Below are 55,965 nucleotides of genomic sequence, written 5' to 3'. Positions count from 1 at the left end.
CAGCGGTCGCGCACTGAGTTCTCGCGGCGATGGCGACGGATCTCCCCTCCCACCCGTCGCCATCGCCGCACCTTACTGGACGCATCGCCCTGCGTTGCGTCCGACCGGTTGGGGAACCGGGGCACCACTCGTCTTCGATTTCCGGAGATCGCCGCAACGTTGTACCAGGGGAAACACAGGAGAGGTCCATGAACCGCTGCTCCCTCCCACGTCATCCGTTCCCGTCGCACTCCATCGCGACGGGCGCGGCTGTGGTTCATGCATCGCTCCACACCGATCACGTGCGCGTAGCCAGGGGGTTGCGCGCGCCGGTGACCTGAAACCGCCGGCCGGCTCCGGTCGGCCGGTTCCATCCACCATCGGGGTATGCGCATGAAACTGATCACCGCCATCATCCGGCCGTTCAAGCTCGACGAGGTCCGAGAGTCCTTGTCGCAAGCGGGCGTGTCCGGCATCACCGTGACCGAAGTCAAAGGCTTCGGCCGGCAGAAGGGCCACACCGAGCTGTATCGCGGCGCCGAGTACGTCGTCGATTTCCTGCCCAAGATCAAGATCGAAACCGTCGTCACCGACGAGCGACTGGAGGCCGTCATCGAGGCCATCCAGCAGGCCGCCGGCACCGGCAAGATCGGCGACGGCAAGATCTTCGTCACCACCATCGACCAGGTCATCCGCATCCGCACCGGCGAAGTCGGCGCGGACGCGCTCTAACACTCGGAGCCCCACATGAAGACTCGACTGTTGTCCGGGTGGAAGACCCGTGCACACGTACTCTGCCTGGCCGCGCTGTGCGGCCTGATGACGATGGGCGTGGCGGCGAGCGCCGTTGCGCAGGACCCCGCGCCACCCGCGGCTGAAGCGACCGCCGACGCCGCGCCCGTGGTCGAAACGGTGACCGAAACCGTCACCGAGACGGTGACCGAAGCGCCCGCGCCCGAGGCGGCGCCGGCTGAAGAGGCCGCCGCCGAACCGGTGGTGGACAAGGGCGACGTGGCGTGGATGCTGACGTCCACGCTGCTGGTGTTGTTGATGGTGGTGCCGGGCCTGGCGCTGTTCTACGGCGGCATGGTGCGGTCGAAGAACGTGCTGTCGGTGCTGGTCCAGGTGATCACCGTGTTCTCGCTGCTGGTGGTGCTGTGGATCGTCTATGGCTACAGCTTGGCGTTCTCGGGCGAAGGCGCGTGGCTCGGCAACCTGGACAAGCTGTTCCTGAAGGGCGTCACCGTCGACACGCTGGCGGCCACGTTCACCGATGGCGTCAGCCTGCCGGAATACGTGTTCGTCGCGTTCCAGTCGACGTTCGCCGGCATCACCGGCGCGCTGATCGTCGGTGCGTTCGCCGAGCGCATGAAGTTCGCCGCGGTGATCCTGTTCTCGGTGATCTGGTTCACCTTCGGCTACCTGCCGATCGCGCACATCGTGTGGGCCGCCGGTGGTTACCTGTTCGAGCTGGGTGCGCTGGATTTCGCCGGTGGCACCGTGGTGCACATCAACGCGGGCGTGGCCGGCCTGGTCGGCGCGTACTTCGTCGGCAAGCGCCTGGGCTACGGCCAGACCGCGCTGAAGCCGCACAACGTGACCCTGACCTACGTGGGTGCCTCGCTGCTGTGGGTGGGCTGGTTCGGCTTCAACGCCGGCTCCAACCTGGAAGCCAACGCGGGCGCCGCACTGGCCTTCATCAACACGCTGGTCGCCACCGCCGCCGCGGTCATCGCCTGGGCGCTGACCGAGAAGATCTTCAAGGGCAAGTCGTCCGCGCTGGGCGTGGCCTCGGGTGCGGTGGCCGGCCTGGTCGGCATCACCCCGGCCGCCGGCCTGGTGGGTCCGTTCGGTGCGGTGGCCATCGGCTTCATCGCCGGCGTGGTCTGCGTGTGGGGCGTCACCGGCCTGAAGCGCCTGCTGAAGGTCGACGACACCGCCGACGTGTTCGGCGTGCACGCGGTCGGCGGCATCGTCGGCGCGATCCTGACCGGCGTGTTCCATGCGCCGTCGCTGGGTGGCACCGGTGGCGAAGAATTCGACATGGTGGCGCAGGTCATCAAGCAGGCCACGGGCGTGGGCCTGACCATCGTCTGGATCGGCGTGGTGTCGGTGGTCGGCTTCCTGATCGCCAAGGTCGTGTTCGGCCTGCGCGTGACCGAAGACGCCGAGCGCGAGGGCCTGGACATCGCCTCGCACGGTGAATCGGCCTACGAGGCCTGATGGCTTGCCGGGAACGCCTTTGCACTAAACTGGTGCAATGTCGTTCCCGGCCCCGTCCCCCATGCAATTCGAGCCCACCACCGACGCGCTGAGCACGCCGGTGGCCTGGGCGGACGCGGGCGGTCTGATCCGTGGCGTCAACCCGGCCTTCGCCCGTTGGCTGGGCGTCAGTACCCGCCGCCTGATCGGGCAACCGCTGGCGGCCCTGGAGATCGAAGGCGACGCCATGGCGCGGTTCCTGGACAACACCGACCGCGACGTCCTGCGGCTGCACCGCATGGCGCTGGGCATACCCGGCGAGTCGCCGTGCTTCGCCGAGGGCTGGCTGTCGCGGCTGGAGGGTGGCGGCTGGTTGCTGGAAGCGCACCCGGTCGACGAATTTCCCGCGCTGGACCCCACCCACGTGCTGCCCAATGCCTTGAGCGCGGCGCTGAAGGGACTGGCGCATGAGCTGCGCAATCCGCTGGCGGGCCTGAAGGGCGCCGCCCAGCTGCTGGCCCGTCGGGCCGCGCACCGCAACGACAACGACGACGAGCGCGAACTGATCGAACTGATCGAGTCCGAGATCAACCGCCTCAACACCCTGCTCGAACAACTGCTGTCGCCCTCGCCGCAGCGGCCGCACGCGGCGCTGAACATCCACACCGTGCTGGAACGCGTGCTGCGCCTGGCCGAAAACGAGGGCGGCTGGTCGGTGCGCCTGCAGCGCGACTACGACCCCAGCCTGCCGGAACTGTCCGGCGACGCCGACCGCCTGACCCAGGCGGTCTGGAACCTGGTCCGCAACGCCCTGCAGGCGGGTGCGGCCAACATCATCCTGCGCACCCGGGTCGAACACGGGTCGCGCATCCACGACCACCTGCACGCGATGGCGCTGCGGGTGGAGATCGTCGACGACGGCCGCGGCGTGCCCGAAGCGCTCGCCGAGCACCTGTTCCTGCCGCTGGTCAGCGGCCGCGCCGAAGGCAGCGGCCTGGGCCTGGCGCTGTCGCAGCAGGTGGCGCGCGAACACCGGGGGTCGCTGACCTACCGCTCGCGTCCCGGCCACACGGTCTTCACCCTCCTGCTGCCGCAATCGCCGCACGACACCGACGAGGAACGTCATGTCCATTGACCGCCTGGCGGCCACCGCCGCCGACGCACGCCGCATCTGGGTGGTCGATGACGACCGCTCGGTGCGCTTCGTGCTGGCCACCGCCCTGCGTGACGCCGGCTATGCGGTGGACGGCTTCGACAGCGCCGCCGCCGCCCTCAGCGCGCTGGGCGCCCGCGGCGCGCCCGACCTGCTGTTCACCGATGTACGCATGCCCGGCGACGACGGCCTGGTGCTACTGGACCGGCTGAAGGCCACGCATCCGCAATTGCCGGTCATCGTGATGTCGGCCTACACCGATGTCGCCAGCACGGCCGGCGCCTTCCGCGGCGGCGCGCACGAATTCCTGTCCAAGCCGTTCGACCTGGACGACGCGGTGGCCCTGGCCGCGCGCACCTTGCCCGATGCGGAAGAAGCCGCGGACGCGGTGCCGGAGGGCGAGGCGGCCACGCCCACGCCGCAACTGATCGGCGACACGCCCGCGATGCGCGCGCTGTTCCGTGCGATCGGCCGGCTGGCGCAGGCGCCGCTGTCGGTGCTGATCACCGGCGAAACCGGCACCGGCAAGGAGCTGGTGGCGCACGCGCTGCACCACGAGTCGCCGCGCTCGCGCAAACCGTTCGTGGCGTTGAACACGGCGGCCATCCCGTCGGAACTGCTGGAGAGCGAGCTGTTCGGCCACGAGGCGGGCGCGTTCACCGGCGCGCAGAAACGCCACATCGGCCGCTTCGAGCAGGCCGATGGCGGCACGCTGTTTCTTGATGAGATCGGCGACATGCCGTTGCCGCTGCAGACGCGCCTGCTGCGCGTGCTGGCCGAAGGCGAATTCTTCCGCGTCGGCGGGCGCGAGCTGATCCGCGTGGACGTGCGCGTGATCGCCGCCACCCACCAGGACCTCGATGGCCTGGTCGCCGAAGGCCGCTTCCGCGCCGACCTGCTGCACCGGTTGAACGTGGTGCGCCTGCAGCTGCCGCCGCTGCGCGAACGCCGCGCCGACGTGCCGCAGCTGGCCGAGAACTTCCTCGCCATGGCCACGCGCAAGCTGGACATCGCGCCCAAGCGTTTCAGCAACCCGGCGCTGGACCTGCTGCAGGCCCACGACTGGCCCGGCAACGTGCGCGAGCTGGAAAACGTCTGCTGGCGGCTGGCCGCGCTGGCGCCGGCCGACGTCATCAACACCACCGACCTGCAGGGTGCGCTGTCGCATGCGCCCATCGCCGGCGGACGCGGCGAATGGGACCACGCGCTGGGCGAATGGGCCCGCCGGCGCTTGCTGGAAGGCGCCGAGTCCCTGCATGCCGAAGCGCGCGAGCGGCTCGACCGCACCCTGCTGGAAGTCGCGCTGGAACTGACCCACGGCCGCCGCGCCGAAGCCGCGGCGAAGCTGGGCGTGGGCCGCAACACGGTGACGCGCAAGCTGGGGCCGGGCCGCAAGCGCGGATGAGCAGGCGCCGCGACTTTCATTGAACATGAAGGTAGCGCTGGTTACGGTATCGGGCCACGACCTGCACCCGGAGCTTCCCATGCGCATTGCCCTGCTGGCCGCCGCGACCGTCACCACCCTGGCCCTCACTGCCTGCGGCACCACGTCCTCGCCCTCCTCGTCGCCGACGTCCGCCACGCCGGTCGTGCCGACCACCAGCACCGCCAAGCAGGCGGTCGCCGTGCTGGCGTCGGCCTCGGGCAGTCTGGTCAGCGGCAGCGTCACCCTCACGCCGATGGGCAAGGGGCTGCACCTGACCGGTGAAGTCGGTGGCCTGCCCGCCAACGGCACGCACGCCTTCCACATTCACGAAAAGGGCGACTGCAGCGCCGCCGACGCCAGCAGCGCCGGGCCGCACTTCAACCCGTTCAATGCCGCCCATGGCAAGGCCGGCAGCGGCGCGCACCATGCCGGCGACATGAACAACCTCACCGCCAACGCCGACGGCGTGGCCAAGGTCGATGCGCATATCGAAGGGGTCACCCTGGGCGGCGCCGCGGTCAACGATGTCGCCGGCCGCGCCCTGATCGTGCACGCCGCCCCGGACGACTACGCCAGCCAGCCGGCCGGCAACGCCGGCGCCCGCGTGGCCTGCGGGATCATCAAGGTCACCCAGTAACCCCCAGCGCGTAGCGTGCGCCGCGCGCACGACTGCACGATGCCTGGTTCCTCGTGGTCGTGCGCATGGCGCACGCTACGACTGCAGGGTTTCCCGTGCGTCGGTCTTGCCGGGGCAATGCGCGAAGGTCACCGGGATGCCGTGCGCTTCCAGCACGGCCGCGATCTGCTGCTGGCGGGCCTGGAAGTGCTGGTAGGCGCGTTCCAGGCGTTCGTCGGTGGCTTCATGCGGCGCATAGCGCGCGCGCCATGCCAGCGGCTCGAACAGCGCGATGTGCACTTCGCCGTTTGCATAGCGCAGCAAGGGCTCCGGCGGCGCGTCCAGCCACTGCTCTTCGGTCGGCGCCATCAAGGCGGCTTCGATCACCGGCCACAGTGCGCCCAGGCCGCCGTGCTCGTACTGCATGGCGGTCATCGCCGCCAGATCGTGCAGGGTCATGTAGCGCGCGTGCTCGATCTGCGCACCGAAGGCGGTCTGCGCGAGCAGCGCGGTGTCGGCCTGGGCCATGCCGGTTTCCAGCAGCACGCTTTCCAGCCGTTCGCCCACGGCATCGACCGTAGGGTCATCGCCGCTTAGCAGGAAGGGCACCACGCGCAGCAGGCCGCCGCGCAGGCCGTCGTCGGCCTGCAGCGGCATCGGGATGTCACCGGTTTCATCGGCCCCGAAGGCGATCAGGCGTGCGCCCTCGCCGCGGCCCGGTGCGCGCTGGTGCAGTTCGCGCAGGCGCTGGTGCAGCGACCAGCCGGGTCGCAGCGCCTCGGCCGGGTCGAAGTGCGCCGCCGCCAGGACGAGATCCAGGTCACGGACCTGCGGGGCGTGCGCGGCGAGGTCGCGACCCAGCTTCTCCGCCAGTTCACTGGCCTCGGCGGCCGCCAGCGCCGCGCGCCGCGGCGGATGGCCGGCGGCGAGCTCCAGGGCGATCACGCCCATGACGACGGGGCCGGTTGGGGATCGAGTCATGTCAGCGGTTGGAGGCGGTGGAGGGGCGCATTACACTCCCCCATTATGCCTGCCGTACGCAGGCGCATCTTCACCCACCCATCATCGCCATCCGCACCGAGGTCCCCATGCCCGCTCCCCGTCCCGTCGCCATCCTCGGCGGCGTCCGCATTCCGTTCTGTCGCCAGAACACGGCCTACGCGGATGTGGGGAACCTGGGCATGTCGGTGCGCACGCTGGGTGCGCTGGTCGAGCGCTTCGGCCTGCACGGCCAGCAGCTGGGCGAAGTGGCGATGGGCGCGGTGATCAAGCATTCGTCGGACTGGAACCTGGGCCGCGAAGCCGCATTGTCGTCCGGCCTGTCGCCGCTCACGCCGGGCATCACCCTGCAGCGCGCCTGCGGCACCAGCCTCGACACCATCATCCACATCGGCAACAAGATCGCGCTGGGCCAGATCGAGTCCGGTATCGGCGGCGGTTCCGACACCACCTCCGAAGTGCCGATCGTCTACGGCAAGAAGCTGCGCGCACGCCTGCTGGCCGCCAACCGCGCCAAGACTACGCAGGACAAGATCAAGGCGCTGGTCAGCGGCTTCAAGCTCGGCGAGCTCAAGCCCGAGTTCCCCGGCGTCGCCGAGCCGCGCACCGGCAAGAGCATGGGCGAGCACTGCGAGGACATGGCGAAGGAGTGGAGCATCTCGCGCGACTCGCAGGACGAGCTTGCCGTCGCCTCGCACAAGAAGCTGGCCGCAGCGTACGAGCGTGGCTTCTTCGACGACCTGATCGCCCCGTTCCGCGGGCTGGAGCGCGACAACATCCTGCGCCCGGACACCTCGCTGGAAAAGCTGGCCACGCTGAAGCCGGCTTTCGACAAGACCTCGGGCCGCGGCACGCTGACCGCCGCCAACTCCACGCCGCTGACCGATGGCGCGGCTGCCGTGCTGCTGGCCAGCGACGAGTGGGCGAAGGCGCACGGCCATGAGCCGTTGGCGTACCTGAAGGATGCGCAGGTGTCCGCCGTCGATTTCGTCCATGGCGAAGGCCTGCTGATGGCGCCGACCGTCGCCGTGCCCGAAATGCTCAAGCGCCACGGACTGACGCTGCAGGATTTCGACATCTACGAAATCCACGAAGCCTTCGCCGCACAGGTGCTCTGCACGCTGCGCGCGTGGGAGAGCGAGGACTACTGCCGTAATCGCCTGGGCCTGGACGCGCCGCTCGGCAGGATCGATCCCGCCAAGATGAACCCCAACGGCTCCTCGCTGGCGACCGGCCATCCCTTCGCCGCCACCGGCGCGCGCATCGTCGCCACCGTGGCCAAGGAACTGCAGCAGCGCGGCGGCGGCCGCGCGCTGGTGTCCATCTGCACCGCCGGCGGCATGGGCGTGGTGGCGATTATCGAGCGGTAACCAGCGTGCCCACGTATCGGTTCACGTCAAGCTTGTTTGATGCAGAGCCCGGTGAAGACGAGGAGGTCAATCCTCGTATGTACGGTCGGCAGCTTGCCGCTTGGCTCAAAGTCCAGCTGGATCAGCGCGGTCAGCCAATAGATTGTGTCGTCGCCGAGGACTGGGGTCGTTGTCTCATGGTGGACGGGCCCGAGCCATTTTCCTTATGGGTCGGCTGCGGTAGTTCGGTGGACTACGACACCGCGAAAGAGGGCGACCCACCGCCGCCTAAAGAAAGCATCGTCTGGCATTGCTTCGCGCAAGCCGAACTTACTTTGTGGCAGCGATACGTAAAGCGATTGGATCCGACCTCTGCGTTGGAAAAGCTAGATGGCGACCTCAGGGAAATACTTTTCAGGGAGCCAGCAATCCAGATCATCGAAGTCACAGATCGTGTTGTCTGACGATGGATTCAAGCCGAACGCGACTCGCGTGTCGGATTGATTCGTGGCGTAAGCTGCGTCGGTGCCCACAGCGACCTATCTGTGCATAGAGTGTCGGCTCAGCGAGTGTGGTTCTTCAGAGGCTTCTGCACCTGCGCACTCCCCACCCCATGCCGGTGGCCTTCGCTCACCGCCGTCACCGTGCCGTCCGCATTGAACACCAGCGCGTTCGCCGCGCCGATTTCCTCTGCCAGCGCTGACCAGCGCTGCCCGCGCTCCATCAACGCCTTCGCCTGCCCGCTGTCCGCATAGCCTGGCTCGATGTCCGTCGTGGCGCCGTTGCGCTGCGACAGGCGCGGGGCGTCGATGGCCTGGTCCATCGGCATGCCGAGGTCCACGTAGTTGACGATGGTCTGCAGCACCGTGGTGATGATGGTCGATCCGCCGGGACTGCCGATCGAGAACGCCGGCCTGCCGTCCTTCAGTGCGATGGTTGGCGTCATGCTGCTGCGCGGGCGCTTGCCGGCTTCGGGGATGTTCGGGTGAGGCGGGATGAAATCGAAGTCGGTCAGTTCGTTGTTCAGCAGGAACCCGTAGCCCGGCACCACCATGCCGCTGCCGCCCCAGTCCTCGATGGTGAAGGTGTAGGCGACGACGGTGCCGTCCTTGTCCGCGACGGTGAGGTGCGTGGTGTGCGCGCTTTCCGGCTGCAGCGTGCGCGGTGCCGGACGCAGTGGAGGGCTGGGGTCGCGCTGGAACGGGTAGGGATCGCCGGCCGCGACAGCGCCCGGCGCGGCGCGCTGCGGATCGATCAATCCACGGCGCCGTGCCGCGTAGTCCTTGCTGAGCAGGCCGGCGACGGGCGCGTCGACATATTCGGGATCGGCCAGGTAGGCATCGCGGTCGGCGAAGGCGAGGCGGCTGGCTTCCAGGTACAGGTGCTCGACCTCCGCGCGGGACATCGAGGCGAGGTCGTAGCCCTCCAGCATGTTCAGTGCCTCGAACACGGTCACGCCGCCGCTGCTCGGCAACGGCATGCCGTACAGGTCGTAACCGCGATAGGTCGAATGCACCGGCAGGCGCATACGCGCTTCGTAATTTGCCAGGTCGGCCAGTGTCATGCGGCTGCCGCGCACCGACACGCCGGGGGCGGTCGGCGGCCGGTTGACCGTATCGACAATCGCGCGCGCCATCGGTCCGGCATAGAACGCATCCACGCCGCCATCGGCCAGCGCGCGATAACTGCGGGCCAGGTCGGGGTTGCGCAGCGTGGTGCCGGTTGGAATCGCCTTGCCGTTGCGCAGGTATAGCGCGCCGGTGGCGGGGAAGCGGTTGAACTTGCGTTCGTTGCGCGCGACCAGCTGCGAGAAGTTGGCGTCCACAACGAAGCCCTCTTCGGCCACCGCAATGGCAGGTGCCAGCACCTGCTCGAACGACATCGTGCCGTAGCGCTGCAGCGCTTCATGCCAGCCGCGCACGGTGCCGGGCACGCCGACAGATAGTCCACTGGCGACGGCGGTGTCGAAATCCATCGCCTTGCCGTCCTCGACGAACAACGTCGGCGGCGTGGCAGCCGGCGCGGTCTCGCGGTGATCGAGGGTGATGACGCGTTTGTCCTTCGCCAGGTACACCACCATGAAGCCGCCGCCGCCGATGCCGCAGCTGAAAGGGTCGGTGACGCCGAGCGTGGCGGCCGCCGCAACGGCGGCATCAACGGCATTGCCGCCCTGGTCCAGGATCGCGATCGCCGACTGCGTGGCCTGTTCGCTGATCGTCGCGGCGGCGCCTCCAGTGCCCCGGGCGACCGGCGTCTTCGCCTGCGCGATCGGCGCGAGCAGGAGGAAGACCAGCAGCGAAACGCGAAGGATCCGGTTCATTCGGGGTCACCGCGTGGCAGTCCTGCGGATTGTCACACGTGTGCGGGCAGCCGATGACGGTCTGTCGGACGGTCCCCGGTCATGGAATGATGCCGGCCAACCCCGGAGGACGGTGCCGCGCGTTGGATGTCGGACCGGCCGCCCGGCCGTCATCATCCCGCCCGGAGTTTCCATGCGCATCAACAGGACGTATCGCGTCGCTTCATCGTTGGCCCTGCTGTTCCTGATCGCGTCCTGCAGCAAGCGGGAGATGTCCTCGCACGAGGCGGAGGTCGCCGCCGCGGCTGCGCCCGCGATGGGTGAAGCCGCCGATGCGGCGGCGGCAGCCGCACCCGCGGAGCGTCAGGAGGCCTCTGCGCTGCAGGCCCCCGGCGTCACCGCCGCGCAGCTGGCATCCGACGTGGTGGTGCAGACCGACCCGCAGCGCCGCTTCATCCGCACCGCGCAGGCGGACTTCCAGGTCAAGGACGTGTACCGCACGGCGCTGGCGATCGAGGACGAGGTCGCGAAGCAGGGCGGCTTCGTCGTCGACAACGACATCCAGTCGCAGGTGCAGCGCGTGCAGAGCCGGCCGCTCGGTAACGGCAAGCGGCTGGAGTTGGCCGAATACCGTCTGCAGGGCGCACTGACCGTGCGCGTGCCGAGCGAGCGCACGCAGGTGTTCCTGCGGGCGATCGCGTCGCAGATGGAGTTCCTGGATCGTCGCCACTTCACCGCGCGCGACGCGCAGTTCGACCTGCTGCGCCAGCAGCTTGCGCGGCAGCGCGCGCAGGACGAACAGCAGGAGCTCGGTGATGCCGTGCAGGGCGGCGGCAAGCTGGGCGACAAGGCCGATGCCATCCACGCGCGCGGTGAGGCGCGGACGAGCCGCGACGAAGCCGTGATCGCGCAGAAGGAATTCGAGGACCGCGTGGCGTACAGCACCATCACGCTGTCGCTGAGCCAGGACGTGCAGGTGCGCCGCAGCGAGCGCGTCGATGTGGACGCGGTGTTCCGCGACAACGGGCCGGGCTTCTTCCGCCAGTTGGGCGATGCGCTGGCGGTCGGCTGGCGCGGTGGCCAGCAGGCGGTGGTGGCGCTCGCCGCGCTGTGGCCGCTGTGGCTGGTCGTGCTGGCGATGGTGATCGGCTGGCGGCGCTGGCGCAGGAAGCCGGCCGCGGGCTGAGCTCAGTCCCGCAGGCGCGGCAATCCGTGCGCGTCGCGCTCCTCGACGACGGCGGCGTCATGGATTTCCTGCCGCATGTCGCGCGCCGGCAATTTCACCGGCGTTTCGCCGCGCGCGGCCTTCACTGCGTTGGCGTGGCATTGCTGCGCCGAAGCGGTGTCGCCGGCTTCGTTGAAGCCGGTCGCCAGTTCCTCCCACGCCTCCGTACCCGCGCCCTGGGCGATGGCGCGATGCAGGAACTCCTGCGCCGCCGTCCACTGGCCCTGCTGGCGCGCGAGGCGTCCCAGCGTCGCCAGCAAGGCCGGGCTGGCCGGATGGGCGTGCAGCCAGTGCTGGGCGCTGGCGCGGCGCGAATCCAGCTTGCCCACCGGCAGCCGCCCGTACAGCGCCACCAGGCTCTCGTCCCAGCGCGATTCCAGCGCCTGCTCGATGCTGCGCGTCGCCGCGTCTTCCCAGCGCAGCGCGGCGGCGCGTTCGGCATAGGCCGCCACCACCGATGGCTGCAGGCGCAGCGGTTTGGTCAGGACTTCCCAGCGTTCGGCCAGCACGTTGGGATCGGTGGCCTCGCGCAACGACTGCGTTGCCAGCCGGATCTCCAGCGCCTCGAACGCGGCGGGCGCCAGGGCCTGCTGCTGCTTCAGCGCACCCAGCAGGCCGTAGGCCTCGCCTGCGCGTGCGCTGCCGGCGAGGGCGTCGGCGCGCAGCGCCAGGCCGCGCGGCGGCAGCGGCTGCACCTCGGCCGCATCCAGCACGGCCAGCGCCTCCTGCGGGTGGCCGGCGTCGAGTGCGATCTGCGCCGCGGTGATCGCATGCGCCTGGGCGGAGCGCTCGCGCAGGGAGAGCAGATGGCGCTGCACCGCCGCGTCGTCGTCGCGCGCCTGCGCGGCGCGTACGGCGGCGACCCGCGCGATGGTGCCGACTTCGGTGTCTTCCGAGGCGCGCTCCAGCAGTTTCTCGGCCTTCTGCCAGTGCCCGGCGTGCAGCGCATCCAGACCGTCGATGAGCCTCGCCCGCGCCTGCTTCTGGCGATGGCGACTCCATGCGCGGAACGGCAGGCTGAGCAGGCGCCAGGCGACCCAGAGCACCGCCACGACCAGCAACAGCGAGAGCAGGGCGCGCGGCACGTTGGTGTGCAGGTCGTAACCGGCGAACCGGATGAACACTTCGCCCAGATCGCGCGGGGTGGTGGCCATCCACTGCGATGCCAGCACACCGGCGAGCAACAGCAACAACAGCACCACGACAGTACGGAATGGCTTCATGGCGCGACCTCCGGCGTCTCCGAGGATGGCGTCGGCGCCTGCAGTCGCAGGCCTGCGCTGCGCAGCATGCGCAGCTGTTGCAGCGTGCTGCCCAGTTCCGTGGGACGCGCCGGTGCCGACATCGTCTGCAATGTGCGCACCTGCGCGTGAACCTGCCGTCGTTCGGGTGAATCCGGCCACAACCGCGGCAACCAGCCGTCGATGCGCGCCAGCGCGGCGCGCCAGGCCGCCTCGTCGCGGCGCTCCAGCGCGGCGCGCGCCAGGCTGATCTCGATCTGCAGCGCCGCGTCGGCCGTGGTGCGTTCGTCCGGCGCCACCAGGGTGGTGTCGCGCGTGGGGCGGACATCGACCAGCGGCGCCAGCCAGCGTTGCCAGGTCGGGCGTGGCGACGCACCGGCAGGCTCGCCCGGGTCGCGCGGCAGGCCAGGCAGTGCGGCGACGATGGCCTCCAGGCGCTTCGATGCCTCGGCCTGCGGACCGGCACCGAGGGCATCCAGCGCGGTGCGTTCCTGCGCCAGCGCCTGTTTCAGGTTGAGCAGGCGATGGTCGTCGATGCCGTCGAGCGCGCCGGCCGCCAAGGCGTACGCGCGGCGCGCGCCGGCGAGGTCGTGGGCGATGTCCAGCCGCTGCGCGGCCTGCGAGAGCAGCAGTTCCACTTCGTCCAGACGCAGCGCCTGCGCGCCATGCCGGGTGGGGTCGGTGAGCTTGGCGACGCTCTCTTCCAGCAGGGCGCCGCGCTGGCCGAGGCCGAGCACTTCGTCGCGCAGCACGCGGTTGGTGGCGGCGGCATCGAGCAGCCGTTGCGCCTGCGCGCGCTGGTCTCGGCGCAAGCCGTCGGTGCGGGACTCCAGCGCTTCCAGGCGCAGCTCGGTCGCCGACTGCTCCGTCTGCGCGTGCGCGCTGCGTGCCTGCCACCACGCCCAGCCACGCCAGGCGCCGATGCCGACGACGATCACCGCCAGCGCGACGACCGCGAGTCGTGCTCGATGGCCGGGGCGGGGCGAAGCAGAGGGCTGGTCGTTCACAGGCTTCCTTGGCTGCAGGCAAAACGTGATGGGCGCCGCAGATGCTACCGGATGCCAGCGGGTCCGATCGTGCACGCCGCCTTCATCAGTTGCGCGGGGCGCGGGCCGTCGGCGAGGACGACACGCGCAAAGCCGGCCTCTTCCGCCGTCCGCGCCAGGCGTTCGCTGGCGGCCACCACAGGCATCGTCCTGAATCGTCCGGCCAGCGACGACGGCAGCTGCGCCAGTACCTCCTGCAAGGCGCCGCCACTGCTGAGCAGCAGGCAGGCTGGTGCCTGCAGCGAGGCCAATGCCTCGAGGGCGCGCGCGGGCAAGGGAAGGGATTGGCGCCGGTACACCTCGGCGCGGTGCACGGTCGCGCCGCGGGCTTCCAGCGTGGGTACCAGCAGATTGCGTCCGTCCGGTGCGGTGATGAAGCCGAGTCGCCTGCCGCGCAGGTCGGCCAGGCCCGGCAGGGCCAGCAGCCCCTCGCTGTCCATGCGGGCGGGGAACTCGACCCGGTCCACGCCGGCACGCCGCAACGCCGCCGCCGTGCCGCTGCCGACCGCCAGCCAGCGCTGTCCCGCGCGCGCCGCCAGCGGCTGCAGCGCCCGCGCCGCGGCGACCGCGGCCGGACTGGTGATGACGACGATGGCGCAGTCCAGTGCGGCACGCAGGGCGGCGCGCGTGGCATCGTCGTCGCAGTGGCGGATGCGCCATGGCGAGAGCGCCAGCAGGCCCGCACCGTGTCGCCGCGCGGCACGCCTCAACGCATCGTGGCCGCCCTGGGGCCGCAGCGAGATGACGTACCATGCCGGCGGCGTTGGATGTCCCATGCGCGGATTATGAGTGATGCGTCCCGAAGAAGCCCTGCAGGAACTGCGTGAGTACTGTCGCGGCATGCCGCCCGTGGCGGCGATGGGCGTGGAGGTCGATGGCTTCCACGACGAGGCCCTGCGGCTGACCGCGCCGCTGTCGGCCAACGTCAACGACAAGGGCAACGCGTTCGGCGGCAGCCTGACCTCGCTGATGACCGTGGCCGGCTGGGGCCTGGTGACGCTGAAGCTGCGGCTCGCCGGGCTGAAGGCGGAGGTGTATGTGGCCGACAGCCAGATCCGCTATCTCGCCCCGCTTTATGGCGACCTGGTGGCCGATGCGTCCTTCGCCGATGGCCAGTCGCCGGAGACCTTCGTCGACACGCTGGTGCAGCGAGGCCGCGCGCGCATCCAGGTGGAGGCCTGCGTCCGGCTGCCTGAAGGCGGCGTGGCGACCACGCTGAGCGGGCGCTTCGTCGCCATCGCGAAGCGGTAGCATGTGGCCATGACGAAGGGGACGGGCATGCATCGGATCGGGAAGTGGCTGCTGGCGATGGGTCTGTTGTCGGTGCTGGTACCGGCGGCTGCGCAGAGCCGGCTGCAGCGCACCAAGCTGCAGCCGATGCAGGACGCGTACGCGGCAGCGATCCGCTGGGGCGATTTCGAGACCGCCTGGCAGCTGGTCGATCCCGCCTACCAGGCCAAGCATCCGATGACCGAGCTGGAGTTCGAGCGCTACCAGCAGGTGCAGATTTCCGGCTACCGCGACCTCACGACCAGTGGTGGCCCGGACGGCACGGTCGAGCGTGCCGTCGAGCTGCGTGTCATCAACAAGCACACCATGGCCGAGCGCACGATGCGCTACCGCGAGCGCTGGCGCTGGGACCCGGAAGCCAAGCGCTGGTGGCTGGTCGTGGGCCTGCCGGACCTGTGGAACGGCGAGTAGCCGTCCGGCGCCCCGGCGGCGTCCTGTGCGACAATCGCGGCCCGCTCGAAGATCGCCCACCCTGTGAATTTCGAAGAAGTCCTGGCCTTCGCCACCCGTTCTCCCTACAACCAGATCCTGTCGCTCGGCCTGGTGGCCCTGACGGTCGGCATCGTCTACACCGAAGTCGCGCGCCTGTTCCGCGGTTACAAGGTGCTGCGCCCGGCCGAGCTGACCCATCTGGTCAACAGCGAAAACGCCCTGGTCATCGACCTGTCGGCGAGCAACGATTTCGAGAAGGGCCACATCGCCGGCAGCCGCAACGTGCTGCCCAGCAGCTTCGACCCTGACAGCAAGCTGCTGGCCGGGGCCAAGTCCCAGCCGGTGGTGCTGGTCTGCCGCAACGGCCAGGCGTCCGGCGCCGCCGCCAAGCGGCTGAAGAAGGCCGGCTTCGAGAAGGTCTATGCGCTGGAGGGCGGCATCCCCGCCTGGCAGCAGGCCGACCTGCCGCTGATCAAGGGCCGCTGAGCCCCCGGGTGGCCGCGGCCCCGCCCTTGAACCGGGCCCCGCGTGTCGCCATGACATACTTTCCATTCACCGCCGCAATCCAGATTCCGGAGTCAAAGAAATGTCCGACGAGACCACCAACGGCGCGGTTGCGCCTGCCGCCGAAGCCGCTGGCCCCGCTTTCACTGTCGAGAAGATCTACGTCAAGGACGTTTCCTTCGAAGCCCCGGGCGCGCCGGCCGTGTTCGCCGAGAACGTGCAGCCGGAACTGCAGCTCAACCTCAACCAGCGCGTGCAGCGCCTGGGCGAGAACGCCTTCGAAGTGGTGCTGGGCGTGACCCTGACCTGCAAGGCCGGCGACAAGACCGCCTACGTGGCGGAAGTGCAGCAGGCCGGCATCTTCGGCCTGATCGGGCTGGAAGCGCAGGCCGTGGACGTGCTGCTCGGCACGCAGTGCCCGAACATCCTGTTCCCGTACGTGCGCCAGCTGGTCAGCGACCTGGTGCAGGCCGGCGGCTTCCCGCCGTTCTTCCTGCAGCCGATCAACTTCGAGGCGCTGTACGCCGAATCGCTGCGCCAGCGCGCCGCGCAGGGTGGCGACGCCGCCCTCGCCAACTCGGAACCGGTCGGCAACGCCTGATCGCCGGTGCACGGTCCCGTCAGGGCGGCGCTGCCGCACACAGGGGTGACGGATGTCTGAAGACCTGAAATCCGCCGACGTGCTGAAGATCGCGGTGCTGGGCGCCGGATCCTGGGGTACCGCCCTGGCCGCGCTGATGGCGCGGCACGGGCACCAGGTGACGTTGTGGGGTCGCGATCCGGTGGTCGCGGCCGCCATCGACGGCCAGCACGAGAACACCCGCTACCTGCCCGGCATCGCCTTGCCGGACACGCTGCGCGCCACCACCGACCTGGCGGCGGCGCTTGCCGATGCCGACCAGGTGCTGGTGGTCGTGCCGTCGCACGCCTTCACCGAAACCCTCCGCACGCTGGCGCCGCTGCGCCCGGCCAACGCGGGCGTGGCCTGGGCGACCAAGGGCTTCGAAACCGGCTCGGGTCGTTTCCTGCACGAGGTCGCCGAAGAAGTCCTCGGTCCCGACGTGCCGGTCGCGGTCGTCACCGGGCCGTCGTTCGCCAAGGAAGTCGCGCTGGGCCTGCCCACCGCCGTCACCGTGCACGGCGCCGATCCGGTGTTCGCGCAGGCGGTGGCCGACGTGATGCATGGCCCGGCCTTCCGCGCCTACACCGGCGACGACATGGTCGGTGCCGAGCTCGGTGGCGCGATGAAGAACGTGCTCGCCGTGGCCACCGGCGTATCCGACGGCATGCAGCTGGGCCTCAACGCCCGCGCCGGCCTGATCACGCGCGGACTCAACGAGATGCTGCGCCTGTCCGCCGCCATCGGCGCCAAGCCGGAAACCCTGATGGGCCTGGCCGGCCTGGGCGACCTGGTGCTGACCTGCACCGGCGACCTGTCGCGCAACCGCCGCCTGGGCCTGGCGCTCGGCCGCGGGCAGTCGCTGCAGGACGCGGTGCGCGAAATCGGCCAGGTGGTCGAATCGGTGCAGACGGCCGACGAGGTCATGCGCCAGGCCGAGCGCCATGGCATCGACCTGCCGATCTCCAGCGCGGTGCGTGCGGTCCTGCACGGCGACCTGACCCCGCGCGATGGCCTGCAGCATCTGCTGTCGCGCGAACAGAAGCCGGAGTATCCGGAAACGCTGTTCAAGTAGGACGATCCGCTTGGCGTCACGACAAAGCCCGGCCTTGCGCCGGGCTTTTTCTTTGCGGCGCCCTTGCAGCGGACAAAGAAAAGCCCGGCCTTGGGGCCGGGCTTTGGGGTGCGACGCGGGGAGAGAGAGGGGACGCGTCGCGGGGAACGCTGTTGCGGATTACCAGCTGAAACGCGGACCCACGAACCACTGGGTGTCGCCGTCCACCAGCTTGACGTCGGCCGAGGCGCTCCAGTTCGGGGTGAACTTCACCTGCGCGCCGAGACGGCCATAGAACTCGCCGTCGTAGTCATCGCCATCTTCATAGCCGGCCAGGGCATAACCGTTGAGGCGGCTGGTCAGCGCGCTGTTCACGCCGACTTCCACGCTGTAGCCATCCGCGCTGAAGCTGGGCACGCGCACACCGGACGGCGTGCTGAAGCTGTCGGTCCTGGCCTTCTCGTAGGCCACGCGGGTCAGCAGGTCGACGCGCTGCGAGAGCTCGTGGTTGTAGCCAAGGCCGACGCGCCACTGGTCGAAATCGACGTTGACGTCGTCGACTTCCTGCGAGCTGTAGTCGGCGAAGACGTGGAAGTTCGGGTGCACGGCCACCGAGCCCTTCAGCGCCCAGCCATCGGCGTCGGGACCTTCGATGTTCGTCGCGGTGTAACCGCCTTCCACGTAGTTGTAGGAAACGCCCTCGGCGGCCGAAGCAGCGAACGGGGCGGCAGCCAGCAGGGTCAGGGCAAGCAAGGACTTCTTCATGGGACGTCTTTCTCTCTTGTTGTTGTGTGTCCGCAGCCTCGGGGGAAGCGGCGGTGGGCGAAGTATCCGCCTCAGCTCACAACAACTCCTGAATACCAAACTGACCAGTACATAAATTGGCCGGGCGTGATGGGAACTTCTGGCACAGGCGTGATCGCGGACATGGTCGATGCACGACGGATGTCCGCTTTCTCCGCCGCGCAGCGATGCAAGCAAGAAAGCGGATGGATTTCGCAGCGCGTGGATACGCGCAGGTTTTTTCCGGGCGTCAGGAGATACGCGATGATGGAAGAACGGAGCTGGGAGCAGGGGGTCGGTGCCGCAGAAGCGGAGATGGTCGATGCGTTCGCGGCCGTGCAGCTGGACCAGGCGCGCTGGGACGCGATCGTCGCGACGCTGCCGCCGCTCGTGCGCGCGCGCGCCGTCAACGGTGAGCGGACAAGGGCCTTTCTCGAAGCGGTGCTGTGGGTGGCCGTCACCCGGCAACCCTGGGGGCGCCTGCCGCGCATGTGGGGCCCGTGGCACAGCGTCTATGTCCGCTTCACGCGATGGGCGCAGGACGGCATCTGGGACGAAGTGATCGCGTCGCTGCACGCGCATGCGGACATCGCCGATCCGCTGCAGCGGCTTGTCGCCACCTATCTGGATTCGCGGCACCCTGCCTCGGTCGCCCGACGCGAAGGGCCTCGATTCACTCCGTTCTGAGGGTGGTCGGCGTTCGGCCTCGACGCCCGGGCTCGCGGATTGCTACGGACCAGCATGCGACATTGTCGTGGTCAGCCAATCGGTGGGCGTATCCGATCGTGGGCATACCGCATCTTGCGCGAGCAGTACATCAGCACTCGATGCATCGCGCTTCGCGTTGACGCGTTGCGCGCAGCTGGAACACCAGCGCGCGCCAGATCAAGTGTCGACGATCAGTCGCGAAGCCCTGCGAAGAACCCACCGGCACTCACTCGGCGTCTCCATCGCCATCGCGTGCATCCGGCGATTGGCGCGCCACGATGCTGGTGGCGGTGAGATCGCCGGTGACGTTGCCGGTGGTGGCGAACACATCGGGAATGGTGTCCACCGCCAGCAGCAGGCCCAGCGGTTCGATGGGCAGGCCCATCGACTGCGTCACCGGCATCACCGTGGCCATGAAGCTCACCTGCCCCGGCAAGCCGATCGAGCCCAGGCTGATCACCACCGCCAGCGCCGCACCGGCGGCCAGCGTCACCGCGTTCACGTCGATGCCGTAGGCCCACGCCACGAAACAGGCGGCGACGATGTACTGGATCGGGCTGGTGATGCGGAACAACGTCACCGCCATTGGCAGCACCAGTGCCGCAACGGCGCGCGGATGACCCAGGCGGAAGCGTGCGCTCTCGACCATCGCCGGCAACGACGCCAACGAAGACTGTGTGCTCGCAGCGACCACCTGTGCCGGCAGGATGGCTTTGGCGAAGGCGAGCGGCGACTGCCGCGCGAACACGGCCACCAGCACGTAGCAGATCAGCGTCGCGCCCAGGTACATGCCGCACTGCAGGGCGATGTAACCCGCAAGCGCACCGATCACGCCGATGCCGGCCTGCGCGCATACGGCGAGCACCAGTGCGAACACGCCGATTGGCGCGGCCAGCAGCATCCAGCGCACGATCACGATCATGGTGTCGGCGATGCCGTGGCAGAAGCCGATCACCTGCGCGCGGCGATCCTCCTGCACGCGCGTCAGTGCGAAGCCGAAGAACAGGGCGAACACCACCACCGGCAGCATCGCGCCCTGTGCCGCCGCCATGATGGCGTTGCTCGGCACGATGGAGCCGATCCAGTCGGCAAGTCCCGGTGCGGCCACGTCACCCGCGGCCGGCAGCGTGCCGTGCAGGGTAGCCTTCAGCGCTTCGCTGGGCGGCACCATCGCCAGCACCAGCGGCGCCACGATGGCCGCATAGGCGGCGAACAGCGACAGCAGCGCAATGAACACCACCATCGCCCGGCGCGCCACGCGCCCGGAGGCGGCGGCATCGCTGGCGGTCGCCACACCCAGGATCACCAGCGACAGCACCAGCGGCACGACCGTCATCTGCAGCCCGCTGAGCCACAGCTTGCCGATCGGCTGGGCGATGGAAACGGCGGTCGCCGCCGAGCCCGGCGATCCCTGCGCCAGCGACAGGCCGACGATGGCGCCGGCCGCGAGACCCAGCAGTACGCGCGCGGTGGCGCCCGGCCACCTCATCGTGCCGCCTCCGGCAACTGCCACTCACCGGCAAGACGGGCGTACTCGGTGCGCGGCAGCAGCACGAAGACCGGACGCGCGTCCGGACGCAGCCACGCCAGCACGTCGTCCATGGTGTCGGCCGCCATCGCCGTGCACCCCGCGGTCGGCTCGCCCGGCGTGCGCCACAGGTGCGCGAAGATGCAGCTGCCGGCGCGCGGCGTGGCCGTCGGGTTGTGGCCGATCACCAGGCCTTCGCGGTAACGCACATCGCCGTTGTTGTGCAGGTCCAGGCGCATGGGTTCGGTCGATCCTTTCGCGGCGGCTTCGCCCTCCGTGCGTGTGTCGATGATGCGGTTGTAGAGCGGCGAATCGGGCACGTCGATGCAGTAGCTGGTCGCTTGCATCGGGCGGTAGGGCATGGCCGTATCGGCCTTGTCCGCGTAGCCGAACGCCTCGCCCAGCGTGAACACCCCTGCCGGCGCGCGGCCATCGCCCTCCTGCTTCTGCGGACCCTGCGACTGTGCCGCATGCAAGCCCAGGCCCCATGCCGCGCCGTTGCGTCCCACCGAGACCGGCGCCGCCGTCGATGCGGCCTGCCAGTGTCCATCGCGCATCTCGAAGCGCTGCAGGGTACCGGCCGTGGCATCCCAGCCCTCGGTCACCACCAGCACCAGTTGTCGCGCATCGCGCCAGGGGTGCGGCGTCGGCGTTTCGACCGCCTGTGCGTTGATGCCGCAGGCGAGCATCACGGCGGCGAGGGCGAGCGAGCGCAGCGGGAAGCGCGTAAACAACGGTGTGGACATCACGACTCCAGCAGGTGATGGATGCGCTCGAGGTTGATGGCGAGCTGGCGGTTACGGTCCGGATTGGTCTGGCACAGCAGGACGAAGACGAAATCCAGCAACGACTGCAGCGAGGAGCGGTACAGCAGCTGCTCCACGTGCGGCGCGGGATCGTGCGCCGAGATCACCAGCGCGGCATCGGCATGCGCACGCAGCGGATTGGCGGTGTGGCGGGTGATCGAGATGACCTTGCCTTCGCAGGCCTGGAACTGCCGGCTGACCTGCGACAGCTCGGGCAGCTTGCCGAACTCGGAGAACATCAGCAGCACGTCGCCGGGTCGCGTGGCCGACAGGTTGGCCATCATCAGTATCGGGTCGGTATGGTGCACCGTCAGCACGCCCAGCAGCGAAAGCCGCATGGCGAACTCGCGCGCGAACAGGCCATCGTCGCCCAGGCCGCAGACGAACACCTTGTCGGCCCGGTCGATCAGCTCCACGATCGGCTCGATATGCGTGCGCGGGTTGAGGCTGCGGGTTTCCTCCTCGGCCGCCATCTTGCTGCGGCGCAGCCCATCCTGCAGCTGCTGGTAGGCGTCGCCGGCATCCTCCTTCTCCGCATCCGGCGGCAGCGTGTGGCCGTTGCCGTTGCGGGCGACCGCCTCGCCGATCGTGTACTTGAGGTCCGGATAACCCTTGAAGCCGAACTTCTGCGCGAACTTCACCACGCTCGACTGGCTGATGCCCAGCGCGCTGGCCAGCTGCTGCGAGGAGTAGTCGCGCAGCAGGTGCGCGTTGTCGAGGATGAAGTCGGCGATGCGGCGCTCGATGGCCGACATCTGGTCGCGTTCGGAACGGATCTTCACCAGGGGCGCTGTCATGGCATGAGTGTGATGGCGGTGGACGGGACTGACAACGGGCCATCGCCACCGGGCTCAGCCCGGCAGCATCTCCAGGCCGCGGATCTCGCGGATACCCAGGCCGGGCGCGTCGGTAATGGTGATTTCCGACTCGTTGAAGATCACGCCGCCCTCGACCGGGTTGAACTGGCCCAGCGACGGCCCGTCCAGGTCCACCTTGGTGATGACGTTGGCTTTCGCCGCCGCCACGTGCACGGCGGCGGCCACGCTGATGCTGGTCTCGATCATGCAGCCGATCATGCATTCCACGCCGTACAGCGACGCGATGTCGGCGATGCGGATGGCGTTGGAGATGCCGCCGGTCTTCATCAGCTTGATGTTGATGATGTCGGCAGCGCGCATCTTGATCAGGTCGATGACTTCGGTTGGCCCGAACACGCTTTCGTCCGCCATCACCGGCGTATGCACGCGGTCGGTGACGTACTTCAGGCCGTCCAGGTCGCGCGCTTTGACCGGCTGTTCCAGCAGTTCCAGCACGACGCCGGCGTCTTCCAGGTGCTGCATGGCGAAGACGGCCTGCTTGGCGGTCCAGCCCTGGTTGGCGTCCAGCCGCAGCAGCGCGCGGCCTTCCACGGCGGAATAGATGGCCTTGACGCGTTCGATGTCCAGGCCGATGTCCTTGCCCACCTTGATCTTCAGCGACTCGAAGCCGCGCTCCACCGCGCTGATCGAGTCGGCCACCATCTTGTCGATGTAGTCCACGCTGATGGTGATGTCGGTGGTGATGACCGGGTCGCCACCACCCAGCATCTTGTACAGCGGCGCGTCGTACAGCTGCGCCCACAGGTCGTACACGGCGATCTCGACCGCCGCCTTGGCGCTGGTGTTGCGCTCCAGCGCCGTCTGCACCAGCTCGGTGATGTGGTTGAGGTTGGCGACGTCCTGGCCGATCAGCCGCGGCCGGATGAACTTGCCGATCGCCTCGATGATCGAGCCGTGGGTGTCGCCGGTGATCACCGCCGTGGCGGGCGCTTCGCCGTAGCCGACGTGGCCGGTGTCGGTGTGTACGATCACCACGATGTCCTCCACCGTGTCGACGGTGCGCAGCGCGGTCTTGAACGGGGTCTTCAGCGGCACGCGCAGCATGCCGAATTTGATGTCGGTGATCTTCATGGTGCCCCTTGGGGACGGATGCGCTGGATGGCGGTGATGCGGTCGACGGTGGACTGCTCGCTGTTGAACAGCAAGGGTTCCAGCGGGGTGACCGCGACCGAATTGAGGGTGGTCCGCACGACCTTGCCGTCGGCGCCGCGGTAGGTGATGCCGGTGGTGTCGTGGATGGTGTAGGTGATGCCGTTGTCGTGGCCGATCACCATCATCACGTGGCCGGGAATGTAGACCAGGTCGCCGACCTGCAGGGTCTGCAGCACGGCGAGCCGCTTCTCATGGCGGTCGCCGGGCTCGAAACCGATCCGTTCCAGCGCCGGACTGACCGCCTGCGCGCTGGTGTTGCGCGGCAGCACGATGCCCATGCTGCGGTACACGTCGGACACGAAGCCGCTGCAGTCGCGGCTGTCGTAGCTGTGCCCCCAGCCGTAGCGCTCGCCGAGGAACTTGAAGCTCTGCCGCAGCAGGTTGGCAGGCGTGTACGGCAGGTAGTCGGGTGCGACATCGGCGGTGCGCGGCAGCAGCGCCGGCAGCAGCGCGAGCGCACCGTCGGCACGGCGCACCGGCAGCTGGATGACGTGCGAGGTATACGGGTGCTGCCCGTTCACCGGTTTGTCGGCCGGCCAGTCGGCCAGCACGGGCACCCGCACCCCCATGTCCAGCTGCAGCGCGGACAGGCCCGGTTCCTCGGGGTTGTAGACGGTCCTGGCGGTGGCGCCGGTCACCACCAGCGACGGGCCGCCCTTGCCGTAGCCGAACACGGTGTCGCGGCGGCCTTCGCCGACGAACTTCTTCTCGATCCAGGCCGCATACCGTGGGCTCACCACGAAGTACCAGTCGCCGTCGGCGCTGGTGTGCGCGATCACCACCGGTGTGCCGGGGAACAGTGCACTCTCCTGGAAGCGGTCGATATCGGTGTCGCCCGGGCTGCTGAAGACGCGCTGCCGGGTCGGGAACGTGCGCAGGTCGGCGCGCTGCACGACCAGGCCGTAACGCGCCGGTGCGGTCGCCGCCACCGCATCCACGGCGGCGTTGGCGACCATGGCCGCCAGCTGTGGTGGGCTGACCTCCACGCCCGTTTCGTCGTAGAGCGTGCGGGTTGGCGGCGCGGACAGCGGGTCCAGCCAGCCGCGGACCTGCGTGCGTGTCAGCTGCGCAGGCAGGTTTTCCAGGACATGGACATGACGGTCGCCCTGCCACAGCCGCGCGTTCTGTGCCGCCACGCCGGCACCGTCCAGCAACAGGCGTTCCGGCCTGGCCACGCGGCGGATCCAGTGCTCGGCCTGGAGATGCCGGTCCTGCACGCCGATGACGCCATGGGAGACAGCGGGGAGCGGTTCGCGTGCCTGCGCAGGGGCCGCCGTGGCCAGCACACCCAGCAGGGCGAGGGTTCCCAGCCCGCGCGTCATCACGGTGCGGCCGGGCGTGACCGGCCAGCCCGCGGGCCGATACGGCTTCGATACGTTCATTCGCTCCCCTCCGTCAGCCCGTCCACCATGACGCCATGCCATGGGCGGTTTCCACAAGAATATTTATTTCTTCCGCCACAAAAATCAAGAATAAATTATTGACCCTCACATTCATGCCGTGTTACACCTCCGTGACCAGTCGGCGTGGGGATGTGCGACGTGGATGCCAGCAACAGCCAGCACAGGATGACCGTACGCAGGGGGCGCGCCCGTCGCCGCCTGGCGGCGTGGCTGTCCCTGTGCGGGTGGCCGATGGTACTCCCGGTGCCCAGCCTGGCCGAGGCCGGCGATCCGCTCGCCACCATCGTGGCGGATATCGACACGGGCCGTTTCGAACACGCCGAAGCGGCCATCTCGCAGGCGCTGGGCGACGGCGACGCGGCCGCCGCCCACCTGCAGGCGCTTCGCTTCCAGCGGGAGCGCATGCGCCGCATCCGCCTCGACTTCAGCCTCGACGGCGCCACCGTGCGCGACCGCATCCGCGCGCAGGTGCCGGACCTGCGCGAGGACGAGTTCCAGCGCTGGGATCGGGCCGGCCTGATCGAGCGCCTGGACATCGACGGCGAGGCCCGTTACTTCAACCGGTCGGCATCCAACCTGTTCCGCCTGAGCCCGGAAGCCGCCGCGCGCCGCGTGCCGCCCGTGCGACCGTTCGCGCAGGGCCCGTACGAGTCGCTGCACCGCCATCATCGCGACGTGGTGCAGGTCGCCCGGGCGACGGGCGCGTCCAGCGTGCTGCCTCGGCGCGTGCGCATCACCCACACCCTGAGCGTGAAGTCCGATGCCGTGCCGGCGGGCGAAACCGTCCGTGTCTGGCTGCCGTATCCGCGCACGATCGCCGGCCAGCAGGAGGCGATCGTCCTGCTCGCCAGCCAGCCGGCGCGTCCGCAGGTGGCGCCGGAACGTGCGCTGCAGCGCACCGTCCATCTCGAGCAACCCGCCGTCGCGGGCCAGCCCACGACGTTCTCGGTGACGTACGAAGTCACCGTGCATGCACGCCGCGTGGCGATCGATCCCGAGCGGGTGGTGCCGGTGGTGGCGACGCCCGCGCTTGCGCCGTTCCTGGCAGAACGGGGGCCGCATGTGCTGTTCGGCGAGGAGCTGCGCCGTTTCAGCGAGCAGGTGGTCGGCGACGAGAAGAATCCCTATCGGATCGCACAGAAGCTGTTCGCCGCCGTCGACCGCATCCCGTGGGCGGGCGCGCGCGAGTACTCCACGATCAGCAACATCAGCGACTACGCGTTCCGCGCCGGCCATGCCGATTGCGGGCAGCAGACGCTGCTGCTCATCACCCTGCTGCGCATGAACGGCATTCCCGCGCGCTGGCAGTCGGGTTGGGCGTATTCCGAAGACGTGGAAGGCCACGACACCATGCACGACTGGGGCGCGCTCTACCTGGCGCCCTACGGCTGGGTACCGATGGACGTGACCACCGGCCAGCTGGATTCCGATGATCCGGCGCTGCGCTGGTTCTACCTCGGCGGACTGGACGCCTATCGCGTTGCCTTCAACGACGACTACTCGCGCGAGTTCATTCCCGCCAAGCAGCACATGCGGTCCGAGACAGTGGACCTGCAGCGCGGCGAAGCGGAATGGAGCGGCGGCAACCTCTACTTCGATCAATGGGATTACCGGTTCGAATGGACCGTGCTGCCCCGGGACGGGCGCGGCTGACGCCACCACCACACGTTTCAACCAACATCTTTAGCAGGAGAGAGCGGGGATGAAAGGCAAGGTTCTGAAGAAGGCGGCACTGGGCATCGCCCTGGGTGCATGCATCGCCACCATGGCGCCGCTGGCGATGGCGCAGAGCGCGACCGGCGCAGTCGCCGGGCGCGCGAGTGCAGGCGACCAGATCACGATCGTCAACAACGCCACCGGGGCGACGCGCACGGTGACCGTGGGTGCGGACGGAAGCTACCGCGTCACCCAGTTGCCGGTCGGCGACTACCAGATGCAGGTCAAGCGTGGTGGAGCGGACCTCGGCGACACGGTAGGTGTCAGCGTGGCGCTTGGCGGCACCACCACCGTCAACCTCGGCAGCGAGGGCGGCTTGGTAAACCTCAACGCGGTGCAGGTCGTGGGTTCGCGCGTGATCAATCGGGTTGACGTGCGTTCGACGGAGTCGGCGACGAACATCCGGCGCGAGGAACTGGCGCGGTTGCCGGTGGACCAGAGCGTTGAGTCGGTCGCGCTCCTCGCACCAGGTGTTGTTTCCTCGGGCGCCACCTTCGGTGGGTTGACGTTTGGCGGATCCTCGGTCGCGGAGAACGCGGTATACATCAACGGTCTGAACGTCACCGATCCCTACCGGCGCCAGGGCTTCTCTTCAGTGCCCTTTGCGTTCTATGAGGAATTCCAGGTCAAGACGGGTGGCTACTCGGCGGAGTTCGGCAGAACAACCGGTGGCGTCATCAACGCGGTGACGCGATCGGGCAGCAACGAATTCCGGGCGGGGACCCAGCTCACCATGCAGCCGAGGGCGTGGGCGTCGGATCAGAAAGACCGGTTTCATTCGGATGGCACCATTGACGAACGTGATCGTCGAAGCCGGGACGGTGGATCGACCTACAAGGCCAATGTCTGGGCATCAGGCGCCATCGTGAAGGACAAGCTCTTCTTCTTTGCGATGTATGAGAACCGTGACAGCAATCCCAGGGACATCGACACGATTGAGGCCTGGTACACGGACAGCAACAATGATTTCTGGGGCGGCAAGCTCGATTGGCAGATCAACGACGATCATCTCCTTGAGTTGCTGGCGTTCTCGGACAAGGCTGAATCCAGCACGAGTGCCTACGACTACGATTGGGACGCGGAAGCGCGCGGCGAGAAGACAGGCGAGAGCTATGTGGGCTCGGGCGGCGACAACTGGTCGCTGACGTACACCGGCCACTTGAGTGAGAATTTTGTCGCCAAGGCCATGTACGGCGTGAACGAGCGCAGCGCAACCGGCGGAAGTCCCTGGGATGCTGGTTGCAGCATCGTCAGTCGCTCAAGCACCTACAACGCGCTCTTCCCGCCGGCGACGACGCGTGAAGGATGCCACCCCAGCAATACCAGTGTCAGCAGTCGCTTCGACAAACGCGAAGCTGCGCGTCTCGATTTCGAGTGGGCACTCGGTGATCATCTGCTCCGCTTCGGCCTGGACCAAGAGGTCATGGACTCCACCAGCTCTCGCGTCTATCCCGGTGACGGCGTCAGCTACACCGCGATCGGCATTGCCGCCGACGAGGATGATCGGGATCTTCCGAATGGCGCCAGCGTGCCTGCTGGCGTGACGGCCTATATCGATGCCCGGCGCTACATCACGGGTGCGCCCGTGACCACGGAAGCGCAAGCGGTCTACATTGAAGACACCTGGAACGTCACGCCCAACTTGCTGCTGAATCTCGGTCTACGCGCGGACAAGTTCCACAACAAGCTCGCGTCGGGAGCCACCTTCGCCAAAGCCGACTTCGGCGACATGATTTCTCCGCGATTGGGCTTCAGTTGGGACATGAGGGGCGATGGCACGACGAAGATCTTCGGCAACGCGGGTCGCTACTACATTCCGATCACCAACAAGCTTACGGATTACTTCGGCGGCGGGACCACGGACGAGCATACCTACTATGTCCTCAACGGCTGGGTCGAGCGCACCGACCCGGTGACCGGCGCGTCCTACCTCTTCCCGGACGTTGGCCAGCAGCTGGGGCCCGTCAATACCGAGGGCAACGTGCCCGCCCCCGACGATGTCCGCACCGCGGTGGCGAAGAACCTCAAGCAGGTCTTCCAGGATGAGTACATTCTCGGTTTCCAGCAGGCGATCAATCAGGCCTGGTCATGGGGTGTCAATGCGACTTACCGGAAGGTCACCCGGGCGGTCGAGGACGCGCGCATCAACCACGTCGAGGGCTGCGACTGGTACTCGGGCGATTGGCCCATCATCAATCCTGGAGAGACGACCACACTGTGGTGTCCCGATACCGAAGACTGGGTGACGTTCGACAGCTCGCAGGACGGCTATGTCGCGCTCGGCAGTGGCCTGGTCATGGGCTACAAGAAGCCCAAGCGCACCTACAAGGCCGTGGAATTCCAGATCGACCGCGCCTGGGATGGCAAGTGGGCATTCAATGCGTCCTACCTATGGTCGAAGTCGGAGGGCAACATCGAGGGGCCGGTCAATTCCGACACGGGTTACAACGACACCAATCTCGTCCAGTACTACGATCATCCGGCCGTAAACGAGCGCTACGGCGTCCTGTTCAATGATTTCCGCCACCAGATCAAGCTGCGTGGCAGCTACAAGCTCAACGAGATGTGGAGTTTCGGCACGACCATTTCGGCGCGCTCGGGCGGCCCCATCACGGCCTTTGGCGTGCGTTGGCCCAACGACAACCGGAGCGCGGGCGGTCCTGGCGAGTTCAGTGGCGGCGGCTCGGGCTGGATCTGCGTTTCGGCTTGCAGCGACTGGACAACACGCGAACTTGTCTACACCGGACGGGGGGCTTTTGGCCGCATGCCCTGGGTCTACGATGTGGGCGCCAATGTCACTTGGACGCTTCCGGTCGAAGGGGTCGACCTCAAGGCGCGGCTGTCGGTCTACAACCTGCTCAACAAACAGACGGTAATCAACGTGCACTCGCGCTACGAAAGTACGCCAGGCAACGAGATGCCCTACTTCGGCGAAGGGACGGTGTGGCAATCCCCACGCTATGCACAACTCGTGGTGACCTGGAACTTCTGACCGCACGCTGCATGTGGTGGAAGTGGTGTTTCTCCCATGGCTTGCCGTTCTCGGCAGGCCATTCTTTGTCCGCGGCATGGCTACCCGCCAACGCGGCCCGTGCTATTCCTGCACCCACGTCCATCGCGAGGTCTCCAACATGACGATGCTTTCCCTCTCCCTGCGACGCAGCGTCGCCATGCTGCTGCTGGTCCTCCTGCTCGGCGCCTGCGCCCATTCCGGCCCGCGTAATCCGCTCGCCACCTGGGTGCCGTCGAAGAACTTCGACGAGCGGCGTCCGGTGGTCATCGTGCTGCATTACACCGAGCAGGACTCGGTGGAGCAGTCGCTGGACACCCTGCGCAGCCGCAACAGCGGGGGACGCGTCAGCTCCCACTACCTGCTGGGCAAGGACGGCAAGGTCTACCAGCTGGTCAGCGATTCGCGGCGCGCCTGGCATGCCGGCGCCGGTCGCTGGGGTGCGATCACCGACGTCAACAATGCGTCCATCGGCATCGAGATCGACAACGACGGCAAGAGCCCGTTCCCCGACGCGCAGATCGACAGCCTGATCGTGCTGCTGCGCGACCTGACGCAGCGCCTGCGCATCCCGACGACGCAGATCATCGGCCATTCCGATCTCGCGCCGTCGCGCAAGATCGACCCGGGTCCCCTGTTCCCGTGGAAGCGTCTGGCCGACGCCGGTTTTGGCCTGTGGCCGCGCGAGGGCATGGGCGAGCCGCCGCCCGGTTTCGATCCGTGGCTGGCGCTGCAGGCGATCGGGTATTCCGTCGACAACCGTGCCGACACCGTGCGCGCCTTCCACCACCGCTTCCGCGGCAGGGAAGGCACCGAACTGGATGCGGAAGACCTGCGCATCCTGCATGCGTTGACGGCGCCCGCGACAGCAACGCCGTGACGGACAGGAATATTCAAGTCGATTTTTTCGCGATGCAAGAATAATTTATTGACTGCGGTCATGGTGCGTGCTAAACCGCCATCACAGGGGTTTTGCCGGCAGGGGTGCCGGTGTGGTTCCGTTTCAACAGGCAATCTGTGGTGCGCATCCGGGATGGAATGCGCAGCAAGGCGCGAATGGGGAGCCATCCGGGCCGGGGATCGACGAACGATAGCGACGCCGTCCTGCGCAAGCGAAGGTGTCGCACCCGGAACGGCGCGTCGAGCGCATCGCAGTTCCAGTACATCCGTCGCGCGCACCGCGCGTTCCAGACTTCAGAGGAGATCCGCATGTCCGCTCGACGCCGTTCGCCCAGGCCCACCCATCTCGCTACCGCCATCCTGCTGGGACTGGCCATTCCGGGCGTGGTGTTCGCGCAGGAAGAAGCCCCGGCCACCGGCGCCCGCACCCTGGACACGGTGACCGTCACCGGCTCGCGCATCAAGCGCACCGACGTGGAAGCGGCGCTGCCGATCACCATCATCCAGAAAGCCGAGATCGAAGCGCAGGGCATCACCTCGGCCGAGCAACTGCTGCAGTTCCTGAACATCGCCAGCAACGGCTCGGACAGCCTGGCCTCCAATGCGGGCATCGCGCCGGCGGACCTGCGCGGCAACAACGGCGTATCCGGCGCCAACCTGCGCGGCCAGGGCGCCGATGCCACGCTGGTGCTGCTCAACGGTCGCCGCGTCGCGACCCATGGCCTGCGCGGCCAGGCGGTCGATCTGAACTCGATTCCGTTCGCCGCCATCGACCGCGTCGAAGTGCTGCGTGACGGCGCCTCGGCGGTGTACGGCACCGACGCCATCGGCGGCGTGATCAATTTCATCACCCGCAGCGACTACCAGGGCATCACCGTCAATGCCGGTTTCGACGTCACCCAGGACGGCGGCGGCAACATCTACACCTACAGCGTGCTGGGCGGCATGGGCGACATCGACGCCGACGGCTGGAACGTCTGGGGCACGATGAACTATCGCGAGAACGAGATCCTGCTGGGCACGGATCGCGACTTCTCCAACACCTTCCAGCCCGAGCGTGGCCTGTCGCCGGATACACGCGGCACGCCCTTCGCCACCGTCACCAACATCGCCGGCGGCATCATCACCGGCAGCCTCGTGGACCCGGCCGGCGGCGGCAACCAGGGGCTCATCAACATCCTCAACCTGCCCGGCGCGGCCGGCTGCGAAGCCGGCGGCGACCTGATGGGCCCGTACGCCTACCGCCTGTGGGGCGTGGCGAATTCCAAGTACGCCTGCGCCTGGGACTACCCGGCCGCGCAGGTCATGCAGCAGCCGCAGGAGAGCATGCAGGCGCTGGGTCGTGCCACGTTCAAGATCAGCGACAACCATCGCTTCTATGCCGAAGCGATGGCGTCGCGCTCGGAGTCCAACCGCCAGTTCGAGGCGCAGCAGATCACGTCGAGCACATCGACGGCGGCATCGGCGCTGGGACCGAGCACGTGGTACCCGTTGAACGGGAACACCACGGCGACCTACAACATGATCTACAACGCGCTGGCCAGCTACTTCGGCCCCGCCAACCTGGTCTATGGCCGGCCGATTCCCTACCGCTGGCGCTGCGAGGTCTGCGGACCGCGCCAGATCGAGACCACCACCAAGGCGTACCGCTTCCTGGTGGGCGTGGACGGCACCATCGGCAGCTGGGACTACGACGTGGGCCTGTCGCGCGCCTCGAGCGAGGCCGAATCGGTACTGGGCAGCGGCTACTACTTCACCCCGGCGTTCAAGGCGGTGCTGGGCAGCGGCCTGCTCAATCCCTTCCTGATGCCCGGCCAGCAGCACGATCCGGCGGGCGTGGCGGCCTTGCAGGCCGCGTCCGCGGCGGGCGTCCGCCTGTACGGCGGCGAGTCCACCGTCACCACGCTGGATGCGGCCTTCTCCGGCGGCCTGGGTTTCAATCTGTGGGGCGGTGAAGTGATGGCGGCGGTCGGTGTCGACCTGCGTCGCGAAGAGTTCGAGTTCGGTTCCACCGCGGACGGCATCGTGCTGGACAACAGCTACATCTTCGGTGCGCCGTTCGATGCCACCAACAACCTGCCCAAGGTGTCGCGCGACGTGAAGGCGGTCTATGCCGAAGCCTTCCTGCCGGTGTTCGACAGCCTGGAAGTGAGCCTGGCGGTACGCCGCGACGATTACGACGGGTTCGGCAGCACGATCAACCCGAAGTTCTCGTTCAAGTGGCAGCCCATCGATTCGCTGGCCTTCCGTGGCGCGATCAGCGAAGGCTTCAAGGTGCCGGAGTTCACCAAGCTGTTCAGCGGCGTCACTGAAAGTCCGTATACCGGCTTCGACCTGGCCGATCCGGCAACCTGTCCGTCCGGCGCAGCAAACCCCGCCGTGCCGGGCTGCGAAGCCATCCAGCCCGCCATCCTCACCGGTGGCAAGGCTGACCTGCAGCCGGAAACCTCGGATCAGAAGAGCTTCGGCGTGGTGTTCGCGCCGAGCGACTGGTTCAACATCAGCCTCGACTGGTGGGAGATCGAGCGGACCAACACCATCCGCACGCCCAACCAGGCGACCTTGATCTCCAACTACGACCTCTTCGTCGACAACTGGATCCGCGACGCCGGCGGCGAAGTGGTCGCGATCGACCGCCGCTTCATCAACTCGGGCGGCACCCTGATCAGCGGTGTGGAAGTGGACGCCAACCTCACCGGCGAACTGGCCGGCGGCAGGTGGCGCCTCAACCTCAATGGCAGCTACATCGACAACTTCCAGGAGAAGGCGCTGGAGAGCTCGCCCTATGGCGACAACCTGGTGGGCAAGTACGTCCGCTACTACAGCCTGCCGCTGAAGTGGAAGCACACGCTCGGCTTCAGCTGGGCCAAGGGCGACTGGTCGCACACGCTGACCCAGATCTACCGCGACGGCTACAAGGACGAACTGCCGGTCAGCGTGAGGAACGGCAGCTTCATTCCGGAAGACTGGAATCCGGATGTGGACGACTACATCACCTACAACTACAGCGTGGGCTGGACCGGTCTGGAGAACGCCAAGTTCACCCTCGTCGTGCGCAACCTGCTCAACGAGGATCCCCCGTTCACCGCCCACCAGAACGACTTCGCCTCGGGCGCGGCGTGGGAACCGCGTGTCGCCGATCCGCGCGGCCGCTCGTTCGCGCTGATGGTCGAGTACAAGTTCGACTGACCCGATCCGCCCACGGATCGCCCGGACGTCAGGGCCGTCGCCGGCATTCGGCGGCGGCCCTCCTGCTTGCGGGTGCCCGCACCTGCCGTCGCGCAGAACACCGAGTCATGCCATGAAGCGTCTTCTTGTCCTGCTTGCGCTGTCGTCGCCCACCGTGCATGCGGCGCCCGACACCGACACGTTCGACACGGCCGTGCAGCAGACGTTCGACCGCTACCAGCTGCCCGGCCTGGCGGTCGGCATCATCCGCGATGGCGAGGTCGTCTACACGCGCACGCGGGGTGAGCTTCGGGCCGGTGGTGGCGAGAAGATCGACAACGCCACGCTGTTCAAGATCGCCTCCAACAGCAAGGCGATGACCGCCGGTGTGCTGGCGCGTCTGGTGGATGCCGGCAAGCTGAAGTGGGACGACCCGGTCACCAAGCATCTGCCGCAGTTCCGCATGCACGATCCGTGGGTCACGCAGCAGATGCAGGTGCGCGACCTGCTGATCCACAACAGCGGGCTCGGCCTGGGGGCGGGCGACCTGATGCTGTGGCCGGAGCCCAACCGGTTCACTCGCGACGACATCATCGCCGGCCTGCAACACCTCAAGCCGACCCACAGCTTCCGCTCGGCCTATGCCTACGACAACCTGCTGTACGTGGTGGCTGGCGAGGTCGCCGCCGCGGCCGGGGGCGCCACGTACGAAGACCTGGTGAAGCGCGAACTGTTCCAGCCGCTCGGCCTGTCGCGTTGCCAGGTGGGCGAATGGAACCGCGTGCAGGTCGGCAATGTGGCGCAGCCGCACATGCGCACCTCGCAAGGTAATCGTGTCATCCGCGAGGACGGCGACGTCGTCCCGAACGTCACCTCGATGGCGGCCGGCGGCATCCGCTGCAGCCTGGACGACATGCTGGCCTGGATGCGCATGTGGCTGTCGCCCGAGGCGTCGCCTGCCTGGCTGTCGCCGGCGCAGCGCAAGGCCGTCTGGACCGCGCACATGCCCATGCCGGTGAGCGCGCGGATGCGCGCCTGGGACAACAGCCATTTCTCCGCGTATGGCTACGGCTGGCGCCTGTCGGACGTGGATGGTGCGTGGAAGGTGGCACACACGGGCACGCTGGCCGGCATGTATTCGTCGGTCATCCTGTTGCCCGACCAGCGCACCGGCATCGTCATCCTGATCAATGGCGAAGGCGAAGCCGCGCGCACCGTGCTGGGGCAGGTGCTGACCAAGCACTTCACCGCGCCGCAGTCCTCGCCCACCGTGGCGCACTATGCGGCGCTGCTGGAGCAGGAACGTGTGGGCGATCGCGCCGCCAGGCCGAAACCGGATACGCGTGACCGCAAGGTCGCGGGCGTGGCGTCGCTGGCGACGTGGACCGGACACTACCGCGACCCGTGGTTCGGTGACGTGGCGTTGTGCCCGGAAGGCAAGCGCGTGCGCTTTGTCGCTGCACGATCGCCGATGCTGAGCGGCACGGTGATGCAGGTGGGTGAGCGCTGGCTGGTGGACTGGGACGAGGACAGCGTGGATGCCGAACCGTGGTTGCACTTCACGGCCGCGCAGGCGGACGGTGACGCCGGACTTACACTGTCGCATGTCGATCCCGACGCCGACTTCAGCTACGACTATGCCGACCTCGACTTCCGCCGCACGCAGGCCTGTCGCTGACATGCGCGGCGCCTGGCTGCTGTTGTGCGTGCTCCCGTGGCTCGGCGCCTGCGCCGCCGCGCCGGACGTGCGCGTGTTGCCCGCGCGGGACGCGGCCGAGGTGGATCTGGTCGATGCGGCCAGCCTCGTGCCCGGGCTGCAGCAGGACATCCGCTATGCCGGCGGGAACAACTTCGTCGGCGCGCCCGTCACCGGCTACGAGGCACCGAAATGCCTGTTGCTGGCGCCGGTCGCGCAGGCACTGGCCCGTGTGCAGCAGGACGTGGCGCGCGACGGCCTGTCGCTGAAGGTGTTCGACTGCTACCGGCCGGTGCGCGCGGTGAAGCACTTCGTCCGCTGGGCGCGCGATCCGGCCGACCAGCGCACCAAGCCGGCGTACTACCCCAACCTGGAGAAGGCGCGCCTGCTCGACGGTTACATCGCCGAGACGTCCGGGCACAGCCGGGGCGCGACGCTGGACGTGACGCTGGTGCGTTGCGCGGACGGCGACTGCGTCGAACTGGACATGGGCACGCCGTTCGACTTCTTCGATCCGCGCGCCAATACCGCGCACGCGTCCATCACCGACGAACAGCGCCGCCACCGCGAGCAACTGGTGCAGGCGATGGCGCGGCATGGCTTCCAGAACTATGCGATGGAATGGTGGCACTTCACCTTCCGTCCCGAACCCACTCCCCGCACCGCCTACGACGTTCCGATCCGATGAGCGCTTCCCCTTCTTCCCTCTCGCCGCGGACCTGCGATGTCGCGGTGATCGGCAGCGGCATCGTCGGTCTGTCGACGGCGCACCACCTGCTCGATCGCGGGCTGTCCTGCACGCTGATCGATGCCAAGGGCCCCGCCGGCGAGACCTCGTTCGGCAACGCCGGCTCCATCTCGGTCGGCAACGTGATGCCGCAGTCCACCCCGGGCATCGTCGTGAAGGCGCTGCGCATGCTGGCCAACCCGCTGGCGCCGCTGAAACTGGACTGGGGCGTCAGCCCGTCGTACGCGCGCTGGCTGCTGCAGTTCCTCAACCAGGGCCGGATGCAGCATGTGCTGCCGATCATCGATGCGTTGAACGCGATCAACACCGCCTCGCGCGGGGCCTGGCTGGACCTGGGCGAACGGATCGGCGCGAGCGAACTGGTCGCACATACCGGTTACCTGCACGTCTACAGCGAGGACGCGACGTTCGCGAAGGGCGAGTGGGAACGCGGACTGATGCGCGAGCGCGGGGTGGCGTTCGACGTGCTGGATGCGGCCCAGCTTCGCGAGCTGGAGCCTGGCATCGGCCAGGGCTTCCAGCGCGCGGTGTTCCAGCGCGACTCGCTGGCGATGCGCGACCCCGGCGCGTTCTGCCGGCGCCTGTTCGATGACCTGGTCGCACGCGGCGCGGACGCGCTGATTGCCCGCGTGTCGGCGATCGCGCGGCAAGGTGATGGCTATCGGGTGGAGACGGACCACGGCCCGGTGCATGCCGGCCGCGTCGTCGTAGCCGCCGGAGCATGGAGCAACGCGTTGCTGCGTCCGTTCGGCCTGAAGATCCCGGTGATCCCGGCGCGCGGCTACCACCTGATGTATCCGCAGGCACGCGCGGTGGTGCAGCGTCCCACGCTGTGGGCCGAGCGCTACATGGTGGTGTCGCCGATGCAGGCGGGCATCCGCATGACCAGCATCAAGGAACTGACCGCGCTGGGCCGCGATCCGCACTATGCGCTGATCCACCGGCTCGACCCGGAAGCGCGCACGCTGTTTCCCGGCATCACCGGCGAACCGGTCTCGGAATGGGCAGGCAATCGTCCGTGCACGCCGGATTCTTTGCCGATCATCGATCGCGTGCCGGGCGAAGGCATTTTCGTCGCCACCGGCCACGGTCACCTGGGACTGACGCAGGGCCCGGTGACCGGCAGATTGATCGATCAGATGATGGCGGGCGAGCCGAGCGATATTCCACTGGCGCCCTACGGACTCGCGCGTTTCGACTGACCTCTACCGGTCGAGGGAATCCTTCATTTTCCTGGCTATGTCGACCAGCGCCTGTGCGCTGCGCTCCTGCGCCTTGACCAAACGCGTCGCCAGCACGATCAGGTAGATCGCGATGCCGATGAGCGTGAGTACGTAGAGGGACATGAAGACGATCGTGGGCGTCATGCTGCAGGGTCCTTGGCTGTGCCGATACGGTCCGGCGAGGTTAGGGTGCGCGCCTGCAGGCGTCTACGACTCAGGTCACGCGCCGCCGACAAACCCCGCCTGCCGCCACGCTTCGAACACCACCACGGCGACCGTGTTCGACAGGTTGAGGCTGCGGTTGTCCGGGCGCATCGGCAGGCGGATGCGCTGGTCGTCCGGCAGGCCGTCCAGCACCTCCTGTGGCAGGCCGCGCGTTTCGGGGCCGAACAGGAAGGCGTCGCCCGGCTGGTAGGCAGGTCGGTCGTGGCGGACGGTGCCGCGGGTGCTGAGAGCGAACACGCGCCGGGGGCGGATGCGCTGCAGGGCCGCATCGAGCGAGGCGTGGACCTGCAGCGTGGCGTATTCGTGGTAATCCAGGCCGGCGCGCTTGAGCTGCTTGTCTTCCAATGCGAACCCGAGCGGTTCGATCAGGTGCAGCCGCGCGCCGGTGTTCGCGCAGAGGCGGATGGCATTGCCGGTATTCGGGGGAATTTCCGGCTGGTACAGCAGGACGTCGATGTCCAGGGTGTCGGTCATGGCGCGCATTCTACGCGGCGCTGCATGACCTCACGGGCGGGTGGTGCGGTGGAACTCCGGCCGCCGCCGGCTTGCGTGACGACACAGGGGGAACGAGTACCGCCTGCGACTCAACGCGAAGCCAGCTGGCCTGCCAGCACGCCCGCCTGCACCGCGATCTGCTGCATGTCATCGGCCGAGGGACGCACGGTGACCACCGGCATGTCGACCACGCGGACGGCCTGCTGGGCGAAGAACTGGGCCAGGTCTTCGGCGGCCGGGGTCACGGTGATCGTGGCCAGGTCGACGATCCTGGCGTCCTTGTAGGTGCGGTAGTGGGCCAGATCCGCGGCGTCCGGCGTCACGGTGACGGTCGGCAGGTCGACGATGCGCTCAGCCTGGGCGACGGCGCCCTGCGGGTTGTCGGCGTGGGTGGCGGAGACGACCATGGCACCGGCGCACAGGGCGAACACGGCGGCGGCGGTCAGGGGGAGGAGGTGTTTGGCGTTCATTGTCATGCCTCTGTAGTGATGTTGTTGGGTGGTGTTGTAGTAAGGTAGTACACCTAAACGCAGTGATCAAGCAAAACCTGCTGTTTTGGTGAGTTGATTCAGGCTTCAGTCAGTTTGGGTGGGGTGCTGCGCGTTCTTGTTATGGGTTACGCAGAAACCGTGCCAGTCTTAAGCTGTTGATTCGTAAGTGTTCCGTGGTGCTTCCTGCGTGTCCGCTGTCCGGGATCGCTGTCCGTACGGCTGTCCGTCCTGCTTGAACCGGGACGTGCCGGGGCGTCCGATGTGACCTCGAACACGCCGCTTCGCCCCACGCCCGGTCATTCCGGTACGTAGGGGTTTGGATGCCATTCAACTCGGAAGCGTTGCGCTGCGCAGGGAGGGGCGCAGCGAACGTTCAGCTTCACCAGGGCAGCGGGTCGCCCTGCCAGTCGAGGAAGCGCCCGCTGTCCGCAGGCGTGAGATGGTCGATCACCCGCAGCAGGCCGCTGACGGACTCCGCCACGGAGAGGGCGGCGTTGTCGCCGCCCATGTCGGTGCGCACCCAGCCGGGATGCAGCGCCACGACCTTGATGCCGCGCGATGACAGCGCCTGCGACAGCAACGAGGTCGCCATGTTCTGTGCCGCCTTGCCGATGGCGTAGCTGGGCGTGCGGAATTCCTGCCGCAAGGCGATCGAGCCGATCTCGGAGGAGATGTTGGCCACCACGGCGCCATCGGCAAGCTGGGGCGCCAGCGACTGCGTGAGCAGGAACGGTCCCGCGGCGTGGGTATGGAAGCTGGTGTCGAGGTCGGTGGCGGCGACTTGGCCGAAGCGCTCGCCGCCACGCAGCACGCCGGCATTGTTCACCAGCAGGTGCAGCGGTTCCTCATCGGTGACCAGGGGCAGCTCGTGCAGCAACGCGTCGCGGCTGCGGGCATCGGCCACGTCCAGCGGCAGCACGTGCAGGCGGCCCGGATGTTCGGCGGACAGCCGGTTCAGCGCGGTCGCCTTGCCGGGATGGCGGCAGGTCGCCACCACGTGCCGCTGGCGGGCCAGCAGCTGGGAGGCCAGTTCCAGGCCCAGGCCGCGATTGGCCCCGGTCACCAGACAGTGCTTGCGGTCCATGTTCGCCTCCACGCGGGGGTCGGGGGCACCGGCACGGCGGCGCCCATGCCGTCGGTCATGTCTTGTGGCCTAGTGTAATGACCCCGGGCGGCGGCTAGGATCGGGGGTTCTGCTGGCCCATTCAGTATCAAAGGAGTGTCCATGTCCGTTTCCCGCCGGCCCCGCGCCGCCCTGCTCGCTGTCGCCCTGTCCGCCGCCCTCGGGGGCCTGGCGTACGCCCCGGCTTCCACCTATGCGAAGCCGGCCGCCGGTGCGGACATCGTGATTCCGTATGAAGAGTTCACCCTGCCCAACGGCCTGCGGGTGATCGTGCACACCGATCGCAAGGCGCCGATCGTGGCGGTCAACCTGTGGTACCACGTGGGCAGCAAGAACGAGACGCCGGGCCGTACCGGCTTCGCCCACCTGTTCGAGCATCTGATGTTCCAGGGCAGCGAGAACCACGACGGCGAGTTCTTCACCCCGTTCGAGCTGGTCGGCGCCACCGACCAGAACGGCACCACCAACCAGGACCGCACCAACTACTTCCAGAACGTGCCCACCACGGCGCTGGACATGGCGCTGTGGATGGAATCCGACCGCATGGGCCACCTGCTGGGTGCGATCGACCAGAAGGCGCTCGACGAGCAGCGCGGCGTGGTGCAGAACGAGAAGCGCCAGGGCGAGAACCAGCCCTACGGCCGCCGCATCACCGCGCGCATGTTCGAGGCGCTGTATCCGGCCGGACATCCCTACAGCTGGCAGACCATCGGCTCGATGGCCGACCTCGACGCGGCCACGCTGGACGACGTGAAGACCTGGTTCCGCAGCTGGTACGGCCCCAACAACGCCGTGCTGGTGCTGGCCGGCGACATCGACGTCGCCACCGCCAAGGAGAAGGTCACCCGCTACTTCGGCGACATCCCGGCCAGCGCCACGCTGGCGGACATGAAGACCAACATTCCCACCCGCGCCAAGGACACCCGCGAGACCATCCCGGACCGCGTGCCGCAGGTGCGCGTGTACCGCGCATGGCCGGTCGCCGAGATGGGCACCCGGGACGCGGTGCTGCTCGAGCTGTTCGCGCAGGTGCTGGGCGGCAGCGCCGCCTCGCGCTTCGACACCCGGCTGGTGCACGGCGAGAAGATCGCCGACCAGGCGGCCGCCTACCAGTGGAGCAGCGAGATCAGCGGCACCTTCTTCCTGATGTCCACCGTCAAGGAAGGCGTCGATCCGGCCAAGGTCGAAGCCGCGCTGGACGAGGAACTCAAGCGCCTGATCACCCAGGGCCCCAGCGCCGAGGAACTGGAGCGCGCGCGGGTGTCGGGCGTGGCCGGTTTCGTGCGCGGCATCGAGCGGATCGGCGGGTTCGGCGGCAAGTCCGACGTGCTGGCCTCGTGCGCCGTGTACCAGAACAAGCCGGATTGCTACAAGGACGAACTGGCCATCTACACCAGCGCCACCGCGGCCGAGGTGCAGGCGGCGGCCAGGAAGTGGCTGGGCGGTGGCTCGCACACCATCCTCGTGCAACCCAGCGAAACGCCGGCCTCGTCGCTGCCCGAGACCGTGTTCGCGGCGCCCGCCACCGCGCCGGCGGTCACGCCCCAGGTCGACCCGAAGTTCAAGACGGTCAAGACCGACGTCGACCGCAGCCTCGGCGTGCCGAAGACCACCACCTTCCCCGACCTGAAGTTCCCGGCCGTGCAGCGCGCCACGCTGTCCAACGGCATGCAGGTCACGCTGGCCGAGCGCCACGAGACGCCGGTGGTGCAGATCAACATCGAGTTCCCCGGTGGTTACGCGGCCGACGTCGGCAAGAAGCTCGGCACCGCCAGCTTCGCGCTGCAGATGATGGATGAAGGCGCCGGCGAGTACGGCGCGCTCGATTTCGCCGCCCGCAAGGAAGCCCTGGGTGCCGAGCTGACCACCGGCGCCGGCCTGGATTCGGCCTCGGTCGGGCTGTCCGCACTGACCGACAAGCTGGCGCCCTCGCTGGACCTGCTGGCCGACGTGCTGCGTCGCCCGACCTTCGCCCCGGCGGAAATCGAGCGCGTGCGCGCCACCTGGATCGCCGGCATCAAGCAGGAAAAGGCACGCCCGCAGACCGCCGCGCTGCGCACGCTGCCGCCGCTGCTGTACGGCGCCGGCCACCCGTACGCGATTCCGTTCACCGGCTCGGGCACCGAAGCCTCCATCGCGTCGCTGACCCGCGACGACCTGGTCGCCTTCCACCGCGACTGGCTGCAGCCGTCGCAGGCGCGCATCACCGTCGTCGGCGATACCGCGCTGGCGCAGATCATCCCGCTGCTGGAAGCGCGCCTGGGCGACTGGAAGGCCGCACCCAACGCACCCAAGCCTGCGGCCGTGCCGACGGTGGCCAATCCGGCCAAGCCGCGGGTGTTCCTGATCGACCAGCCGGGCGCCATCCAATCGAACGTCTACGCCGCGCAGCTGGTACCGCCTACCGGCGACGACGGCACCATCGACTTCGACTTCGCCAACGGCGTGCTGGGCGGGCAGTTCAGCTCGCGCCTCAACATGAACCTGCGCGAGAACAAGCACTGGGCCTACGGCTCCTACAGCGGCGCCCGCAATACGCTCGGCCAGCGTCCGTGGTGGGCCAGCGCCGCCGTGCAGAGCGACCGCACCGCCGATTCGATGAAGGAGCTGCAGAAGGAAATCAGCGAGTTCGCCACCGGCCAGGCCCCGGCCAAGCCGGACGAGATCGCCAAGATCCGCGCCGCCAACACGCTGGAACTGCCGGGCGCGTACGAAACCGCCGCCGCGGTGCTCGGCCAGATCGCCTCCAACCAGCGCTATGGCCGACCGGACGACTACATCGTGCAGTACAAGGCCCGCAACGAGGCCATCGGTGCCGCCGATGTCGCCAAGGCCGCGGCCACGTTGTCGCCGTCCGCGTTGACCTGGGTGGTGGTGGGAGACCTGTCCAAGGTCGGCGACGCGGTCCGCGCGCTGCAGCTGGGCGAGGCGGTCGAGCTGGATGTCGACGGCAACATCAAGAAGAAGTAAGCCGCGCGCCACGCGGTGAACCGAAGGGACAGGGCGCCGGGCAGGTGGCAAGGCGCCCGGGGCCTCGCGAGCCGGCCCCTGTTCCCCGCACGATGGCGGGGAACAGGGGTGGGCTGCGGCCCGGATCGATTCATCCGGCATCGGCCAGAATGGCCGCGACTCACATTCCAAGGTGACCCCGATGCGTCTCGTCCTGCTGGCTGCCGTCGTCTCCCCCCTCCTTTTGTCCGCCTGCACCTGGGTGCACCTGGCACCGAGTGCCCGCGACGTCCGCGTGGTGGCGCCGGGTGCCGCCCCCGCCGGTTGCGAAAAGCGCGGCGAAGTGTCGGTGTCGGTCAAGGACAGCGTGGCGTTCTACGAGCGCAACACCCTGCGGGTGCGCGATGAGCTGGAAACCCTGGCCCGCAACGAGGCGCCCGGGCTGCAGGCCGACACGCTGCAGGCACTGGGCGATCCGGCCAACGGTGAACAACGGTTCGCGGCCTATCGCTGCGGCCGATAAAATGTGAACCAAGTCACACTTGGTGTCGGGCCGCGCTGAAGCCGCGTGCCCGTAAAGATGCGGTGAAGGCGGGAAGCCGTTACCCTTGTCGGCCCCCTCGCCTGAGCCTTGGCGCTAACCTCGATGCTCTTCCAGAATGTCTCCATCGCGGGACTGGCGCATATCGATGCGCCGCACACGCTGACCTCCGCCGAAATCAACGCCCGGCTGCAGCCCACGCTCGACCGCCTGGGCATCAAGACCGACGTGCTGAACGATGTGGCCGGCGTGCATTCCCGCCGCTTGTGGGACGCCGACACTCAGGCCTCCGACGCCGCCACGATGGCCGCGCGCAAGGCCCTGCTCGACGCCGGCATCGGCGCCGACAAGGTCGGCCTGGTGGTCAACACCTCGGTCAGCCGCGACTACCTGGAGCCGTCCACGGCCAGCATCGTCTGCGGCAACCTGGGCGTCAGCGACCACTGCCAGACCTTCGACGTCGCCAATGCCTGCCTGGCCTTCATCAATGGCATGGACATCGCTGCCCGCATGCTGGAGCGCGAGGAGATCGATTACGCCCTGGTCGTCGACGGCGAGACCGCCAACCTGGTCTACGAAAAGACCATCGAGCGTCTCAACGCCCCCGATGTCACCGAGCAGCAGTTTCGCGACGAACTGGCCGCGCTGACGCTGGGCTGCGGTGCCGTGGCGATGGTGCTGACCCGCCGCGCGCTGGCCCCCGAGGCCCCGCGCTACAAGGGTGGCGTGACCCGCTCGGCGACCGAGTGGAACAAGCTCTGCCGCGGCAACCTGGATCGCATGGTCACCGACACCCGCATGCTGCTGATCGAGGGCATGAAGCTGGCCACCAAGACCTTCGCCGCCGCCAAGATCGCGCTGGGCTGGGCGGTGGACGAACTGGACCAGTTCGTCATCCACCAGGTCAGCCGCCCGCACACGCAGGCGTTCGTGAAGTCCTTCGGCATCGACCCCAAGAAGGTCATGACCATCTTCACCGAACACGGCAACATCGGCCCGGCCAGCGTGCCGATCGTGCTGAGCAAGCTCAAGGAACTGGGCAAGCTGAAGAAGGGCGACCGCATCGCCCTGCTCGGCATCGGCTCGGGCCTGAACTGCACGATGGCCGAGGTGGAGTGGTAAGCCCTCGTTAGGTGCATGCGCGGGTGCCAGCATCCGCCCCACCAGGATTGGCGGCGACCACCGCCAGCCCTTGTCGTTTCCGGAGGGGACCTGCATGCTCGCCGGCGTCGTGTCGGTTTCGCGCAAAGAGTAATTCGCGAATATAGCGATAATAATTCGCGAATATAGCGATTTAATTCTAGAATCCAGGCATGGCCAGGCCCGACCGCTCACCTGAAATCGATGCCGCCCTGCTCAGGGCCGTGGCCGAGCACCCGCGCGATCTCGTGGCGATGGTGGCCGCCCAGCTGGGGTTGAGTCCCTCGCGGGTCAGCATGCGGGTTCGAGGCTTGGTCGCCGGCGGCTATCTGATCAAGCAGGGCAGTACCCGCCCGACCTATGCGCTCGGGGAGAACCGCCGGTTCGCACGTGACTATGCGCGTGCAGGGCTGGCCGAGGACCGGGTCTGGTATGCAGACCTGCTGCCATTGCTGAATCATCTGCCCCGCAATGTGCTGGACATCGCGCACCATGGCACCACCGAGATGGTGAACAACGCGGTAGACCATTCCGAAGCGACCACGGTGTCCGTATGGATGGAATGCAGCGGCGGCTGCCTGCGGTTTGTCGTCGCGGATGACGGCGTCGGCATCTTCCGGAAGATCACGCGTGCGCTCCAGCTGCCTGACGAACGGCTCGCTCTCCTGGAACTGTCAAAAGGCAAGCTGACGACCGATCCGCAGCGGCACAGTGGGGAAGGGATCTTCTTTACCTCGCGCATGTTCGACGTGTATCGGATTGAATCCGGCAGCCTGGTGTTCGATCACGACGCCAAGTACGACCTTGACTTGTTGGACGAGGCGCACGACGTGCCTGGTACACAGGTCATCATGCAGATCGCCACGGGTTCGACGCGTACCGTGGAGTCCGTATTCGACCAGTATTCCAGCGGGCCCGATGACTACGCGTTCGCGCGCACTGTTGTGCCCGTGCGATTGGCGAAAGTGGGTGACGAGAATCTGGTATCCCGCTCGCAAGCCAAACGGCTGCTGCAGCGAGTGGAGAGCTTCCGTCATGTAGTGCTGGATTTCGCCGAGGTCGCTGGCATCGGCCAGGCGTTCGCCGATGAAATCTTCCGTGTATTCGCCAACGCACACCCGGACGTGGAGCTGTTGCATGTCCACGCGGTGCCCGCAGTACAACAGATGATCCGTCGTGCGGAAGTGCTGCGCGACGAACAGGGCGGAGTACTGCCGCCATCAGAATGAAAGGACCGTACGTGAAACTCCCCGGCTATCCCTCCCATCCGAAGCGCTTTGAAGTCCGCCCCGGCCTGTCGATGAACTACCTCGACGAAGGCCCGCGCGACGGCGAGGTGGTGGTGATGCTGCACGGCAATCCGTCGTGGAGCTATTACTGGCGCACGCTGGTGGCGGGGCTGTCGGATCGCTATCGCTGTATCGTGCCCGACCACATCGGCATGGGCCTGTCCGACAAGCCGGACGACAGCCGCTACGACTACACGCTGCAGTCGCGGGTGGACGACGTGGCCGCGCTGCTGCAGCACCTGGGCATCACCGGTCCGGTGACGCTGGCCGTGCACGACTGGGGCGGCATGATCGGCTTCGGCTGGGCGCTCTCGCATGCCGCGCAGGTGAAGCGGCTGGTGGTCACCAACACCGCCGCGTTCCCGATGCCGGCCGCGAAGAAGATGCCGTGGCGGATCGCGCTGGGCCGCGACTGGACCGTCGGCGAGTGGATCGTCCGTGGTTTCAATGCGTTCTCCGCCGGCGCTTCCTGGATCGGCGTGAAGCGCCGCATGCCGGCCGACGTGCGGCGCGCCTACGTGGCGCCGTACGACACCTGGGCCAACCGCATCTCGACCATCCGCTTCATGCAGGACATTCCGCTGGGCCCGCAGGACAAGGCGTGGCCGCTGCTGGAGGCGTCAGGCAAGGCGCTGCCGTCGTTCGCGGACCGCCCGGTGTTTCTGGGCTGGGGCCTGAAGGACTTCGTGTTCGACAAGCACTTCCTGGATGGCTTCCGCGCCGCGCTTCCGAACGCCGAAGTGCATGCGTACGAAGATGCCGGCCACTACGTGCTGGAAGACAAGCACGAGATCCTGGTGCCGCTGATCCGCGACTTCCTGGATCGCCATCCGCTCACGTAGCGCGTAGCCCGGGTAAGGCCAAAGGCCGCACCCGGGGGAATCAGGCGCCACTGCATTAGGTCCCGGGTGCGCTTCGCTTACCCGGGCTACGCGCCACCTCGTATCGAGTAAGGGGCAGCCTCTTCCCCCATAAGGAAAAAAGGGTCAGATCTCCGGCAACGGATTCTTCTCGGCCTCCACCACGCCCGCCCAGTCCGCCTCCACCAGTAACGGCAGGCCATGCGCCAGCCGCGCCTTGTCGCACTGTGCGCTGCGCTCGCCGAACTCCAGCGACGCCGGCACCAGCGCGCAGACCGAGGGCCGGCGGTCGTGGATGGTGCAGCGGCTGTAGCGGCCGATGTCGGCGTCCAGCGCCACGCAGTGCGGCTGCTTCTGCGAGGTGCCGCGCATCACCCGTTCGTGCACGCGCAGCGGCTCGGTCAGTGCGATCGGCACCACGCCGCCTTGCTCGGGATCCGCCTCGCTCCAGTGGAAGCTGACGCGGAAGTGGGCGCAGCAGGCGCCGCAGGTCAGGCAGGGGTGCATCGGCGTGGGCGGGCGTCAGGGCGCGGGCGGGACGCGCATTCTGCCTACGCCGGCGGCTGACGCAAGTACCGTCCAGCGGCGACAATGGCCGCATGACCGATCCGTGCAACATCGCCGCCAGCCTTCCCCGGCTGGCCCGCGACCAGCCCGACCGCGTGGCCATGCGCTGCCCAGATGGCGCAGGCCGCTACACCCGCGAGCTCACCTACGCGCAGCTGGATGCGCGCAGCGACGCCATCGCCGCCGGCCTGGGCGCCTACGGCATCGGCCGCGGCGCGCGCACGGTGGTGATGGTGCGGCCGACGCCGGAGTTCTTCCTGCTGATGTTCGCGCTGTTCAAGGCCGGCGCCGTGCCGGTGCTGGTCGATCCGGGCATCGACCGCCGCGCGCTGAAGCAGTGCCTGGATGAAGCCGAACCCGCCGCCTTCATCGGCATCCCGCTGGCGCAGCTCGCGCGCCGCGTGCTGGGCTGGGCGGGATCGGCGGAGAAGATCGTCACCGTCGGCACGCGCTGGGCCTGGGGCGGCACCACGCTGGCGAAGATCGAGGCGCGCGGCGCCGGCGCGGGCCCCCAGCTGGCCGATACCGCGCCCGACGATATCGCCGGCATCCTGTTCACCAGCGGCTCCACCGGCGTGCCGAAGGGCGTGGTGTACCGCCATCGCCATTTCGTCGCCCAGATCGAGCTGCTGCGCAGCGCCTTCGGGCTGCAACCCGGTGGCGTCGACCTGCCGACGTTCCCGCCGTTCGCGCTGTTCGATCCCGCCCTCGGCTTGACCTCGGTGATCCCCGACATGGATCCCACGCGCCCGGCCAGCGCCGATCCCGAAAAACTGCACGCCGCCATCGCGCGCTTCGGCGTCACCCAGCTGTTCGGATCGCCGGCGCTGATGAAGGTGCTGGCCGACCATGGCCAGCCGTTGCCCGGCGTGCAGCGGGTGACCTCGGCCGGCGCGCCGGTGCCGCCGGACGTGGTGGCGAAGATCCGCACGCTGCTGCCGGACGATGCACAGTTCTGGACACCGTACGGCGCCACCGAGTGCCTGCCGGTGGCAGTGATCGAAGGTCGCGAGCTGGAAGCCACGCGTGCGCAGACCGAAGCCGGTGCCGGCACCTGCGTCGGTCGCGCGGTACCGCCGAACGAGGTCCGCATCATCCGCATCAGCGACACGGCCATCGCCGACTGGCGCGATGTCGAAGTGCTGCCCGACGGCGAAGTGGGCGAGATCACCGTCGCCGGTCCCACCGCCACCGACACCTATTTCCGCCGCGATGCCGCCACCAGCCTCGCCAAGATCCGCGAGGCGCTGCCCGATGGCGGCGAGCGCATCGTGCACCGCATGGGCGATGTCGGCTGGTTCGACGGCAACGGCCGCCTGTGGTTCTGCGGCCGCAAGACCCAGCGTGTGGAAACCGCCGACGGCCCGCTCTACACCGAGCAGGTCGAACCGGTCTTCAACACCCATCCGCAGGTGCGTCGCACCGCGCTGGTCGGTGTCGGCGAACCCGGTCGCCAGCAGCCGGTGCTGTGCTACGAACTGCAGGCCGGCGCCAGCGTCGATCGGGCACGAATGGAAACCGAACTGCGCGGCATCGCCGCGCGCCATCCGCACACCGCGCGCATCACCGCCTACCTGCCGCACCCGGGTTTCCCGGTCGACATCCGCCACAACGCCAAGATCGGCCGCGAGAAGCTGGCGGTCTGGGCGACCACGCAACGGGAGCCACACGCATGAAGATCCTCGTCACCGGCGGCGGCGGTTTCCTGGGACAGGCGCTCTGCCGCGGACTGGTCGAGCGCGGGCACCAGGTCATCAGCTTCAACCGCGGCCACTACCCGGTGCTGCGCGAACTCGGCGTGGGGCAGGTGCAGGGCGATCTGGCCGACGGGCATGCGGTGATGCATGCCGCCGCCGGCGTCGATGCGATCTTCCACAACGCGGCCAAGGCCGGTGCCTGGGGCAGCTACAAGAGCTATCACGACGCCAACGTGGTCGGCACGCAGAACGTGCTGGATGCCTGCCGCACGCACGGCATCGGCCGTCTCGTCTACACCTCGACGCCCAGCGTCACCCACCGCGCCACGAACCCGGTGGAAGGTGGCAGCGCCGCCGACGTGCCGTACGGCGAAGGCTTCAAGGCGCCGTATGCGACCACCAAGATGATCGCGGAGAAGGCGGTGCTGGCCGCCAACGACGCCACGCTGGCGACGGTGGCGCTGCGCCCGCGGCTGATCTGGGGCCCGGGCGACCACCAGATCCTGCCGCGACTGGTGTCGCGCGCGCGCGCCGGTCGTCTGCGCATCGTCGGCAGCGGCGAGAACCTTGTCGACACCACCTACATCGACAACGCCGCGCAGGCGCACTTCGACGCCTTCGATCATCTCGCGCCGGGTGCGGCCTGCGCCGGCAAGGCGTACTTCATCTCCAACGGCGAGCCCTGGCCGATGCGCAGGCTGCTCGATGCACTGCTGGCGTCGGCCGGTGCGCCGCGCGTGGACAAGCAGCTATCGTTCAAGGCGGCCTACCGCATCGGCGCGGTCTGCGAGACCTTGTGGACCGTGCTGCCGCTGAAAGGCGAACCGCCGATGACGCGCTTCCTCGCCGAACAGCTCAGCACTGCGCACTGGTATGACATGGCACCTGCAGGCCGCGATTTCGGCTATGTGCCGCAGGTGTCGATGGAGGAAGGCTTCGAGCGACTGCGCGCGTGGCTGCGCGACCATCCGGTGTAAGACCGGCCAGCCGTCCCGGGCAACCTTCACGTCCGGGTCACGACGCTGAAGCGCATCCATATCGCGCCGCCCGACACTCACGCGACGACGACTCCCGGCATTCCAGCATGGCGCACGCCACTACCGGCTGCACCACTGGCCATTGCCAAAGGGAGTTTCCATGCTGCGCTACGCCATCATCTTCTTCGTCATCGCGCTGATCGCCGCCGTGCTGGGTTTTAGCGGCATCGCCGGCGCCGCCACCAACATCGCGTGGGTGCTGTTCGTCGTCTTCGTGATCCTGGCGATCATCTCGCTGCTGCGCGGCAAGCGCGTCTGACGCATACCGTCTCTCTCCGCCGGGACGGCAGGACGCCGTCGAGCCCGCCCCGAGCCTGCACGATGCAGGCGGAAGGGCGGGCAGGGCGTACGGATCGGGACCATAAGCGTTGACAGGCCCTAGAATGGCGGCATGGACCTGTCCCCGTTCGATGCCCTGAAACCCCTCGCCGGCCGTGCGCTGGAAGCCGCGCTCAACCAGGCGCTGGCGCTGGATCCCGACACCGCCGCGGCGCTGCTGCCGCTGGAAGGACGTCGCATCCAGCTGCAGGTCGATGCCCCCCCGCTGGCGATGGACATCACCGTCGGCGGCGGTCGCCTGCAGGTGGGACCCGCCAGCGAAGTGCTCGAAGCCGACCTCGCCGTGCGCAGCACGCTCGGTGGCCTGCTCGGGCAACTGCCGTTCTTCCGCCGCGACCACGCCACGCCCGTCGGCAAGGTCAAGGTGTCCGGCGATGCCGACCTCGCGCGTCGCCTGCAGACGCTGGCCACCCGCTTCGATCCGGACTGGTCATTGCCATTCACCCGCGTGTTCGGCGACGTGATCGGCGTGCAGGTCGCCAACGCGGTGCGCGCCGGCCTGCAGCAGGTCCGCGCTGCCGCCGGCAACCTGGCCGAGAGCGCCGCCGACTACATCACCGAAGAATCGCGCGACGTGGTGGGCCGGGAAGAACTGAATGCCTTCCATGACGATGTCGACGCGATCCGCGACGACGTCGAGCGCATCGCCGTACGCGTCGGCCGCCTGGCCGCCCGCGTGGAGCACCGCGCATGAAGTCGGTGCTGCGGGCCAGCCGCATCGGCCGCGTGCTGCTCCGTTACCGCCTCGACGACCTGCTCGATGGCACGCCGGTCGAACGCTGGTTGAAGCTCGGCCGTCCATTCGTGCCGCGTGCCTCGGCCGAGATCGCCGCGCAACCGCGCGGTGCGCGCCTGCGGCTGGCGCTGCAGGAGCTGGGGCCGATCTTCGTCAAGTTCGGCCAGATCCTGTCCACACGTCGCGACCTGATCCCGCCCGACATCGCCGAAGAGCTGACCCTGCTGCAGGACCGCGTCGCGCCATTCGATGGCGACGTGGCGCGCGCGCTGGTGGAAGAGGAACTCGGCCGCGCCATCCACGAGGCGTTCGAGCACTTCGACACCACCCCGCTCGCGTCCGCGTCCATCGCCCAGGTGCACGCCGCCACGCTGCCCGGCGGGCGCGAGGTCGTGGTGAAAGTACTCCGCCCCGACATCCGTCAGCAGATCGCCGGCGACATCGCGCTGCTGGAAAGCGTCGCCGCCATCGTCGAACGCGCACACCCCAACGCCGACAAGATCCGTCCACGCGAGATCGTCGCCGAGATCGAGAACACGCTGGCGGCCGAGCTCGACCTGCAGCGCGAGGCCGGCAACGCCAGCCTGCTGCGGCGCAACTGGGCCGAGTCGCCCGACCTGTACGTGCCCGAAGTGATCTGGTCGCACACCGCCGAGCGCGCGATGACGATGGAGCGCGTGCGCGGCATTCCGTCCGACGACATCGGCGCGCTCGACGCCGCCGGCATCGATCGCCGCGCGCTGGCCGCCAAGGGCGTGCGCGTGTTCTACCAGCAGGTGTTCCGCGACAACTTCTTCCACGCCGACGCCCACGCCGGCAACATCTGGGTCGATCCGGAACGGAAGACCGATCCGCGCTTCATCGCGCTGGATTTCGGCATCATGGGCCAGCTCTCGCGCGACGACCAGTACTGGCTCGCCGAGAACTTCATGGCGATCTTCAACCGCGATTACCGCCGCATCGCCGAGCTGCACGTGCAGGCCGGCTGGATGCCGGCGCACATCCGCATCGACGAACTGGAAGCCGCCGCGCGCGCCGTCTGCGAGCCGTACTTCACCCGCCCGCTCAGCGAGATCTCGCTGGCCGAGGTGCTGGCCAAGCTGTTCCGCACCGCGCAGCGCTACGAACTGACCCTGCAGCCGCAGCTGATCCTGCTGCAGAAGACGCTGCTCAACATCGAAGGCGTGGGTCGCCAGCTCGATCCGCAGATCGACATCTGGGCGGTGGCGCGGCCGGTGCTGGAGCGCATCCTGCTGGAGCGCTACAGCCCGCAGCGCGCCGCGCAGGAATTCCGCAAGCGCCTGCCGGAGATCATGACCCACGCGCCGGACATGCCGCGACTGGTGCATGCCTGGCTGAGCCAGCAGGTCGATGGCCGCCATGAGCTTTCCCTGCGCTCGAAGGATCTCACCGACCTCGCGCACACGATGAAGGGCATGCAACGGCGCGTGGTCGCCGCCATCCTCGGCGTGGGCCTGCTGATCGTCGCGGCGGTGCTGTATGCGCTGGAAGCGGGCGGCCCCCGCCTGTTCGACATTCCGGCGGCGGCGTGGATCGCCGGCATCGGCGGGCTGTGGGCGCTGCTGGCGGCGTGGCCGCGGCGGTGAAGCAGGAGTGAGTGGAGAGGAGTGAGGAGTGAGCGAAAGCAGGGCGCTTCTACCTCACTCCTCACTCCTCTCCACTCACTTCCCGCCTCACAGCCAGCCACCAGCCCAACCACACCTGCAGCGGCAACGTCAGCAGGCAGGCGAGCGTGAACCAGCGCGGGAAGTCGTTCCACGCCGCCACGGTCACCGACACATCCAGGGCCAGGTAGATTGCGAAGATCGCCCACGCGTGCGCGGTCTTGGCCACCGCCGCGACGCGCACCATCAGCGCGGCACCCGTCAAGCCGGCCAGGAACACCCGCAGCAGGTCGTAGCCCAGCCTGGCATCGCCGCCACGCGGCAGCGCCAGCAGGGCCGCCAGTTCGCTGCCAGCCAGGTTCACCGCCGGTATGGCCGCGAGGGCGAGCGCCAAAGCCGCTGCGCTGCGCAGGACGATGATCGCGCGGTGAGGCATGGCGATGCACTCCGATGAACAGGTGCGCCATTGAAGCACGACGTCCGCGTGCGTTGACGCCGGCGAAACGATTCCTTCGCGTGTCGTGCGCATGGCGCACGCTACGGTGGCGGCTCATTCGCACGGGAGCTTCCCCATGAGCCATCTGACCGGAAAACGCGTCGCCATCCTCGCCGCCGACGGCTTCGAGCAGTCCGAACTGACCGAGCCGATGCGCGCGTTGAAGGAACATCAGGCGCAGGTCGACATCGTGTCGCTGGAGAGTGGCCGCATCCAGGGCTTCAAGCACTTCGACAAGGGCGACCAGGTCGACGTCGATCACGTGCTGTCCGAAGTCAGCGCCAAGGACTACGACGCGCTGGTGATTCCGGGCGGCCTGTTCAATCCCGACGCGCTACGCGTGGACGATCAGGCGCTCGCCTTCACCCGCGACTTCTTCGAGGCCGGCAAGCCGGTCGGCGCGATCTGCCACGGCCCGTGGGTGCTCGCCAATGCCGACGTGCTGCGCGGCCGCACCGTGACCTCGGTGCCGAACATCCGCAAGGACCTGGAGAATGCCGGCGCGAACTGGAAGGACGATGAAGTGATCGTCGACAAGGGTCTGGTCACCAGTCGCACACCGAAGGATCTGCCTGCGTTCTGCGCGAAGCTGGTGGAGGAGATCGCCGAGGGCAGGCACGGCGGCCAGCGTCGCTCGGCGTAGGCCTAGCGTTTGGGTAGTACAGCCGGTGCTTGCGGCTTGCGGAAGTCCAGGGCGAGGAAACTTTCCTTGGGCTTGCAGGCCGGCTCACAAAGGTAGCCCCAGCGACTGCGGCCATCGTTCAACAGGATGATGCGCTGTTCGACGTTGTCCTGATTCACCGCGACGATCTCCAAGCCCACGATCGTGGCGTCCGGTGGGGGTGGGGGCAGTCCGTCCTGAGCGCCCAGATGCCGGGCCATGTCGGCTGCCGCGATATCGCGTGCTTCGATGCGTGTGAAGTGGCGGGCGTGGTTGACGATCACCGGTGCGGCCTCGTCCACGTCCAGATAGGCCAGCAGCATCACTGGCGCTAGCGCGCCCGGATATGTCCAGTACTGGCCATCCGCCGAGGTGATGAGATGCCCGTAGGGTGTGCATATCACTTGTGCGACGTCCTGCAGGCGCGGCGGCATCGAGACGATGGCCGTCTCGGGCGCTTCCGAGCAGGGGATATCAAGATCCTCCGGCGCTTGTGCATGGACCCGTGATGAGATCAGCAACAATGCGATCGCTGCGGTCATACGAGCGGCGTATTCCATTCCTATCCCAGTTTCGCTGGTTCAGGCAGAGAGTCTAACGCGGCGCGGTGTCTGCTTCCTGCTGCAGGACGACAGCGCACTGCGGCAATGGCAAGGGCCCGTACACTTTGGTCGTGCCGGCAAAGCCGCCCTGCTCGACCACGTAGACCGCGCGCGCCTCGCCATCGACATGGAGGAACTGCTGGTAGCCATCGGCGACCATGCCTGCTGCACGCCGTAGGGACCGACGAAGGGTCTGAGGCGATCGGCGACACAGGCGGTCACCGGATCCACCACGGGCGAATGCATGCCGCTGTCCACGGTGAGGATCACGGGTGGCGGAGGCCGCTGGCCAGACGCGGCGGCGGCCAGCATCGCCATCAGGGCAGTCGCAGGCATGGAGCTTCCTTTTCCTGTTCGGAGGGGTGCATCTTGCATCAGCCCATGTCGTGGAAGTAGGGCGGTTTCGCGTGCGTTCCCTCACTGTTCAACGGCCGCCTGCGCGACAATGGCCGCCCACCGTCGTGGAGCTGCCCATGAGCTATTGGAGTCTGATACTGGCGAGCCTGTTGGGCATCGTGTCGCTGCCCGCGCATGCCGCCGACCTCCCGCTGCGCATCATGAGTTTCAACATCCGCCTGCCGGTGGAGAGCGATGGTGTCGACTACTGGGAGACGCGCAAGCCACTTGCGCTACGCATGCTGCGCGAACAGCAGCCCGACGTGATCGGCCTGCAGGAACTGGTGAAATCGCAGGCCGATTATCTGGCGAAGGAACTGCGGCAGTACGCGTGGTTCGGATGCGGGCGCGAGGCCGATGGCGGCGGCGAGTACATGGGCGTGTTCTACCGGAAGGACCGGTTGAAGGTCGTCGAATCCGGCGACTTCTGGCTGTCGGATACGCCGGAGGTTCCCGGCAGCATCACCTGGAACCACCCGCATCCGCGCATGGTCACGTGGGCGCTGTTCGAGCAGCGTACCGACGGCAAGCGCTTCTACCTGCTCAACACCCATCTGCCCTACCGCGAACAGGACGAAGCCGCGCGGGTGAAGGGTGCGAACGCCATCGCCCGATATCTGTCCACACTGCCCGCCGATGTGCCGGTCGTGCTGACGGGCGACTTCAACACCACGCCCGCGAGCGAGGTGCACGCGATACTTGCCCGAACGCTGCAGGATGCGTGGACGACCGCGCCGCGTGTGGAAGGCATCGACGCGACGTTCCACGGATTCACCGGCAAGGCGGACAGGCGCATCGACTGGATCTTCGTGAAGGGCGTGCGGCTGGAATCCGTGACGTCGGTGACGACGCGCTGGAACGGCCGCTATCCGTCCGACCACTTTCCGCTGGTGGTGACGGTAAGGTTGCCGTAGTTCCCCGGACGGCAGATCGCGTCCGGAGCGCGGAAGATCGCGCTCGGAAAGCCAGGCGCAGGGCGAAAAGTGCCATCGATGGCATGCACGAAGCCATCGATGGGATTCCCAGAGCGACAGGGTGGCACGTTGAGAGCGATCGATGGGTTTCGGAAAGCCATCGATCGCTTTCGCGGAGCCATCGACGGGCCGGAATGTGCCATCGATGGCTTTCAATGTGAGAGAGGTCGGGCTCCGAATCCCATCGATGGCAGGGGAGAGCTCGATCCTTCGCATTCTGAGCGCTATCGTCGGGATGCCGGGCTCCATCGATGGGGCCCCGAGCGTTGCGCTTGGAGCTCGATGCGAGACCGAGGAGGCTCGCGATGTGCGTTCCCTTCGCCCCGCCAGGCGGGGAGAAGGTGCCCGAAGGGCGGATGAGGGGCTTGCGCGATGGCGGGACATAGGGAATCGGTCGGCATGTCCGCCTCTGGCTAAAGCACGGGCGCGTTCCAGGCCGCCTCTCCGCTCGCCCCTCACCCGCCTTCGGCACCCTTATCTCTTGGCGATCTGCCAGATTAGATGCCGAGAGCCGGCGTGGTCGAGCGTCACACCTTGGGTGCTACGACCGCGGGAGAGCAAGCTCGCCA

52 protein-coding genes are annotated in these 55,965 nt (G+C 68.0%); 33 read left to right on the top strand and 19 right to left on the bottom strand.

Going from position 1 to position 55,965, the window contains the following annotated elements; translation table 11 throughout:
- The first annotated feature begins 372 nt into the window (after window positions 1–372).
- From MMG85_RS13150 to MMG85_RS13130, 5 genes are all read left to right on the top strand, one after another.
- A complete protein-coding gene (locus tag MMG85_RS13150) occupies window positions 373–711 on the top strand; it encodes a P-II family nitrogen regulator (RefSeq protein WP_055941078.1) in 339 nt (112 codons plus the stop codon).
- A gap of 15 nt (window positions 712–726) precedes the next feature.
- Window positions 727–2,202 (top strand): ammonium transporter, encoded by a 1,476-nt coding sequence (locus MMG85_RS13145; protein WP_241046453.1) that lies wholly within the window; start codon window positions 727–729, stop codon window positions 2,200–2,202.
- A 61-nt stretch (window positions 2,203–2,263) separates the two neighbouring features.
- Window positions 2,264–3,316, top strand: a complete 1,053-nt coding sequence (locus MMG85_RS13140; RefSeq protein ID WP_241046452.1) for an ATP-binding protein — start codon at window positions 2,264–2,266, stop codon at window positions 3,314–3,316.
- 4 nt (window positions 3,317–3,320) lie between these two features.
- The gene (ntrC, locus tag MMG85_RS13135) at window positions 3,321–4,739 is read left to right on the top strand and encodes a nitrogen regulation protein NR(I) (protein WP_055941076.1); all 1,419 of its coding nucleotides are present in this window, start codon (window positions 3,321–3,323) and stop codon (window positions 4,737–4,739) included.
- 79 nt (window positions 4,740–4,818) lie between these two features.
- Entirely contained in the window at window positions 4,819–5,397 is a 579-nt protein-coding gene (locus MMG85_RS13130; protein WP_241046451.1) for a superoxide dismutase family protein, read from the top strand.
- A gap of 75 nt (window positions 5,398–5,472) precedes the next feature.
- On the opposite strand, the gene MMG85_RS13125 is transcribed toward MMG85_RS13130, so the two are convergent.
- A complete protein-coding gene (locus MMG85_RS13125; RefSeq protein ID WP_241046450.1) occupies window positions 5,473–6,357 on the bottom strand; it encodes a hypothetical protein in 885 nt (294 codons plus the stop codon).
- A gap of 107 nt (window positions 6,358–6,464) precedes the next feature.
- Between MMG85_RS13125 and MMG85_RS13120 the strand changes: the two genes are divergently transcribed.
- Complete coding sequence (locus tag MMG85_RS13120; RefSeq protein ID WP_055938301.1) at window positions 6,465–7,745, top strand: acetyl-CoA C-acetyltransferase; 1,281 nt, start codon at window positions 6,465–6,467, stop codon at window positions 7,743–7,745.
- A gap of 32 nt (window positions 7,746–7,777) precedes the next feature.
- Window positions 7,778–8,188, top strand: coding sequence for a hypothetical protein (locus MMG85_RS13115; RefSeq protein ID WP_241046449.1), 411 nt, complete (start codon window positions 7,778–7,780; stop codon window positions 8,186–8,188).
- A 98-nt stretch (window positions 8,189–8,286) separates the two neighbouring features.
- Here the strand turns inward: MMG85_RS13115 and ggt are convergent, their stop codons facing one another.
- Window positions 8,287–10,044, bottom strand: coding sequence for a gamma-glutamyltransferase (gene ggt, locus MMG85_RS13110; protein ID WP_241046448.1), 1,758 nt, complete (start codon window positions 10,042–10,044; stop codon window positions 8,287–8,289).
- A gap of 172 nt (window positions 10,045–10,216) precedes the next feature.
- Between ggt and MMG85_RS13105 the strand changes: the two genes are divergently transcribed.
- The gene (locus MMG85_RS13105; RefSeq protein WP_241046447.1) at window positions 10,217–11,209 is read left to right on the top strand and encodes a DUF4349 domain-containing protein; all 993 of its coding nucleotides are present in this window, start codon (window positions 10,217–10,219) and stop codon (window positions 11,207–11,209) included.
- 2 nt (window positions 11,210–11,211) lie between these two features.
- Here MMG85_RS13105 and MMG85_RS13100 read toward each other — a convergent pair whose 3' ends face one another.
- The 3 genes from MMG85_RS13100 to MMG85_RS13090 are packed head-to-tail and all read right to left on the bottom strand — an operon-like array spanning window position 11,212 to window position 14,311.
- On the bottom strand, window positions 11,212–12,471 hold the full coding sequence (locus MMG85_RS13100) for a heme biosynthesis HemY N-terminal domain-containing protein (RefSeq protein WP_241046446.1): 1,260 nt from the start codon (window positions 12,469–12,471) through the stop codon (window positions 11,212–11,214).
- Complete coding sequence (locus MMG85_RS13095) at window positions 12,468–13,496, bottom strand: hypothetical protein (RefSeq protein ID WP_241046445.1); 1,029 nt, start codon at window positions 13,494–13,496, stop codon at window positions 12,468–12,470. The genes MMG85_RS13100 and MMG85_RS13095 overlap by 4 nt, the downstream gene beginning before the upstream one ends.
- Before the next feature lie 44 nt (window positions 13,497–13,540).
- Window positions 13,541–14,311 carry a uroporphyrinogen-III synthase gene (locus MMG85_RS13090; RefSeq protein ID WP_241046444.1) on the bottom strand — a complete coding sequence of 257 codons (771 nt, stop codon included), beginning with the start codon at window positions 14,309–14,311 and terminating at the stop codon, window positions 13,541–13,543.
- A gap of 16 nt (window positions 14,312–14,327) precedes the next feature.
- On the opposite strand from MMG85_RS13090, the gene MMG85_RS13085 reads away from it, so the two are divergent.
- The 5 genes from MMG85_RS13085 (at window position 14,328) to MMG85_RS13065 (ending at window position 17,455) form a co-directional block, all read left to right on the top strand.
- Complete coding sequence (locus MMG85_RS13085; RefSeq protein ID WP_241046443.1) at window positions 14,328–14,786, top strand: YiiD C-terminal domain-containing protein; 459 nt, start codon at window positions 14,328–14,330, stop codon at window positions 14,784–14,786.
- A gap of 27 nt (window positions 14,787–14,813) precedes the next feature.
- Window positions 14,814–15,236, top strand: a complete 423-nt coding sequence (locus tag MMG85_RS13080; RefSeq protein WP_241046468.1) for a hypothetical protein — start codon at window positions 14,814–14,816, stop codon at window positions 15,234–15,236.
- Between the two features lie 63 nt (window positions 15,237–15,299).
- A complete protein-coding gene (locus MMG85_RS13075) occupies window positions 15,300–15,743 on the top strand; it encodes a rhodanese-like domain-containing protein (protein WP_241046442.1) in 444 nt (147 codons plus the stop codon).
- A gap of 100 nt (window positions 15,744–15,843) precedes the next feature.
- The gene (gene secB, locus MMG85_RS13070) at window positions 15,844–16,362 is read left to right on the top strand and encodes a protein-export chaperone SecB (protein WP_055938270.1); all 519 of its coding nucleotides are present in this window, start codon (window positions 15,844–15,846) and stop codon (window positions 16,360–16,362) included.
- 52 nt (window positions 16,363–16,414) lie between these two features.
- Window positions 16,415–17,455 (top strand): NAD(P)H-dependent glycerol-3-phosphate dehydrogenase, encoded by a 1,041-nt coding sequence (locus tag MMG85_RS13065; RefSeq protein WP_241046441.1) that lies wholly within the window; start codon window positions 16,415–16,417, stop codon window positions 17,453–17,455.
- A gap of 159 nt (window positions 17,456–17,614) precedes the next feature.
- Here MMG85_RS13065 and MMG85_RS13060 read toward each other — a convergent pair whose 3' ends face one another.
- Complete coding sequence (locus MMG85_RS13060) at window positions 17,615–18,199, bottom strand: diffusible signal factor-reguated Ax21 faimly protein (protein ID WP_241046440.1); 585 nt, start codon at window positions 18,197–18,199, stop codon at window positions 17,615–17,617.
- A gap of 282 nt (window positions 18,200–18,481) precedes the next feature.
- Here MMG85_RS13060 and MMG85_RS13055 point away from each other — a divergent pair, with 282 nt between their 5' ends.
- Window positions 18,482–18,904: a transposase gene (locus MMG85_RS13055; protein ID WP_241046439.1), complete on the top strand. Its 423-nt coding sequence runs from the start codon at window positions 18,482–18,484 to the stop codon at window positions 18,902–18,904.
- Window positions 18,905–19,151: 247 nt separating this feature from the next.
- Here MMG85_RS13055 and MMG85_RS13050 read toward each other — a convergent pair whose 3' ends face one another.
- From MMG85_RS13050 to MMG85_RS13030, 5 genes are read right to left on the bottom strand one after another with little or no spacing between them, the layout of a single operon-like run.
- Entirely contained in the window at window positions 19,152–20,414 is a 1,263-nt protein-coding gene (locus MMG85_RS13050) for a dicarboxylate/amino acid:cation symporter (RefSeq protein ID WP_241046438.1), read from the bottom strand.
- Complete coding sequence (locus MMG85_RS13045) at window positions 20,411–21,199, bottom strand: hypothetical protein (RefSeq protein WP_241046437.1); 789 nt, start codon at window positions 21,197–21,199, stop codon at window positions 20,411–20,413. Before MMG85_RS13045 ends, MMG85_RS13050 begins: the two co-directional genes overlap by 4 nt.
- Complete coding sequence (locus MMG85_RS13040) at window positions 21,199–22,056, bottom strand: MurR/RpiR family transcriptional regulator (RefSeq protein WP_241046436.1); 858 nt, start codon at window positions 22,054–22,056, stop codon at window positions 21,199–21,201. Before MMG85_RS13040 ends, MMG85_RS13045 begins: the two co-directional genes overlap by 1 nt.
- A gap of 54 nt (window positions 22,057–22,110) precedes the next feature.
- On the bottom strand, window positions 22,111–23,208 hold the full coding sequence (locus MMG85_RS13035; RefSeq protein ID WP_055938250.1) for a dipeptide epimerase: 1,098 nt from the start codon (window positions 23,206–23,208) through the stop codon (window positions 22,111–22,113).
- Window positions 23,205–24,671, bottom strand: a complete 1,467-nt coding sequence (locus MMG85_RS13030; protein WP_241046435.1) for an SH3 domain-containing protein — start codon at window positions 24,669–24,671, stop codon at window positions 23,205–23,207. Before MMG85_RS13030 ends, MMG85_RS13035 begins: the two co-directional genes overlap by 4 nt.
- Window positions 24,672–24,923: 252 nt before the next feature.
- Between MMG85_RS13030 and MMG85_RS13025 the strand changes: the two genes are divergently transcribed.
- The 7 genes from MMG85_RS13025 (at window position 24,924) to MMG85_RS12995 (ending at window position 37,132) form a co-directional block, all read left to right on the top strand.
- On the top strand, window positions 24,924–26,345 hold the full coding sequence (locus tag MMG85_RS13025; protein WP_241046467.1) for a transglutaminase domain-containing protein: 1,422 nt from the start codon (window positions 24,924–24,926) through the stop codon (window positions 26,343–26,345).
- A gap of 49 nt (window positions 26,346–26,394) precedes the next feature.
- Window positions 26,395–29,400: a TonB-dependent receptor gene (locus MMG85_RS13020; protein WP_241046434.1), complete on the top strand. Its 3,006-nt coding sequence runs from the start codon at window positions 26,395–26,397 to the stop codon at window positions 29,398–29,400.
- A gap of 139 nt (window positions 29,401–29,539) precedes the next feature.
- Window positions 29,540–30,298 carry an N-acetylmuramoyl-L-alanine amidase gene (locus tag MMG85_RS13015; protein ID WP_241046433.1) on the top strand — a complete coding sequence of 253 codons (759 nt, stop codon included), beginning with the start codon at window positions 29,540–29,542 and terminating at the stop codon, window positions 30,296–30,298.
- A 329-nt stretch (window positions 30,299–30,627) separates the two neighbouring features.
- Entirely contained in the window at window positions 30,628–33,507 is a 2,880-nt protein-coding gene (locus MMG85_RS13010) for a TonB-dependent receptor (protein ID WP_241046432.1), read from the top strand.
- 112 nt (window positions 33,508–33,619) lie between these two features.
- Window positions 33,620–35,164 carry a serine hydrolase gene (locus MMG85_RS13005; protein ID WP_241046431.1) on the top strand — a complete coding sequence of 515 codons (1,545 nt, stop codon included), beginning with the start codon at window positions 33,620–33,622 and terminating at the stop codon, window positions 35,162–35,164.
- Window position 35,165: 1 nt separating this feature from the next.
- Complete coding sequence (locus MMG85_RS13000) at window positions 35,166–35,870, top strand: M15 family metallopeptidase (RefSeq protein ID WP_241046430.1); 705 nt, start codon at window positions 35,166–35,168, stop codon at window positions 35,868–35,870.
- Entirely contained in the window at window positions 35,867–37,132 is a 1,266-nt protein-coding gene (locus MMG85_RS12995) for an FAD-dependent oxidoreductase (protein ID WP_241046429.1), read from the top strand. Before MMG85_RS13000 ends, MMG85_RS12995 begins: the two co-directional genes overlap by 4 nt.
- Before the next feature lie 3 nt (window positions 37,133–37,135).
- Here MMG85_RS12995 and MMG85_RS12990 read toward each other — a convergent pair whose 3' ends face one another.
- From MMG85_RS12990 to MMG85_RS12975, 4 genes are all read right to left on the bottom strand, one after another.
- The gene (locus MMG85_RS12990; RefSeq protein ID WP_241046428.1) at window positions 37,136–37,297 is read right to left on the bottom strand and encodes a hypothetical protein; all 162 of its coding nucleotides are present in this window, start codon (window positions 37,295–37,297) and stop codon (window positions 37,136–37,138) included.
- A 75-nt stretch (window positions 37,298–37,372) separates the two neighbouring features.
- Window positions 37,373–37,852, bottom strand: coding sequence for a tRNA (uridine(34)/cytosine(34)/5-carboxymethylaminomethyluridine(34)-2'-O)-methyltransferase TrmL (gene trmL / locus MMG85_RS12985; protein WP_055941072.1), 480 nt, complete (start codon window positions 37,850–37,852; stop codon window positions 37,373–37,375).
- A 110-nt stretch (window positions 37,853–37,962) separates the two neighbouring features.
- Window positions 37,963–38,343, bottom strand: a complete 381-nt coding sequence (locus MMG85_RS12980; protein ID WP_241046427.1) for a hypothetical protein — start codon at window positions 38,341–38,343, stop codon at window positions 37,963–37,965.
- A gap of 400 nt (window positions 38,344–38,743) precedes the next feature.
- Window positions 38,744–39,448: an SDR family oxidoreductase gene (locus MMG85_RS12975; protein ID WP_241046426.1), complete on the bottom strand. Its 705-nt coding sequence runs from the start codon at window positions 39,446–39,448 to the stop codon at window positions 38,744–38,746.
- Window positions 39,449–39,589: 141 nt separating this feature from the next.
- Here MMG85_RS12975 and MMG85_RS12970 point away from each other — a divergent pair, with 141 nt between their 5' ends.
- The 5 genes from MMG85_RS12970 (at window position 39,590) to MMG85_RS12950 (ending at window position 46,248) form a co-directional block, all read left to right on the top strand.
- A complete protein-coding gene (locus MMG85_RS12970; RefSeq protein ID WP_241046425.1) occupies window positions 39,590–42,457 on the top strand; it encodes a pitrilysin family protein in 2,868 nt (955 codons plus the stop codon).
- A 181-nt stretch (window positions 42,458–42,638) separates the two neighbouring features.
- The gene (locus MMG85_RS12965) at window positions 42,639–42,959 is read left to right on the top strand and encodes a DUF4156 domain-containing protein (protein ID WP_241046424.1); all 321 of its coding nucleotides are present in this window, start codon (window positions 42,639–42,641) and stop codon (window positions 42,957–42,959) included.
- A 123-nt stretch (window positions 42,960–43,082) separates the two neighbouring features.
- Complete coding sequence (locus MMG85_RS12960; protein ID WP_055938221.1) at window positions 43,083–44,099, top strand: 3-oxoacyl-ACP synthase III; 1,017 nt, start codon at window positions 43,083–43,085, stop codon at window positions 44,097–44,099.
- A 191-nt stretch (window positions 44,100–44,290) separates the two neighbouring features.
- Complete coding sequence (locus MMG85_RS12955) at window positions 44,291–45,346, top strand: DUF4325 domain-containing protein (protein WP_241046423.1); 1,056 nt, start codon at window positions 44,291–44,293, stop codon at window positions 45,344–45,346.
- 71 nt (window positions 45,347–45,417) lie between these two features.
- Window positions 45,418–46,248, top strand: a complete 831-nt coding sequence (locus tag MMG85_RS12950) for an alpha/beta fold hydrolase (RefSeq protein ID WP_241046466.1) — start codon at window positions 45,418–45,420, stop codon at window positions 46,246–46,248.
- A gap of 144 nt (window positions 46,249–46,392) precedes the next feature.
- Here the strand turns inward: MMG85_RS12950 and MMG85_RS12945 are convergent, their stop codons facing one another.
- A complete protein-coding gene (locus MMG85_RS12945; RefSeq protein ID WP_241046422.1) occupies window positions 46,393–46,773 on the bottom strand; it encodes a YkgJ family cysteine cluster protein in 381 nt (126 codons plus the stop codon).
- A gap of 92 nt (window positions 46,774–46,865) precedes the next feature.
- Between MMG85_RS12945 and oleC the strand changes: the two genes are divergently transcribed.
- From oleC to ubiB, 5 genes are all read left to right on the top strand, one after another.
- The gene (gene oleC, locus MMG85_RS12940) at window positions 46,866–48,509 is read left to right on the top strand and encodes an olefin beta-lactone synthetase (protein WP_241046421.1); all 1,644 of its coding nucleotides are present in this window, start codon (window positions 46,866–46,868) and stop codon (window positions 48,507–48,509) included.
- Entirely contained in the window at window positions 48,506–49,507 is a 1,002-nt protein-coding gene (oleD, locus tag MMG85_RS12935; protein WP_241046420.1) for a 2-alkyl-3-oxoalkanoate reductase, read from the top strand. The genes oleC and oleD overlap by 4 nt, the downstream gene beginning before the upstream one ends.
- Window positions 49,508–49,667: 160 nt before the next feature.
- Window positions 49,668–49,826: a DUF1328 domain-containing protein gene (locus tag MMG85_RS12930; protein ID WP_082563134.1), complete on the top strand. Its 159-nt coding sequence runs from the start codon at window positions 49,668–49,670 to the stop codon at window positions 49,824–49,826.
- Between the two features lie 132 nt (window positions 49,827–49,958).
- Window positions 49,959–50,600: an SCP2 sterol-binding domain-containing protein gene (locus MMG85_RS12925; protein WP_241046419.1), complete on the top strand. Its 642-nt coding sequence runs from the start codon at window positions 49,959–49,961 to the stop codon at window positions 50,598–50,600.
- Window positions 50,597–52,249, top strand: coding sequence for a ubiquinone biosynthesis regulatory protein kinase UbiB (gene ubiB, locus MMG85_RS12920; RefSeq protein ID WP_241046418.1), 1,653 nt, complete (start codon window positions 50,597–50,599; stop codon window positions 52,247–52,249). The genes MMG85_RS12925 and ubiB overlap by 4 nt, the downstream gene beginning before the upstream one ends.
- Before the next feature lie 61 nt (window positions 52,250–52,310).
- Here the strand turns inward: ubiB and MMG85_RS12915 are convergent, their stop codons facing one another.
- Window positions 52,311–52,703 carry a hypothetical protein gene (locus tag MMG85_RS12915; RefSeq protein ID WP_241046417.1) on the bottom strand — a complete coding sequence of 131 codons (393 nt, stop codon included), beginning with the start codon at window positions 52,701–52,703 and terminating at the stop codon, window positions 52,311–52,313.
- Between the two features lie 136 nt (window positions 52,704–52,839).
- On the opposite strand from MMG85_RS12915, the gene MMG85_RS12910 reads away from it, so the two are divergent.
- Window positions 52,840–53,406, top strand: coding sequence for a type 1 glutamine amidotransferase domain-containing protein (locus MMG85_RS12910; protein WP_241046416.1), 567 nt, complete (start codon window positions 52,840–52,842; stop codon window positions 53,404–53,406).
- A 2-nt stretch (window positions 53,407–53,408) separates the two neighbouring features.
- On the opposite strand, the gene MMG85_RS12905 is transcribed toward MMG85_RS12910, so the two are convergent.
- Both MMG85_RS12905 and MMG85_RS12900 read right to left on the bottom strand, forming a co-directional pair.
- Window positions 53,409–53,984 (bottom strand): hypothetical protein, encoded by a 576-nt coding sequence (locus MMG85_RS12905; RefSeq protein WP_241046415.1) that lies wholly within the window; start codon window positions 53,982–53,984, stop codon window positions 53,409–53,411.
- A 34-nt stretch (window positions 53,985–54,018) separates the two neighbouring features.
- A complete protein-coding gene (locus MMG85_RS12900) occupies window positions 54,019–54,186 on the bottom strand; it encodes a hypothetical protein (protein ID WP_241046414.1) in 168 nt (55 codons plus the stop codon).
- Window positions 54,187–54,499: 313 nt separating this feature from the next.
- Between MMG85_RS12900 and MMG85_RS12895 the strand changes: the two genes are divergently transcribed.
- A complete protein-coding gene (locus MMG85_RS12895; RefSeq protein WP_241046413.1) occupies window positions 54,500–55,336 on the top strand; it encodes an endonuclease/exonuclease/phosphatase family protein in 837 nt (278 codons plus the stop codon).
- Window positions 55,337–55,965 lie beyond the last annotated feature (629 nt).

Origin of the sequence: Pseudoxanthomonas sp. LH2527 (assembly GCF_022539275.1) — a bacterium.
GTDB lineage: Bacteria > Pseudomonadota > Gammaproteobacteria > Xanthomonadales > Xanthomonadaceae > Pseudoxanthomonas_A.
Note: the sequence above shows the minus strand (reverse complement) of the source record. Positions and strands in the feature narration are given on the sequence as shown.

Bases quoted from the DNA above. Each gene is read 5' to 3' on its own strand.
- MMG85_RS13055 (WP_241046439.1), top strand. From the start codon at position 18,482: ATGATGGAAGAACGGAGCTGGGAGCAGGGGGTCGGTGCCGCAGAAGCG.
- MMG85_RS13120 (WP_055938301.1), top strand. From the start codon at position 6,465: ATGCCCGCTCCCCGTCCCGTCGCCATCCTCGGCGGCGTCCGCATTCCG.
- MMG85_RS13040 (WP_241046436.1), bottom strand. From the start codon at position 22,056: ATGACAGCGCCCCTGGTGAAGATCCGTTCCGAACGCGACCAGATGTCG.
- MMG85_RS13035 (WP_055938250.1), bottom strand. From the start codon at position 23,208: ATGAAGATCACCGACATCAAATTCGGCATGCTGCGCGTGCCGCTGAAG.
- MMG85_RS12915 (WP_241046417.1), bottom strand. From the start codon at position 52,703: ATGCCTCACCGCGCGATCATCGTCCTGCGCAGCGCAGCGGCTTTGGCG.
- MMG85_RS13060 (WP_241046440.1), bottom strand. From the start codon at position 18,199: ATGAAGAAGTCCTTGCTTGCCCTGACCCTGCTGGCTGCCGCCCCGTTC.
- secB (WP_055938270.1), top strand. From the start codon at position 15,844: ATGTCCGACGAGACCACCAACGGCGCGGTTGCGCCTGCCGCCGAAGCC.
- MMG85_RS12990 (WP_241046428.1), bottom strand. From the start codon at position 37,297: ATGACGCCCACGATCGTCTTCATGTCCCTCTACGTACTCACGCTCATC.
- MMG85_RS13140 (WP_241046452.1), top strand. From the start codon at position 2,264: ATGCAATTCGAGCCCACCACCGACGCGCTGAGCACGCCGGTGGCCTGG.
- MMG85_RS13015 (WP_241046433.1), top strand. From the start codon at position 29,540: ATGACGATGCTTTCCCTCTCCCTGCGACGCAGCGTCGCCATGCTGCTG.
- MMG85_RS12960 (WP_055938221.1), top strand. From the start codon at position 43,083: ATGCTCTTCCAGAATGTCTCCATCGCGGGACTGGCGCATATCGATGCG.
- MMG85_RS12970 (WP_241046425.1), top strand. From the start codon at position 39,590: ATGTCCGTTTCCCGCCGGCCCCGCGCCGCCCTGCTCGCTGTCGCCCTG.
- oleD (WP_241046420.1), top strand. From the start codon at position 48,506: ATGAAGATCCTCGTCACCGGCGGCGGCGGTTTCCTGGGACAGGCGCTC.
- MMG85_RS12995 (WP_241046429.1), top strand. From the start codon at position 35,867: ATGAGCGCTTCCCCTTCTTCCCTCTCGCCGCGGACCTGCGATGTCGCG.
- MMG85_RS13000 (WP_241046430.1), top strand. From the start codon at position 35,166: ATGCGCGGCGCCTGGCTGCTGTTGTGCGTGCTCCCGTGGCTCGGCGCC.
- MMG85_RS12910 (WP_241046416.1), top strand. From the start codon at position 52,840: ATGAGCCATCTGACCGGAAAACGCGTCGCCATCCTCGCCGCCGACGGC.
- MMG85_RS12900 (WP_241046414.1), bottom strand. From the start codon at position 54,186: ATGGTCGCCGATGGCTACCAGCAGTTCCTCCATGTCGATGGCGAGGCG.
- MMG85_RS12980 (WP_241046427.1), bottom strand. From the start codon at position 38,343: ATGAACGCCAAACACCTCCTCCCCCTGACCGCCGCCGCCGTGTTCGCC.
- MMG85_RS13100 (WP_241046446.1), bottom strand. From the start codon at position 12,471: ATGAAGCCATTCCGTACTGTCGTGGTGCTGTTGTTGCTGTTGCTCGCC.
- MMG85_RS12965 (WP_241046424.1), top strand. From the start codon at position 42,639: ATGCGTCTCGTCCTGCTGGCTGCCGTCGTCTCCCCCCTCCTTTTGTCC.
- MMG85_RS12930 (WP_082563134.1), top strand. From the start codon at position 49,668: ATGCTGCGCTACGCCATCATCTTCTTCGTCATCGCGCTGATCGCCGCC.
- MMG85_RS13130 (WP_241046451.1), top strand. From the start codon at position 4,819: ATGCGCATTGCCCTGCTGGCCGCCGCGACCGTCACCACCCTGGCCCTC.
- MMG85_RS12905 (WP_241046415.1), bottom strand. From the start codon at position 53,984: ATGGAATACGCCGCTCGTATGACCGCAGCGATCGCATTGTTGCTGATC.
- MMG85_RS13150 (WP_055941078.1), top strand. From the start codon at position 373: ATGAAACTGATCACCGCCATCATCCGGCCGTTCAAGCTCGACGAGGTC.
- MMG85_RS13105 (WP_241046447.1), top strand. From the start codon at position 10,217: ATGCGCATCAACAGGACGTATCGCGTCGCTTCATCGTTGGCCCTGCTG.
- oleC (WP_241046421.1), top strand. From the start codon at position 46,866: ATGACCGATCCGTGCAACATCGCCGCCAGCCTTCCCCGGCTGGCCCGC.
- MMG85_RS13045 (WP_241046437.1), bottom strand. From the start codon at position 21,199: ATGTCCACACCGTTGTTTACGCGCTTCCCGCTGCGCTCGCTCGCCCTC.
- ggt (WP_241046448.1), bottom strand. From the start codon at position 10,044: ATGAACCGGATCCTTCGCGTTTCGCTGCTGGTCTTCCTCCTGCTCGCG.
- MMG85_RS13085 (WP_241046443.1), top strand. From the start codon at position 14,328: ATGCGTCCCGAAGAAGCCCTGCAGGAACTGCGTGAGTACTGTCGCGGC.
- MMG85_RS13145 (WP_241046453.1), top strand. From the start codon at position 727: ATGAAGACTCGACTGTTGTCCGGGTGGAAGACCCGTGCACACGTACTC.
- MMG85_RS13010 (WP_241046432.1), top strand. From the start codon at position 30,628: ATGTCCGCTCGACGCCGTTCGCCCAGGCCCACCCATCTCGCTACCGCC.
- MMG85_RS13025 (WP_241046467.1), top strand. From the start codon at position 24,924: ATGGTACTCCCGGTGCCCAGCCTGGCCGAGGCCGGCGATCCGCTCGCC.
- MMG85_RS13020 (WP_241046434.1), top strand. From the start codon at position 26,395: ATGAAAGGCAAGGTTCTGAAGAAGGCGGCACTGGGCATCGCCCTGGGT.
- MMG85_RS12950 (WP_241046466.1), top strand. From the start codon at position 45,418: ATGAACTACCTCGACGAAGGCCCGCGCGACGGCGAGGTGGTGGTGATG.
- trmL (WP_055941072.1), bottom strand. From the start codon at position 37,852: ATGACCGACACCCTGGACATCGACGTCCTGCTGTACCAGCCGGAAATT.
- MMG85_RS13080 (WP_241046468.1), top strand. From the start codon at position 14,814: ATGCATCGGATCGGGAAGTGGCTGCTGGCGATGGGTCTGTTGTCGGTG.
- MMG85_RS13065 (WP_241046441.1), top strand. From the start codon at position 16,415: ATGTCTGAAGACCTGAAATCCGCCGACGTGCTGAAGATCGCGGTGCTG.
- MMG85_RS12895 (WP_241046413.1), top strand. From the start codon at position 54,500: ATGAGCTATTGGAGTCTGATACTGGCGAGCCTGTTGGGCATCGTGTCG.
- MMG85_RS13125 (WP_241046450.1), bottom strand. From the start codon at position 6,357: ATGACTCGATCCCCAACCGGCCCCGTCGTCATGGGCGTGATCGCCCTG.
- MMG85_RS13050 (WP_241046438.1), bottom strand. From the start codon at position 20,414: ATGAGGTGGCCGGGCGCCACCGCGCGCGTACTGCTGGGTCTCGCGGCC.
- MMG85_RS12955 (WP_241046423.1), top strand. From the start codon at position 44,291: ATGGCCAGGCCCGACCGCTCACCTGAAATCGATGCCGCCCTGCTCAGG.
- MMG85_RS13090 (WP_241046444.1), bottom strand. From the start codon at position 14,311: ATGGGACATCCAACGCCGCCGGCATGGTACGTCATCTCGCTGCGGCCC.
- MMG85_RS12925 (WP_241046419.1), top strand. From the start codon at position 49,959: ATGGACCTGTCCCCGTTCGATGCCCTGAAACCCCTCGCCGGCCGTGCG.
- MMG85_RS12945 (WP_241046422.1), bottom strand. From the start codon at position 46,773: ATGCACCCCTGCCTGACCTGCGGCGCCTGCTGCGCCCACTTCCGCGTC.
- ubiB (WP_241046418.1), top strand. From the start codon at position 50,597: ATGAAGTCGGTGCTGCGGGCCAGCCGCATCGGCCGCGTGCTGCTCCGT.
- MMG85_RS12975 (WP_241046426.1), bottom strand. From the start codon at position 39,448: ATGGACCGCAAGCACTGTCTGGTGACCGGGGCCAATCGCGGCCTGGGC.
- MMG85_RS13030 (WP_241046435.1), bottom strand. From the start codon at position 24,671: ATGAACGTATCGAAGCCGTATCGGCCCGCGGGCTGGCCGGTCACGCCC.
- MMG85_RS13005 (WP_241046431.1), top strand. From the start codon at position 33,620: ATGAAGCGTCTTCTTGTCCTGCTTGCGCTGTCGTCGCCCACCGTGCAT.